The sequence below is a fragment of the Arenibacter sp. S6351L genome (assembly GCF_023016025.1).
Classification (GTDB): Bacteria; Bacteroidota; Bacteroidia; order Flavobacteriales; family Flavobacteriaceae; genus Arenibacter; species Arenibacter algicola_B.
Genome location: NZ_JALKBB010000016.1, coordinates 1 through 57,671 on the forward strand (window position 1 = coordinate 1; position 57,671 = coordinate 57,671).

Genomic DNA, 57,671 nt, shown 5'->3' on the forward strand with positions numbered 1-57,671 from the left:
GGCTTTCGCTAAACTTGCTTTTCTTCATGTGACAGTTAAAATTTAAAATTAATAAATTCGAATTTTATACTGTCCTATTTTTAGGGAAGGCTACACTAAAGTCAAATTAATAACCTCTAAAAGTACTGCTGGTGGAGCTAAATTGAGCGACCATTGGTATGGCAATAAAGGACTTAAATCAAAAGAAGCAATAATTAACGGAAATTACGATATAGTTGTATTACAAGGGTCAAGTAGTGAAGCTGTTAAGAAAAAGGACGAATTTTTCAAATACTCTAAAAAGTTATCTGACCTAGTTAAAGCTTCTGGTGCTAAACCTTACTTATATGTGCCTTGGCCACCAAAAAAATTTCCACAATTTCAAGAAAAAATAACAGAATCGTATCAACAAGCATCAAAAGAAAGTGATTGTGGACTTGTTATGGTTGGAGAAGCTTGGAAATTAGCTAAAACATTAAGACCAGATATACAATTGTATTTACCAGATGGTAGTCACCCAACAGATTTAGGAGCATTTTTAACGGCTTGTGCTTTTGTAAACACTCTTTCGGGAGAACTACCTAAAAATCTACCGGACAGGTTTTTTATAACCGATTCAGATGGAAAGGAAGTTATGTTGTTTAGAGAAAATTCTATGAATATTGCATTCTGTCTAAAGGTAATTCAAGGTTTATAAAAAACTGTGCCTAACACCGTATATAATTTATTGCTAGTTCTAGCCTACTTACGAAAATCCTCGCGGATTTTCTATTCGGTTTTTATTTGCTAAATTTAGTGGTTAAACCACGCAACAAACCATATACAAACACGTTATGCGCAATATGGTACGTTAAAGGGACATCCTTTACAAAGTTAAAGTCACATAGTTTACACTTTTGACATCCCGAAATAAAAATTAGTCATGGAGGTGAATTTAGCATATTATCGAAAAAAAGATTGGGGGAAATTCCTAAAGTTAATCGACGACCCGGAAAACATGCACGAAACATGGAAAGAGTGGCATAAGACATATCTAAAAACAAAACGTAGTTTGACTTCCCAAGGTTTAACTGTAAATGACTTTGTTGTTGATTTGAATGAATTAAGGAATTACTGCTTGACTAAAGGTCTGAAAATTGACGGGAAAGCTCGATCTCAGTTTGTGTCCGGTCGTTTCTGAATTAACTGCCGATTCAGGTATTCACAGCCGGAATAAAAAGTACGTAAACACTGCACGAGCCATTATTCAGCAAGACGATGGATTAGATCAAAGTAAAGGCTTCACCTAACGACTGGATTTCAGCGATATAAATTATATAGCATATTTTTAAAGCCCCCTTAAGGGCGAAAACCAACGATTTTTTTTGCTTTTCGCAACTACAGTAGGACACAAATTAAAACCGCTAGTTCACATTCGCAATGTCCAAAACTGCCGTCTTATTAACATATAAAGCATTTGATTCTTTCCCAAGCTAATCCTACAAAGGTTGAAAAACCCTAAATTGTCAGACAGACGACCTGAGTTTAAAACTTATTTTCAGTGCTGATTGTTTAATAAAGAATAAAATAGATTTGAATGAATAATCTTTAAGTGTTGAAAAACCCAATTTGTTGTACCTATGTTGTACCCAAGAAATAAAAAATCCCCCAATCTCAATGAAATCAGGGGATTTAAACGTTGGCCTACTAGGACTCGAACCTAGAACGACTGGACCAAAACCAGCTGTGTTACCAATTACACCATAGGCCACTACCTCGTTTGAGCGTGCAAATTTAAAACAAAGTTTTATATGCACAAATATTTTTGAGTCATATTCTAAAAAAATAGAGAAATATTCTACAACAACCTGCAATGCAAAGGGTTCCTGCAATATTTTAAAGTACTCGCCAAAAGGAACACTCCTTTGCATTCCCTACATTGGCCTCTCTATTGAAGCCACCTTGCCCCATATATCATGTTAAAGGTTTATGAAATATATATCCCATTATCTATTTAAATTAGTAAATTCGCCCCTCGGACAAACGACAAACCGCATGTTTTCAAAAAATTTCAAAAAATGGGATACCATCACAGGATGGTTTGTTTTTTTTATAGCCCTTATTACCTACGGAATAACCGTTGAACCTACTAGCAGTTTTTGGGATGCTGGTGAATATATTTCAACAGCGGCCAAACTACAGGTAGGGCATCCACCAGGAGCACCTTTGCTACAAATGATCGGGGCTTTTATGGCCATGTTCGCCCTGGAACCCACCCAGGTTGCAAAGATGGTAAACCTCGTTTCCGGGGTTTCCAGTGCCTTCACTATTCTTTTTATGTTTTGGACCATTACCAACCTCACAAGTAAACTTATATCCAAAGAGGAAGTCATAACCAACAGCAAAGCTTTGGCCATTTTAGGAAGTGGCATCGTAGGCTCCTTGGCCTTTACCTTTTCTGATAGTTTTTGGTTCAACGCAACAGAAACCGAAGTCTACGCAATGGCCAGTTTAATTATGTCCCTACTGCTCTGGCTAGGATTAAAATGGGTAGATGACCTGGAGAACCCACGAGGCAATAAATGGATAATACTTATTTCTTTTGTGGTTGGACTTACCTTTGGGATCCAGTTCATGGGCTTCTTGGCGATACCTACAATAGGTTTATTGTACTACTTTAAAACCTACAAGACCACAACAATAAAGAATTTTCTTTTGGCCAATATTATTGTAGTTGCCATATTGATGCTGGTCTATAAATTTTCATTGACCTATGTGCTGAAAGTTTTTGGTTGGAGCGAGGTGTTTTTCATCAACACCATTGGCCTGCCCTTTAACTCGGGAACCATTATTATGGGCCTCATTTTTATAGGTGTTTTCTATTGGGGGTTACGCTACACGCGCAACAACAACTATACCGTAGCCAACACCATTGTGCTCTGTCTAATGTTTCTATTTTTAGGGTTCTCTTCATGGCTAATGCTTCCGATTAGGGCAAATGCCGATGTGGTCATCAACGAAAACGATCCTGCGGATGCCAGATCTTTGTTGGCCTATTACAACCGTGAACAATACCCTGGAGTGGACAGCCCTGTTTATGGCGCCTATTACTCGGACACTTTTGCCCCTGCAGGGGATGAAAAGGACGAGAAACCCAAATACGAAAAAGACCTAAAGGCCGGAAAATATATTATTGTAAACAACTATAAGGATGCGCTGCAAGGACCAAACTCCGATCACGTAGGACTCTTGCCAAGGATGTGGAGCGAACAGAATGCAGAAAATTACATGAAGTATTTTGACCCGCTGACCTTTAGGATAAAATCTGATTATCTTGGGAACAACGAACTAAGGGAAGCCGTAAACCAATTTAAGGACGGTTACGCCAAGGGAGAAATAGACACTTCCCAATATATAAGATTCCTTAGGGAGTTTAGTGAATATATAGATGTACAACCCCCTACAGTAATGCAAAATATAAAATACATGTTCCAATTTCAATTTGGCTATATGTACTGGCGTTACTTTATGTGGAATTTTGTTGGTAAGCAAGATGATATTCAAGGAAGATATGACAACCATGGAAATTGGCTAAGCGGTATAAACTTTGTTGATAATGCAAGGTTAGGCAGTCAGGAGAACCTTCCCAGCGATATTAAGAACAATAAAGGCAGGAACACCTATTTCTTCCTCCCCTTACTACTTGGCATTATTGGCCTAATCTTCCAAATAAGCAAAAACCCCAAACAATTTTGGGCTTTGTTCGTGTTCTTTATGTTTACGGGTATTGCCATCCAATTTTACACCAATCCGGCCATTTTTCAGCCTAGGGAAAGGGATTATTCCCTGGTGGGCTCCTTTTATGTTTTTGCCCTATGGATAGGCATGGGCGTATATGGACTTTTTGATGAATTCCAAAAGCTTTTGAGCCCCAAAATATTGGCTCCCGGAATTACTATCCTTTGTCTTTTGGCGGTTCCAGGAGTAATGGCATTCCAAAATTGGGATGACCATGACAGATCCAATAGGTACACTGCCAAATCTACCGCAAAGGCCTATCTGGAATCAACCAAGGAAGACTCGGGCGCTATTTTGTTCACTATAGGGGACAACGATACTTTTCCTCTGTGGTACGCCCAAGAAATTGAAGGCTACAGAACGGATGTACGCGTGGTAAACACTAGCCTTTTTGCCACAGATTGGTACATAGACCAAATGAAAAAGAAAGCCTACGAAAGCGAGCCAATTCCCTCTCAGCTTACCCATAACGAATACAAATGGGGGTCTAGGGATGCCATATACTTTAATGAGCTTACCGAAAGCAGATGGGACATAAAAGACTTTATGAACTGGGTAGGGAGTGACAAGGAACAAACCAAATTTAGAAGCATACTACAGAAGAAAGGTGCGGATCTAAGCCAGTATTCCGAAAGCAATTTGGATGTTGTCTACTATCCGACCAATAAAATTAGGGTTCCGGTAAACAAGAAAAATGTTCTGGAGAGTGGTTTGGTCAAAGAAAAAGATTCGGCACTAATTGTGGATTATATTGATATTGACCTACCAAAAAGTGCGCTGCCCAAAAACCGAATCCTGATGTTGGACATCATTGCCAACAATGACTGGAAACGCCCCATATACTTCTCCGGGGGAAGTTTTGATGCCGCAGAATACATTTGGATGAAAGATTATCTTCAATTGGATGGCCTGGTTTACAAACTGGTACCTATTAAAACAACAAATAGAAGTTCTTATGAGATGGGCAGAATAGACGCCGATCTTATGTACGATATTGTAAAAAAATGGGATTGGGGCAATGCTGGAAGCCCGGATATTTATCACGACCCCCAAACCCGCACACAGGCACTTTCCTTTAGAGGTAACTTAGCACGGCTTACCGAAACTTTGATAGACGAAAACAAGATTGAAAAGGCGAAGGACGTCATCAATATTGCTATGGAAAATATGCCTGTTGAATATTTCGGGTATTACGCTTTTGTAGAACCGTTTATAGATGGGTACTTTAAGGTAGGGGAAACCAAAAAAGCTAGGGATCTTTTTCAAAAATTAAAAACCATTTATCAGGAACGGTTGGATTATTACGCCAATCTTCCTTTTGAGGAACAGCGCATGTTCCTGGACGAAATTATTCCCGATTTGGAGGCCTATAGTAGAAATATCGACATTTTAATTACCAACCAGGATCAGGAAACTGCCGAAAAGGAAACCCTCATCTTCAACGAATACATAGAGAAGTTTGAACGCTTTTATCGCAACGACCCTATGGAGGGCATACAAGCTCCAACTTCGGATCCCGATCTTATAGATTCATCGGCCATAGATGCTATACCGGAAGAACAATTGGACAGCATAGTAGTTCCGGAATAAAAGACACAAAAAAAACCGAGACTTAAGTCTCGGTTTTTTTTATATACTGTTTAATTAGTTATAGATACTCATTGAGTATCCCAATAAGGGTATTTGCATCCTGCTCCCCACTTTGCCTCCAAACCATTTCACCTTTCTTGTATATCATCAAGGTCGGCAGGCCCTTCACCCTCAATGCCTGGGAAAGCTCTTTATTCTTATCCACATCAATCTTAATAACCTTGCCCTTATCGCCCAAGGCAGCGGCAACATCCCGTAGTACAGGGTGCATGGCTGTTGACTGTTCGTTCCACTCTGCGTAAAAATCCAATAACACAGGAACATTGATATCAATTAATTCACCAAATTTAGACATATACTATACATTGGGTTATAAATCAAAAATAAGAAAAAATGTTAAAATACAACTAGTGCTATCGTTTTTGTCGACAAGGTAGTAGTTAAAATCAGGTTAACGACCTCTTTTTTAAGGTAATCACAGTTATTTCCGGCCATATACCAACTCTTCCAGGATATCCCAAAAATCCAAATCCACGGTTTACATTTATCATCTGCCCCATTTCCTCATATACTCCCGCCCAATATTTATACCTCCATTTGGCCGGGCTCCATTTTATCCATCCTGGGATTTCTATCCCAAATTGCATGCCATGGGTATGTCCACTTAAGGTGAGATGATAGTGATAATCATCTTTTAACACTTGATCTTCCCAATGGGAAGGGTCATGGCTCATTAAAATTTTAAAATCATCCTTGTTAATATTGGAGACAGCCTTTTTAAGGTCGCCTGCTTTTTTAAATCCTCCCCTTCCCCAATTTTCAACCCCGATCAAGGCAATTCTATCCTCTCCTTTTTGCAAATACCTACTATCATTGAGCAATAGATCAAAACCCATTTCTTTTTGCAAATTTTTTAGATCGCTTAAGTTGTTCCTCTTGGCTTCTTCCGTCTCCCAATCCACATAATCCCCATAATCATGATTCCCCAGCACTGAAAACTTACCGTCCTTTGCACTTAATGTTGAAAACAGGCCTTTCCATGGCAACATTTCCTCTGCCATGTTGTTCACCATATCCCCTGTAAAAAGCAACACATCACTTTTTTGCTTGTTTATCAAGTTTATTGCGTATTCAATTTTCTCCCTATTATCAAAACTACCACTGTGCACATCCGATATTTGGGTTATTTGATATCCATCGAAGCTATTGGGCAAGTCATCGAATTCCAAATTATACTTAAGCACTTTAAAATTATACTTCCCCTTAACCATCCCATACAACAATGCCGAGAATGGCAAAGCGGCAATACCCATGGCAAGGGTACTTAAAAAACGTCTTCGTTGGGGGAGGCTGAATTCTTTGGTCCCGCCAAATATTTTGTGATAGCTTGCCGTAAGAAACCTAAAAATATCTTCGGAGAATAAAAATACAATGGTAATCAACATAAAAGTAAGTATTGCCAAAAGGAGACCAAAAGCATAACTTTTTGGAACACTCAATACCCTACCAGGGTCATCGCCCATAGTAAACTGATAGATGAAATTCCCTAAAACAAAAAATGATAATGCCATATAGGCAAAATAGACCCAGGGATAACGGGTTGCAGCCTTTATTGCCTGCAAAGTATAAATTCCGAGTGTTATATAAATGACAATAAAAACAATCCAACGTAGCATTCCTTATTTTTTAAGTAAAGATATTGGTTTCAAATCCATTAGGTGATTTTTTACTATTCTTTAACTAAGCGGACCACCTCCTGCAAGGTTGCCAAATGGCTGATAGCTACTTCATCATCCCTGAGAAAACCAGGACTGCTCATTGGAATTTCGGGCGTATGATCCAGGGTTTTGTGAAATTTTACCCCTGACAAATGCACCGCCGCAAATCGATTCTTCTTAAATTCCAATACGTTGGTATCGCGAATTCCTCCCCCGGGCATAATAACACAGTCCTTGGATACTTTTAACAACCCGGTCAACAACTCCATTCCTTGGGCCGAAGAATTTTGCTGTCCAGAACTTAATATGGTATCCACTTCCAATTCCTGCAATTGCCGTAAGACAACCATAGGGTCCCTTACCCAATCGAAAGCCCTATGAAAAGTAAATTGCAATGGCCTGGAGGCTTCTATCAATTCTTTTGTTCTTTTATAATCCAAGGTAAAATCCTTGGACAACACCCCTGAAACAATTCCATTAAAACCCAGCTCCCTACATAATGTAATATCTCTTTTCATAATCTCAAATTCCAGATCGGAATAGGTAAAATCCCCACTTCTGGGTCTAATCAATACATTTACAGGGATAGAAATATGTTCCTTTACAAGCTGCAATAGCCCAAATGAAGGGGTAACCCCACCTACGGCAAGCTCGGCACACAACTCAATTCGGTCAGCACCAGCTTTTTGGGCATTCAGGGCAGATTCTAAAGAATTGGCACATACTTCTACAATCATATTTCTTATATTTAGAACCTTAAAATTAAGTAACACTATCTTATGAAAAGAAGAAATTTCCTTAAAAATTCTACCCTAAGCACTGCTGGAATAATTTCAGCACCACTTTTCGCATCATGTCAAGACGCAAAAAAAGAGTTACCGCCTATGTCAGCAGACATGGAAACGATAAAACCTATTGCCATCTGCACATGGAATTTTAAGAATGCCACGGCAAAGGCTTGGGAGGTTTTGGAAAAAGGAGGCTCTTCGCTGGATGCAGTGGAACAAGGGGTAATGATAGAGGAGGCAGATCTTAGCAACGAAACCGTTGGCAACGGCGGAAGACCGGACAGGGATGGCCATGTTACATTGGACGCCTGCATCATGGACAAGGATGGAAACTGCGGTGCGGTACTATGTATGGAAAATATTGCACACCCCATTTCGGTTGCCAGAAAGGTAATGGAAGACACTCCTCATGTAATGTTGGCCGGAAAGGGAGCAGAACAATTTGCTTATGAAAAAGGGTTCCCAAAAACAAATCTACTTACTGAAAAGGCCAAAAAAGACTGGCTGGAATGGAAGAAAAAATCCAAATACGAAACCATTATCAACATAGAAAACCACGACACCATAGGCATGCTTGCCATTGACAAAAATGGTGATATCGCCGGGGCCTGTACCACAAGTGGAATGGGCTACAAAATGGCAGGACGTGTTGGCGACTCCCCAATTATAGGTGCCGGACTGTTTGTAGACAATGAAGTTGGCGGAGCAACAGCCACAGGGGTCGGGGAAGAAGTGGTTAGAACCGTTGGCAGCTTCCTGATCGTAGAACTTATGCGCCAGGGGAAATCGCCGCAAGAGGCATGCGAAGAAGGCGTAAGACGAATAATGGAAAAAAACAAGGATAGAAGGGATTTCCAAATTGGGTTTATCGCCATCAACAAGAAAGGGGAAACCGGAGGTTATTGTATACATCCCGGGTTTAGCTATAGCAAATTTACCGAGGCAGGACAAAGCAATAATCCGACGGAGACTTTTTTGAAATCCTAATAATCAATTCACAATATCCAAATCTTAACAAGAATCAAATATAATGGCTGAACAAAAAAGACTTTTCTTACTTGATGCATATGCGCTCATTTTTCGGGGATATTACGCACTCATAAAAAACCCAAGAATAAACTCTAAGGGAATGGACACTTCCGCCATTATGGGATTCATGAATTCTTTATTGGACGTAATAAGAAGGGAAAAACCGGATCATTTGGCAGTTTGTTTTGACAAGGGAGGAAGTGCGGACCGTACCGAAATGTTCGCTGAATACAAAGCCAATAGGGATGCCACACCGGACGCCATTAAAATAGCCGTGCCCTACATTCAGAATATATTGAAGGCCATGCATATTCCTGTAGTGGAATTGGAGGGAATGGAGGCCGATGATATTATTGGCACTTTGGCCAAGCAGGCAGAAAAAGAAGACTATAAGGTATATATGGTTACCCCGGACAAAGATTTTGGACAATTGGTATCCGAGAACATATTTATGTACCGCCCTGCAAGATTAGGCAATGGTATAGAAATTTGGGGCATACCCGAAGTCCAAAAACGCTTTGGGGTTGAACGTCCGGAACAGGTAATAGACTATTTGGGAATGATGGGCGATGCCAGTGACAACATTCCCGGATTACCAGGAGTGGGGGACAAAACCGCCAAAAAATTTATAGAGGAATTCGGTTCAATGGAAAATTTGCTTGCGAATACCGATAAGCTCAAAGGCAAAATGAAGGAAAAAGTCCAAGAAAATGCAGAACTGGGCATACTTTCCAAAAAACTGGCAACTATATTTGTGGATTGTGATGTAACCTTTGACGCCAAAGATTATGAGCTTTCCATGCCCGATGGCGAAAAAGTACAGGAGATTTTCGAGGAGCTGGAATTCCGTAGACTTAAAGACCAATTCCTAAAGCTCTTTTCGTCCGAATCGGATAACGATAGTGCGAAGGAGGGCAAACAGGAAAACAGCCCTGTTTCAAAAAAGAAACAAACTGAGGCCGGAGGAGGCCAATTTTCCTTATTTGGTGGTGACGGACAGGTTAGCGGGGGAACAATAAAGGAAGTTTCCAGCAGAAAAAACATAAAGGAAGTTTCTCATGTATACCAAAGTATTCTTCCCGGTATGGCCATGAAACTTTTTGTCCAGAATTTAATGAAACAAACCGAGGTTTGTTTCGACACTGAAACCACGGGATTAAACCCACTTACGGCCGAATTGGTAGGTATAGCTTTTAGCTGGGAAGCCGGCAAAGGATTTTATGTTCCATTTCCCGAAAACAGGGAGCAGGCGCAGGAGATTATTGAACAATTGCGACCCTTTTTTGAGGCGGAAAACATTGAAAAAATTGGGCAGAACCTAAAATATGACATCAAAGTACTACACAAATACAATGTCTCCATAAAAGGCAAATGCTTTGATACTATGCTTGCCCATTACCTTATTAATCCGGACATGCGCCATAACATGGATGTTCTGGCGGAAACGTATTTGAACTACACCCCAATTTCCATAACCGAACTTATAGGCAAAAGAGGGAAGAACCAATTATCCATGAGGGATGTTCCTTTGGAACAACAAACCGAATATGCCGTAGAGGACGCCGATATTACTTTTCAATTGGCACAACACTTCCGACCAGAATTAAAAGAGGCTAACACCGAAGAATTATTTAATAAGATAGAGATTCCCTTATTACATGTCCTGGCCGATATGGAACAGGAAGGAATCAATCTGGACAAGGACTTTTTAAATTCGCTTGCCAAGGATTTGGACAACGACATTAAAAACTTGGAGTTAAAGATTTACAAGGAAGCAGGGGAAGAATTCAATATTGCCTCACCAAAGCAATTGGGCGAAATATTATTCGATAAGCTAAAACTGGTGGACAAACCCAAAAAGACCAAAACAGGTCAATATTCCACTGCCGAAGATGTACTATCCTATCTGGCCAAGGACCATGAAATAATCCAAAGTGTATTGGACTACAGGGGTCTGAGCAAACTAAAAAGCACCTATGTGGACGCCCTTCCGGAACAAATTGAGGAAAGTACCGGCAGAGTACATACAGACTATATGCAAACCGTTGCCGCTACCGGTAGATTAAGCAGCAACAATCCCAACCTACAAAACATCCCTATTAGAACGGAGCGGGGAAGGCAGGTGAGGAAAGCATTCATTCCAAGAAATGAAGATTACACCTTATTGGCAGCGGATTATTCGCAGATAGAATTGCGCATTATTGCCGCTCTAAGCGAAGAGTCTACTATGATAGAGGCCTTTAAAAACGGAGAGGACATTCACGCATCCACGGCATCCAAGGTATTCAACGTACCGTTGCAGGATGTTACAAGGGAACAGCGAAGCAATGCCAAGACCGTAAATTTTGGTATTATATATGGTGTATCGGCATTCGGATTGAGCAACCAAACCGACCTATCGCGTGCGGAAGCCAAGGAGCTAATAGAAACCTATTATAAAACCTACCCCAAATTGCGAAAATATATAAATGAACAAATAGAATTCGCTAGGGAAAACGGATATGTTCAAACCGTGTTGGGCAGGCGAAGGTATCTCAAGGATATCAATGGAAGCAACGCCATTGTGCGTGGAGCTGCGGAACGCAACGCAGTAAACGCCCCAATTCAAGGAAGTGCCGCCGATATCATAAAAATTGCAATGATCCAAATTCATAAAAAACTCGAAGAAGGCAACTACAAAAGTAAGATGCTCCTACAGGTTCATGATGAATTGGTATTCGATATATACAAGCCCGAATTGGAGGAGTTAAAGACCATGATCAAGACAGAGATGGAAAACGCCTACAAATTATCGGTACCCTTGGATGTGGAACTGGGTGTTGGCAACAATTGGCTGGAGGCCCATTAAACTAAATATCTATAAAAACAAAAACGGAACGCATTGGCCTAAACCAATGCGTTCCGTTTTTTAACAATAGCCTTTTATCAGGATTTTATTTTCTTTTAAAGATAAGCTGCCCACCTGCATTTAAATTGGGGATATCCAAATCTGCCGCATCTACGGTCATAGTATCGCCATCTATGGTCACGTCAACAGAGATCTCCTGCAGATCTTCATCGGTATAAGTCAATTTGCCGTCGGCATACACATACACAGTGGTCTCCGTATCCTTTTCGGTAGGACAGGGAATATCAAAACCGTTCCCTTCAGAATTTAAATTAATTTCGAGATATTGGATAGAATTTTCAATGATGACCGTTAAATCCTGTTTAAAATCAAAACTCAGCACATAACACTCCTTTGAAGTTAAAAAGGCCAACAAATCCCTGACATTTTTTTCATCATCACTGGCGGTATCATTATTAACCTTAAGTTCATAGGCCTGCCATACTCCCACTATAGAATCCTCATTGGAGTTATCATCATCACTATCTGTGGAACATGAAAAGAAAAGACCTGCAACAAGAAAAAGTAATAAAAAATTAATTTTCATCTTTTTAAAATTTACGTTGTTTTAAAAGCTAACGGATTATAGCACAAAATAGTATCCCAGCTAATCCAAACAATAGAACAGGCTGTCAAACCCAACTAAAACAGCAAAGGACAACACCAAAAATTAAATACTCAATGTATTGAAATTTAAAAACATTGACCATGTTTTGACGATCTGCCATATCAATTCAAAAAGTCAATAAAACTTCTTTGAATTTATGCCGAGCAAAAAGACTTATAGGATACAAAAACCAATTATTGGGATTGCAAAGCGTGGGCAAAGTATACTTCTATTTGCCAATATTGGAAAAAACTATAAAATAATAAGAAACAACCATTTGGAATTCAACTTAATAATTGTACATTTGCAGCCCGTTAAACGGGATTGAAGTGTTTAATCAATAAATATATTAGTGTGGATACATTAAGCTACAAGACGATTTCGGCCAATAAGGCGACCGTTGACAAACAATGGTTACTAGTTGATGCTGAAGGAGAAACATTGGGCCGTCTTGCTTCTAAAGTAGCGCAGTTACTTAGAGGGAAGTACAAGCCTAGTTTTACACCACATGTTGATTGTGGGGATAATGTTGTTATTATCAATGCAGAAAAAATCAACCTAACCGGAAAGAAGTGGGATTCAAAAACTTACGTTCGTCACACCGGTTATCCAGGAGGCCAGAGGTTTACAACGGCTAAAGAAATGTTGGCTAAGGATCCAGCGCGTATAGTAGAGAAATCGATAAAAGGTATGTTGCCCAAAAACAAATTGGGCGCAGAGCTTTTCCGAAATCTGAAGGTATATGCCGGCGCAGCCCACAACCAAGAAGCACAAAAACCAACAGCAATTAACTTAAACGATTTTAAGTAATGGAAATGATTCATAAAATTGGTAGAAGAAAAACTGCAGTTGCGAGAGTTTATGTTACTGAAGGAAATGGTAACATTACTATTAACAAGAGAGACTTAAGCAACTATTTTCCTACAGCAACATTACAGTACAAAGTAAAGCAACCATTTACCCTAACCAACAACGAAGAAAACTTCGATGTAAAAGTTAATGTATATGGTGGCGGTATTACAGGACAAGCGGAAGCGGTTCGTTTGGCATTGTCCAGAGCTTTATGCGAATTGGATGCCGAGAACAGATTGGTTCTTAAACCAGAAGGTCTTTTAACTAGAGATCCAAGAATGGTTGAACGTAAGAAATTCGGTCAGAAGAAAGCTCGTAAGAAATTCCAGTTCTCTAAACGTTAATACCGTATTAACAAAACAAATACTGAAATACGGCAATGCTCTTGATGGTTATCGAGAAATAATTGGCAGATTCGGTATAATTTTTAATTGTTCATTGAAAACCCTTGTCATAGGGTAAGTAATAATCCAAAGTTAATCATAGGACCTCGCCTTAGGGGAAAATCCAATGCATTCAAATTCTGGATAAATTAGTTTAGCATCTAAATATTAAAGGCTGCCCAGAGGTACCACTTTAATATTGCTAATTCAAAGGAACGTAAACTAAAAAATAAAAATGGCAAACAAAGTTGAAGTAAAAGACCTTTTAGAGGCAGGTGTACATTTTGGTCACCTTACCAGAAAATGGAATCCGAACATGGCTCCCTACATCTACATGGAGCGTAACGGAATTCACGTTATCAATCTTTATAAAACAGTTGCAAAACTAGAAGAGACCAACGAGGCTCTTAAAAAAATTGCGGCTTCAGGTAGAAAAATACTTTTCGTAGCTACCAAAAAACAAGCAAAGGATATTGTTGCTGAAAAAGCAGGCAACGTAAACATGCCTTACATCACTGAAAGATGGCCAGGTGGTATGTTGACCAATTTCGTTACTATTCGTAAAGCCGTTAAGAAAATGGCTTCTATTGATAGAATGAAAAAAGACGGTACCTTTAACACCCTTTCCAAGAAAGAGCGTTTACAAGTTGACCGTTTGCGTGCCAAGTTGGAAAAGAACTTAGGTTCTATTTCTGAAATGACACGTCTACCAGCTGCTTTGTTCATAGTTGACACCATGCGTGAGCACATTGCTGTAAAAGAAGCTCAAAAATTGAACATTCCAATTTTTGCAATGGTAGATACCAATTCCGATCCACGACCAATCGATTTTATCGTTCCCTCCAATGATGATGCCTCCAAATCCATAGAGGTTATTATGGCATCCGTAACTGCAGCTATTGCAGAAGGATTAACAGAGCGTAAATCCGAAAAGCAAAGCGAGAAGGAAGGTGGAGATGAAGCCAAACCAAAGGAGAAAAAAGCTAAGGTAGCCTCAGAAGAAAAAGCTCCCAAAAAAGCTAGCACTGCAGGAGACGACCTTACCAAAATAGAAGGCATTGGCCCAAAAATTGCTGAAATTTTCCAAGAAGCAGGTATTAACACTTATGCCGACCTAGCGGACAAATCTGAGGATGACCTTAAAGACATCCTTACTGAATCTGGCCCAAGATATGCTTCAAAGAATCCAGCTTCATGGCCTAAGCAGGCACAAATGGCTGCCGATGGTAACTGGGATGAATTGCAGGAATGGCAAGATAGCGTTAAAGGAGGAATAGAATAATCCCCTTTTACTTAAAACAGAATATAAATTTAACATTAACCTAGATTGGGATTACATTTCAATCTTAATTTAGGTGAAAATTAAAACAAAATAAAATGGCAAAAATTACCGCCGCTGAGGTAAACAAACTAAGACAAACAACAGGTGCTGGCATGATGGATTGCAAGAATGCACTGGTTGAAGCAGAAGGGGATTTTGATTTGGCAATTGAAATCTTACGTAAAAAAGGACAAAAAGTTGCCGCCAAAAGAGCTGACCGTGATTCTTCCGAAGGGGCTGCTATTGCCAAAGTAAATGCGGACAACACCACTGGGGTTATCATTTCTTTGAACTGTGAAACCGATTTCGTTGCTAAAAACGACACTTTTGTTGCTTTGGCCAACGACTTGGCAGATCTAGCCTTAAATTTCGACACTAAAGAAGATTTCTTGAATGCCGATTACAAAGGAAACTCTGTACAGGATAAACTTACGGAACAAACCGGTGTTATTGGTGAGAAAATTGAAATAGGTGGATTCAGCAAACTATCAGCTCCATTTGTTGGTTCTTACATTCATGCTGGAAACAAAATAGCTACCTTGGTAGGACTTTCTGCTGCTGTTGAGGGTGCAGACGTTGCCGCAAAGGATGTTGCTATGCAAGCCGCCGCAATGAATCCAGTAGCCTTGAACGAAGCAGGTGTTGACCAGTCAATCATCGATAAAGAAATCGAAATTGCCAAAGATCAATTACGTCAAGAAGGAAAGCCAGAAGCTATGTTGGATAATATTGCTAAAGGTAAATTGAACCGTTTTTTCAAAGACAATACTTTGGTGAACCAAGATTTTATTAAGGATAGCAAACAAAGCGTAGCCCAATACGTAAAATCTGTTGATTCCAAATTGGAAGTAACAGGATTTAAAAGGGTTGCTTTAGGATAATCCTTAAGTACTACTTATACAAAAAACGCCTTTACAATGTAAAGGCGTTTTTTTATGCACTAAAATCAGATTATAGAATTTGAAAGCATTGAATTAGACATAGGAAATCCTAAATTAATTTCCCCTAAATACCCACATTGGACTAGGATAATGCACTCCAATTAGACTACCTAACCCTTTTTCATAGAGCTCTATTTACCAAGAACTAGCCTTTTAACCATGCTTCACGAAGCTTGTTCTGCTGTTCGCTAGCGCTTTCCATTGCAACCAACTTAACGACCTTCAAAGTAGGCACGCCAACCTTCCCCTTCAAGGTAATTTCCTCATCCCCTCTTTGCACCACCATTACAATTTCCCTATCGGAATCCCAATTTATGCTCTGCCCTATAAGCAATCGAATATTAACCAAATTGGTCATTTTACCATCAACACTCTTAATTATATCTCCCCCTTGGGCCCCCAAATCATTGAAAAAACTGTTCAATTGAATCCCTTCCCTTACAAAAATAGCATTGTCATTTGCCGGATCTACATCTATATAAGGTATTTCGCCATCAAAAAAATATCCCGTAGACTGCTCCTGCTCCGTTGTTTGCAACCCTACTTTTTTCCAATAGGCATCGTAGTCTATAGGAGTGTCCCCAATGACATTGGCAGTAAAGAATTCCCCAATTTCCGGATACGTCATGGCAACGATTTCATCAATCAACTTATCATCCTCAAAAGGTTTGGAATCTCCATATTTCTTGGAAAGCTCCTTCATCAGCCATAAAACACCTTTTTCCCCTCCGCTTAATTCCCTAAGATTTATATCCAAAGCCATATTGATCAATGCCCCTTTTTCATAAACATTGGCATAATTTTCCTTATAAGGTTCCTCCAATATATTTTTGCTCATTACGGTAAAGGACATACTATCATCATAGGTTTTGGATCTCTCGACCTTCTCCATAAGTCTTTGATAAAAATCTTCCTCACTTATCAACCCTTGTTGAATTTGAAAAAGATTGGCAAAATATTCGGTAGTCCCCTCATACATCCACAAGTGCATGGACATTTTGGGATCATTAAAATCGAAATATTGTATTTCATTGGAGTGGATCGTCAGGGGAGTAACAATATGAAAAAACTCATGGGCTACCGTGTCAAAAATAGCCTCTTCCAGTCGCTCCTTTGATATTTGTTCGGGCATTACCACCACTGTAGAAGTATGGTGCTCCAAGGCTCCAAAACCTGTAGCATCATTGTCATCCATATTGGAAAGATAGAGGATAATGGTGTAGTGCTTGGTACTGTTAATATCTCCCAGAAATGCCTTTTGACCGCGCATCATTTTCTCCATACCCCCTTTTAAACTAGCCGCCGTAAAATGACCATTGGGAGAATAAACACTTAATGTTACCGCAATATCGTTCACCTGAAATGTTTCCGTGCTCGGGTTGGAATACATTATTGGGTTATCTATAACCTCAAAGTAACGATTGGCCACAAATACATCCGTATCCGGTCTGTTTACATCTTGTATTCCTTTAACCAAAGAGGTTACGGGCTCCAATCCATCTGGGGCAGAAATTTCCAAGGAATACGGTATTTCCTCAAGGCCATCAAAATAGCCCACAAAACCATGGAGGTTCAGCATAAAGTTCTTTCCCTTAAGAATATTGGTTCCGGACGGTGAAAATACAGGATCACTCACCTCTACTTCGGTATCGTAGGTATCGTTTACCCAATAATTAATTTTATCCAAATCCTTGGCATTGATAATCCTCCAAGTATTATCATCCAATTTTTCTACTTTTAACTCCCCTCCCTTATAATCAAGAGCCTTGAATTGCTCTATATATTTTCCGTAATTATCATCGCTATAAGTGCCCGGCACTGTCTTAGGAATAAAAAAGGAAACAGTATCGGTTACAAATGCAGCCGGATCCAAAACTACATTTACCTTATCGTCTACAACATTGATCAAATCTATTTTCGCAGTTATGGAAGCCTTTTCGGCCGAAACCAATGTCTTTGTGGTCCCACATCCCTGGAGCACCAAAATTGCAACCCCTAAAATCCATGATTTTTTAAACAACCCTATTTTATTTGTCATTTTTTATTGATTTTATTTATCGTTTTTTCCGAAAATGCCACATCTCCTTAAAGTACTGACATGGCAGAAAATGGCATTTTACCATTATAAATTGGTGGAACTACAAAAACCCACGCAAGATTATAAAAATAAATCTACCTTCCCATATGCATTATGAAATAATTAAGGATAGATGAATCGTCCATGCCAAGCCGCTTCATAAATATTTTTGATTATTTTTGCATGAAATTAATCAACATCAGGATGCAATACAAAAGAATACTTTTAAAACTGAGTGGAGAAGCCCTTATGGGTACTAAGCAGTACGGCATAGACGCACAGCGTTTATCCGAATACGCAGAGGAGATCAAAGAAGTTGTAGACAAAGGTATAGAAGTTGCTATTGTAATCGGTGGTGGCAATATTTTTAGGGGATTGGCAGGAGCCAGCAACGGAATGGACAGGGTACAGGCGGACCACATGGGAATGCTGGCCACCGTAATAAACGGATTGGCCCTACAAAGCGCCTTGGAATTGCAAGGAGTACAGACCAGGCTACAATCTGCCATAAAAATAAATGAGGTAGCCGAACCTTTTATTAGAAGACGCGCCATGCGACATTTGGAAAAAGGTAGGGTAGTCATATTTGGCGGTGGTACAGGAAATCCATATTTCACCACAGATTCCGCTGCTGTATTAAGAGCCATAGAAATTGAAGCCGATGTAATTTTAAAAGGGACTCGAGTGGACGGTATTTATACCTCCGACCCGGAAAAAGACAAAACAGCCACCAAATTTGATACGATAACCTTTAAAGATGTACTGACAAAGGGACTAAAAGTTATGGACACCACAGCCTTTACCCTAAGCCAGGAAAACGAATTGCCTATTGTTGTTTTTGATATGAACAAAAAAGGAAACCTTATGAAGTTGGTTTCCGGAGAGAATATAGGAACCGTCGTAAATCTATAGTTTTGGCACTATTTGTGTTGGATCAATTAAAAAAATAGCATATGAACGAAGAAATTAAATTTATTCTGGATACTACCAAAGAAGGGATGGACAGTGCTATAGCACACCTTGAAAAAATGTTCTTGAAAATCAGGGCAGGAAAGGCAAGTCCGGTAATGCTATCCAGTGTAATGGTGGAATATTATGGCTCCCCAACCCCATTGTCCCAGGTAGCAAATGTGAATACCCCGGACGCAAGAACCTTGTCCGTTCAGCCTTGGGAAAAGAACATGCTACATGAAATAGAAAAAGCCATAATGAACGCCAATCTTGGATTTAATCCTATGAACAACGGCGATTTTGTAATTATCAATGTACCTCCCTTAACGGAAGAAAGAAGGAGGGATTTGGTAAAACAAGCAAAGGCAGAAGCGGAAGACGCTAAGATCGGTGTCCGAAATGCACGTCAGGAAGCCAACAAAGAAATTAGGGGCCTTGAAGTGTCCGAAGATTTACAGAAGAACGCAGAGGGCGATGTTCAGGCACTCACCGATAAGTATATAAAAAAGATCGATACCTTCCTTGAAGCCAAGGAAGCCGAAATTATGAAGGTATAATCCTTAAAGTACAAAAACAAAAAGAGCGACCCATGGGTCGCTCTTTTTGTTTTCCTTGACCATATAACTCAGAAAACCCAATATTGAACACCTCTAGACCATAATTTCCATGGCCCATAAATTTGGTTTCTCCCAGCCCCTACTATTTAGCCCCAGCTTCCTAGGAACAATAACAATCATTCTCTACCTTTGCGCTCGAATAATTTTAGAATCCAAAAGACCATTTTAAATCATTAACGGTTTACTGGTTTTTTTTATGGTTTATATACCAAAAAACATTCTGAAATAAGACGTTTCATTAGATGGTTGCAAAGTTAACGCGAGGATTTTGGGCAAAAATAGCAAGGTTAATACTTAGGAACAGAATTATAATTCTAGTCCTATTAGCCATTATGACCATTTTTATGTCCATGCAATGGGACAAAATGAGGTTTTCCAATTCACAGGCCAACCTCCTTCCCGATCACCACCCTGTAAACCTGGAGTACCTTTCCTTTCTAAAACAATTTGGGGAAGAAGGCAATGTTGTTGTTTTGGCCGTAAAGGACAGCTCCCTGTTTACCCCTATTAAATTTAATCGCTGGAACAAGCTTAGCAAACAACTGGGGGCCTTCCCTGAGGTGGACTTCGTATTGTCTACGGACAATTTACAAGAGCTCGTAAAAGACACTGTAAAACAAGAATTTGTTATGCAGCCTTTTATAAAACAAACTCCAAAAACCAAAAAGGAGGTTGACAGTCTAACGAATCATCTTTTTAACGATCTTCCCTTTTACGACAACCTTATCTACAATAAAAAAACACATACCATACGCAGTGTTATTTATTTGGACAAGGATATTGTCAACACCTCCGTACGTAAGGACTTTATATTGGAAGACCTTTCTACTTTGGTCAAAAATTTTGAAAAAGAAACCGGCCTCGATGTTCATATTTCCGGAATGCCCTACATAAGAACCATGAACTCCCAAAATATTATAGATGAAATTGGGAAATTTATTCTTGCAGCTCTAGGGGTTACCTCCTTGATCTTCTTTTTCTTTTTCAGAAGTTTTAGGGCTACGATTATTTCCATGTTCGTCGTTATTATCGGGGTTATGTGGGCCTTTGGAATCCTGGGCCTATTACAATATGAGATTACGGTACTTACCGCCCTAATACCACCATTAATTATTGTTATTGGTATTCCCAACTGTATCTTTCTTATCAACAAATACCAACAGGAAGTAAAAAAGCACGGAAACCAGGCCTTGTCATTACAACGTGTAATCTCTAAAATTGGCAACGCTACCTTGATGACCAACGTTACTACCGCATCCGGTTTTGCCACATTTATTATTACCGATAGCAAATTACTTAAAGAGTTTGGTATTGTTGCCTCTATCAATATTATAGGAATATTTGTGCTTTCCCTATTGATAATCCCTATCATCTATAGTTTTATGAAGCTTCCAAAAGACAAGCATCTAAAACACTTAAATACCAAGTGGATAGAAACTTTTGTCAGCTGGATGGAAAGCATTGTTAGGGATAGAAGGATTACGGTTTATATTGTTTCCATTGCACTTTTGGTGGCCAGTATTATTGGTATTTATCAAATAGACATTTCTGGAAGTCCCATAGAGGATATGCCAAAAAAGGCTGAATTTTTTCAGGACATAAGATTTTTCGAACAAGAATTTGACGGAATAATGCCCGTAGAAATTGTGGTGGATACCAAAAGACCCAAAGGGGTCTTAAAACCTTCCACCCTGAGAAAGATGGACGAGTTGGGTACGGTGATCAATGAAATCCCGGAACTTTCCAGACCAGTTTCAGTTGTGGACTTGGTGAAATATTCCAAACAGGCCTTTTACAGCGGCATCCCCAAATATTATCAACTGCCCACCTCCCAAGAAAATACGTTTATTATGGATGTCGCCCGCAAATCCGCAGATAACGGCAACCTACTGAGTAGTTTTGTAGATAGCACCGGGCAGGTAGCCCGAATGACAACTTACATGAAGGATGTAAAAACATCCCGAATGGAAACCATAGAGGCTAAACTAAGGGAGAATATTGATAAAATCTTTCCCGCGGACAGGTACAAGGTTACCATGACAGGTAGTGCCCTTCTATTTTTAAAGGGGACCAAATATTTGGTAAAAAACCTCATTATGTCCCTTGCTTTGGCCATTGGCCTTATTGCTCTCTTTATGGCCTATCTTTTCCGATCGTTTAGAATGATCGTAATTTCATTGATACCCAACTTATTGCCGCTAGTGATCACAGCGGGAGTTATGGGATTCGTAGGGGTGCCTATTAAGCCTTCCACTATTTTGGTATTTAGTATTGCTTTTGGAATTTCGGTGGACGACACCATACACTTTTTGGCCAAGTACAGACAGGAACTTACAAGCAACCATTGGAGAATTAAAAAATCGGTCTATGCCGCCTTGAGGGAGACCGGGGTTAGTATGTTTTACACCTCCATTGTACTGTTCTTTGGCTTTTCGGTATTCATAATTTCCAGTTTTGGAGGAACAGTAGCTTTAGGAGCATTGGTTTCCGCCACTTTATTGTTCGCTATGCTGGCGAACCTTATTTTATTACCCTCGTTACTTCTTTCTTTGGAAAGAAGCATTGCCAACAAACAGGTACTAAAAGAACCACAAATAGACATTCTTCCCAAGGAGGAACTAAATATCACGGACAAGGAGGAATAGTCCGTTTATTAAAATATTTTTTACTTGGTATATACAGTTATATACCCAATTTATATTTTTGCAAAAAGGCTATCTTTGCCACATAATTTACAAGGAATTCAAATGAACACATTTAGCGTAAAAGAGCTACTATCCCCCGATTATTTACACCAAGAAGTTATTGTTAACGGGTGGGTAAAAACCTATAGAAGCAATAGATTTATTGCTTTAAACGATGGATCAACCATAAACAATATACAATGCGTAGTAGATTTTGAGGAATTTGATGAAAATTTACTAAAGCAAATCAATACCGGAGCTGCACTTAAAATAAGTGGTACATTGGTAGAAAGCCAAGGAAAAGGGCAGTCCGTAGAGATACAGGTCAAGGAAATTACGGTGCACGGAGGTGCAGACCCTGAAGTCTACCCTATTCAACCCAAAAAACACTCTCTGGAGTTTTTACGGGAAAAGGCACATCTCCGTGTAAGAACAAATACCTTTGCAGCTATCATGAGGGTGCGATCGGCACTTTCGTTTGCCGTACATCAATATTTTCAAAAAAATGGATTCTTTTACGTTCATACCCCAATAATCACTGGTTCGGATGCGGAAGGAGCTGGAGAAATGTTCAGGGTGTCTACCTTGGACAATAAAAAGCCGCCTTTAACTAAGGATGGTGAAATTGACTATAAGGAAGATTTTTTCGGAAAAGAGACCAATTTAACGGTATCCGGACAGCTGGAAGCCGAAACTTATGCTATGGGCTTAGGGAAGGTCTACACCTTCGGCCCCACTTTTAGGGCCGAAAATTCCAACACTTCAAGACATTTGGCCGAATTTTGGATGATAGAGCCCGAGGTAGCATTTAATGATTTGGATGCCAACATGGACTTGGCTGAAGACTTTATTAAGGACGTTATTAATTATGCTCTGGAAAATTGTTTGGAAGACCTGCAATTCCTGGAACAACGATTATTGGACGAAGAAAAGAGCAAGCCTCAGGCCGAGCGCAGTGAGATGCCGTTGATAGAAAAACTAAAGTTTGTTTCGGAGAATACGTTTAAGCGCGTAACATACACCGAAGCCATAGATATTCTTAGAAACAGTAAACCCAACAAAAAGAAACAGTTTAAATACCTTATTGATGAATGGGGAGCTGACCTACAAAGTGAGCACGAACGCTTCTTAGTGGAAAAACATTTTAAATGCCCAGTAATACTATTCGATTATCCTGCCAAAATAAAGGCATTTTATATGCGTTTAAATGAGGATGGAAAAACGGTTAGGGCCATGGACATTCTATTCCCAGGAATTGGTGAAATAGTAGGTGGTTCCCAACGTGAGGAACGTCTGGATATCTTAATGGAAAAAATCAAGGCCTTGGGTATTGATGAAGAGGAGCTTTGGTGGTATTTGGATCTTAGGAAATTTGGAACTGCCGTGCATAGCGGCTTTGGACTCGGTTTTGAAAGATTGGTGTTGTTTGCAACAGGAATGGGCAACATCAGGGACGTAATACCTTTTCCTAGAACGCCGCAGAATGCTGAATTCTAATCATTATTCTTTAACTTTATAAGATAGATCAACATTATAAATGCTGAAACAACACCTACAGTTTAAATTATCGCAGAAATTATCTCCACAACAAATACAGTTGATGAAGTTGATTCAATTGCCTACACAGGCATTTGAACAACGACTAAAGCAAGAACTGGAGGAAAACCCTGCCCTGGAAACTGGAAAGGAAGAAGGTGAAAGTCAACAGGATGATTTTGAGGATTTGTACGATAATGAAACCGATAGTGAAAGCATAAGTGCGGAAGACATCAATATTGATGATTATTTAAGTGATGACGAAATACCGGATTATCGCACGCAAGCCAATAATTACAGTGCCGATGATGAGGAAAAAAATGTTCCTTATGCAGCCGGAATTTCCTTTAATCAGTATCTCATAAACCAGTTGAATACTATTTATTTGACTGATGAAGAATGGTCCATTGCCGAATTTTTGGTGGGCAGCGTGGATGAGAGCGGATATATAAGAAGACCTCTTACAGATATAATGGACGACCTGGCGTTTACGCAAAATATCTATACTGAGGAGAAGACCATAGAAAAAGTATTACACATAGTTCAGGATCTTGACCCTGCGGGTGTAGCCGCCAGAACGCTGGAAGAGTGCCTTCTTCTACAATTAAAACGAAAGGAATTAACCCCTAGTGTGGAATTGGCCATTCTGTTGTTGGAAAAATCCTTTGAGCAGTTTACCAAAAAGCATTATCAAAAGCTTATCCAAAAACACAATATCACAGAAGAGCAACTAAAAGGTGCTATTAGCGAAATTGAACGTTTGAACCCCAAACCTGGAGGGTCATACTCCGGGAACAACAGAATTGTGGAACATGTGGTCCCCGATTTTTCCATTCGGATTGTAGACGGGGAATTGGAGCTTACCCTAAACGGAAGAAATGCACCCGAACTACATGTTTCACGGGAGTACAACAACATGTTGGAAGGCTACAAAAACTCCAAGGAAAAATCCAAGTCCCAAAAGGACACCGTGATGTTCATTAAACAAAAGCTGGATGCGGCCAAATGGTTTATTGATGCTATAAGGCAGCGTCAGCAGACCCTTTATATTACCATGAACGAAATCATGGAATATCAAAAAGAATATTTCCTAACCGGGGATGAGCGCAAATTGCGCCCTATGATCCTAAAGGATATAGCTGATGGCATTGGTATGGACGTTTCCACCGTCTCCAGGGTGGCCAATAGCAAATATGTGGACACCCCCTATGGTACGAAATTGATAAAGGACTACTTTTCCGAATCCATGAAAAACGATCAGGGAGAGGATGTATCCACCAAAGAAATAAAGAAGATACTGGAAACTGTAATTGGAGAGGAAACCAAGAAAAAACCGCTTACAGATGATAAATTGGCCGCTATTCTCAAAGAAAAGGGCTACCCTATTGCCCGGCGTACGGTAGCCAAATATAGGGAACAACTGGATATTCCGGTGGCCAGGTTGAGAAAACAGATCTAATGCGACTATTCCTCAAGATCACATCTTACCTTTTACACCCGCTTTTTATACCCTTTGCAGGCACCATAGCCTATTTCCTTATTACCCCCAAATACAGTCCGTTGGAGGTACAGAGCGGAAATATTTTACCCATATTTATACTCACCATAATCATCCCCATTATATTTTACCTGATACTGCGCAACCTGGGCATTGTAAGTTCCGTGTTCATGCCCAATCTCCAAGAAAGGAAATACCCTCTTTATATTAGTCTAGGACTGCTTATAATGGTCTTATTCAAGGTTATTCCCAATAACTTCACCATAGAGTTGCATTACTACTTTTTAGGGCTAATTGCAGGCTTATTTAGCGCCCTTGTGCTGCTCTTTCTAAACTTTAAGTGCAGTATGCACCTATTGGGCATGGGAAGCCTGCTAATGTACTTAATAAACCTTAGTATCCACTTTGAAATCAATGTTACCATTGCCATAAGCATAGTAACCTTACTTAGCGGCCTAGCAGCCACCTCCAGACTATATTTGAACGCCCATACCAAAGCAGAAGTCATAATTGGCTTTGCCATTGGTCTGTTTACCCAATTATTTACGATTAAATTTTGGCTATAAAATATAGAATATAAGTCCCACCTTAAGCGGCTTAATTTCTATAACTTCCCCTGATTGTTCCATTACCCCATCATTGAACAGAGAACTGAGTGCATAATAAATATGTATATTGAAGGTATTGTATCCTACATTTAAGGTTAGCCCGTATTGAAAGTCCCTTATATCCTTGTTCACAAAGACTATTCTCTCTGAGCTTGAGACGAATTTGGACCGACCATCAAAAACATAACCAAGCTTAACACCTGCATATATCCTCCAAAACTTATATTCCTCTGGGGTTGAATTGCGCCACCTAAACTGAAAGGGAACCTCCAAGACGTGGGTAGCAATTTTATTTCTCTTGAAATCGGCATCATTATCCAACACCGTATATTCTACAGCGGACCCCTGCTGGGAAGCCAACAAATTGGTATAATAGGAATTTATACCATAACCTAAACCAATACCGATACCCATGGTCCTTTCGTAACTCAAGGGAATATCCTTTATAAAACCGGCCTGCAAACCATATGACAAGTTTCTTTGGGAAACATCGGCTGGAAGATTAGTGGCAAAATTATAGGTAAGTCCAAAATAAAATTGATCTTCCAAATATTTCCTATCCACGTCCCTATTGGATTCCAAAACCTGCCCAGTAACAAAAGTACTGGAGAACATAAGTATAATTAATATGCAGGAAAACCTCATAGCCCACTAAAGGTAATTAATTAAACATAAAAAAAACGCTCCAAATATATGCATTTGAAGCGTTTTGATTCTCTTATCCTTTTACTAACTATTGCAAATTCCTGAAAGCATCACCTTCATAGGTGGTATAATTTACTTTCAAGGCGTTTACTTTTCTAAGTTCTTGTTTAATATCGGAAATAATACCCATATTGGCCTCCTTGTCCACCTTAAGTGCGGTTGTCAATACATTTTGTAATTCCTGAGGCTTTTTGGCCCTTTCCATCAAAATATAATCTCCAACTTCGGATGCGTCGGCAAATTTATCGTTCAATTGAATTTTGGATTCGGTACCATAGGTCTTCTCATATTCACGGGTTGGTTTCCCAACATAAATATAGATTACCCTATCCTTCTTTTCCAATTTTTTGATTTCCGTAGCATTTGGCAGGACGTTTTCCACCTTCAAGGTACTGTCTTTCATCACCGTAACCGTCATAAAGAAAAACAAAAGCATAAAAACGATATCTGGCAAGGATGCAGTATTCACCGCTGGTAAAGCCGCATCTTTTTTCTTATTAAATTTTGACATAGTATCTTGTTTTTAACTTCTCAATTTAGTTTGACGATGTTTCGGCCTCTGAAAGCTTCTGAGGAAACAAATCCTGTATTCTCTTAACCTTCTCCTTCAATTCTTCACGAACATTGTCCGGAGTCTCAGGATTAAGATATTCAGCTTCCATATCCGTAAAGTCTCTCTTGAACAAACGCTGGGCTTCCCTATTCCTAAGATCGTTATAGGCTCCAACCAATTCGTTCTGAACGGTTATATAGGTTCCGTACTTCGTCTCCCTATCGTTTTTAAGAGATATAATGGCTTTGGCAGGACTATCGGATGAAGCTACATCCCTTTTACCTTTGCAATAACTGCAATAGTCTGCAGATCCCGATGGTGCTCCTCCATTGTCCAAAAAGGCAATGGCCTTCGCCCTTAAATCCTTAATATTTGTTAACTCATCATCAGCCAATAACTGTCCATCACGGTTAATATTGACCTGAAATATATTCTTTTGCTTAATGATTACATCGGTATCCGGCGGCTCAATTGGTGGCAACATACGATCTAACCCTGCATCTGTTTCAATAGTGGTAGTCACTAGGAAAAAGATAAGCAATAAGAACGCTATGTCTGCCATAGAACCCGCATTAACCTCTGGTGGTGCTCCTCTTTTTGGCATAATATTTTATTTTATTATTTACTAATCATTTTCTTAACTCCGGACCACAACATGGCACCTACAGCTATAATGGTAAGGATAAAAAATACATTCAATCCCATACCAATGGTTTTCACTGTATCCTCCGTAGTAGGAACTCCTTTTTTGGCCATTTCTTCCAAACTAACATCTGTTCCAGTTGCTAGGGCGTAAGAGATAACAACGACTACCAAAAGACCCCCTACACCAAATAAGGTTTTCTTTAAGGCTCCTTTGGAGGTAAACAAGTTCACCAACCCAAAAAGAACCGAGGCCGCTATCGCAATCCCCAACAATAAATAGGTTATGATGAACATGAAGTTCATAGACCCATTATTTATGGCTTCCGTTGCGGGAACGTCTGCACTAGGAAGCTGAAACCAAAGTATGGCTCCAATCACTCCGAGTACAACTAATATTATTTTAACTATTTTATGCATGATACTTTAAGTATTTAGTGTCCGACTTATTTTTTGTGATCTGCCAACATATCAATCAAAGAGATTGATGAATCTTCCATATCATTTACAATACTGTCAATCTTTGCAATGATGTAATTGTAGAAGATCTGAAGGATAATCGCAGTAATAAGACCGAATACAGTAGTCAATAACGCCACCTGAATATCACCTGCAATAAGTGAAGCACTCAAGTTACCAACCGCTGCAATTTTCTGGAAGGCCTGAATCATACCGATTACCGTACCCATGAACCCAAGCATTGGAGCTACTGCGATAAATAAAGACAACCAGGAAACGTTTTTCTCCAATTGACCCATTTGCACACCTCCGTAGGCAACAACCGCCTTCTCAGCAGACTCAATACTATCACCAGCCCTTTCCAATCCTTGGTAGTAGATGGAAGCAACTGGACCTTTTGTATTTCTACAAACCTCCTTGGCTGCCTCAATACCTCCTGAAGCCAAAGCATCTTCTACTTGCTGCTTAAGTTTAGTAGTGTTGGTAGTAGCAAGGTTTAAATAAATAATCCTTTCAATTGCTACGGCCAGACCAAGAATTAAACATAAAAGAACAATACCCATAAATCCGGCACCACCCTGAATAAATTGCTCCTTAAGCACTTGGGTAAAACCTTTTTCCGCTGCTGGAGCTGCGTCTTGCAAAATGGCTGCTGCTGCAACAACTTTCGCACTTACTGTATTTGTACCTGCCACAAATAACCCAGCTGTTGCTAGGATAGAGAATAATCTTTTCATTTCTTTCAAACTTAAATTTAGTTAGTTAATAGGGTTAAAGATAAAAAAAATTCGCAATATAAAAATTAAAACTTAACAGCAGAGAGGAAGGGATTCGAACCCTCGATACCCTTGTGGGGTATACACACTTTCCAGGCGTGCGCCTTCGACCACTCGGCCACCTCTCTAGTTCTAGTTATTGGGCAGCCAAATAACAAAAAAAATATTAGTTAAAGAAATTTAGACTGTTATTTTTATTGCATTTCGCCCCTGAGAGATGTTTCATATATGGTTTTGAACAACTTAGGAGAAATATTATTTCCAAGTAAATACATCAACTTGGTAATTGCCGCCTCGGTTGTAATATCCTTACCATTAATAACTTGTAGTTTCTCAAGATGCTTGCTGGTTTCATAACGCCCCATAAGAACACTACCTCCCGAACACTGTGTTACATTTATAATAAAAATTTCTCTGTCCAAAGCTTTTTTCAACTCCAAAGTAAACCATTTGTCCGTAGGAGCATTACCTGAGCCATATGTCTCCAGCACTACTGCCTTTAAGTTAGGGGAATTTAAGACACTATGCAACAGAGTTTGGTTAAAACCGGGAAATAATTTTAAAATGGCCACATTTTGATCCATTTCTTTATGAACTTTTAGCCTTTTGGTTGAATTTGCCCTAAACAAATACTCCCTGTTTACTTTTAAATGCACCCCAGACTCTATTAAAGCCGGATAATTTAAGGAGGCAAAAGCCTCAAAATGCTCTGCATTGATCTTAGTGGTTCTGTTTGCCCTATACAATTTATATTCAAAATACAGCCCTACCTCTTGAACCACGGGCCTATTATCTTCCCTTAAGGCGGCTATCTGAATGGATGTGATCAAATTCTCCTTGGCATCTGTCCTTAAATCACCTATGGGCAACTGCGAACCCGTAAATATGACCGGTTTTTGCAAATTTTCCAACATATAGCTCATGGCCGAAGAAGTATAGCTCATTGTGTCACTACCATGTAGCACCACAAATCCATCATGGGAATCATAATGATCTTCGATAATCGAAGCAATATTTACCCAATGTTCAACATTCATATTGGAGGAATCTATTGGAACATCAAAGGAAATACTGTCAATAGTACAATCCAATTGGCCTAGCTCGGGGATATTCTTAATCAGTTTATTAAAATTAAAGGCCTTCAGTGCCCCTGTACCGTAATCCTTGACCATACCAATGGTCCCCCCTGTATAAATAAGGAGAATTTTGGTTTTTTCTACTGTAGAATTGTGGTTTTTCAATCTTAATAATTGTTAGGGTTTAAAAAATAAAGAGCTTCCACCTTAAGGCAACCTGTCCGCAAGACTATCTAAATCCCAAAAACTTGTCGGGAGTTGGCGGTAGTAATTGCAGCAACTTCCTCCTTATCCATTCCATATATTTGGGCCATCTTTTCCAAAACGTTGACCAAATAAGCACTTTCGTTCCGCTTTCCACGATAAGGAACTGGGGCCAAATAGGGGGAATCCGTTTCCAAAACCATATGTTTCAGGTCTATTTCCCCAAGAAAAGTATCTATTTTACCATTTTTAAAAGTAACTACTCCGCCAATACCCAATTTCATATTATAGGAAATTGCCCTCTGTGCCTGCTCAAAAGTGCCCGTAAAACAATGAAAAATACCAAAAAGTCCATCGCTCTTTTCTTCCTCAAGAATCTGGAAGATTTCATCAAAACCTTCCCTACAATGGATAACTATGGGATAATCATACTTTTTAGCCCACTGTATTTGCTGTTTAAAGGCAATCTGCTGCTCCTTTAGGAAAGTTTTATCCCAATACAGGTCGATGCCGGTCTCCCCAACTGCATAAAATTTCCTTGACGCCAACATTTCTTCAACGTGGGCCAGCTCATTCCTGTAATCTTCCTTAACATGTGTTGGATGCAGCCCTGCCATAAGAAAGATATTCTCTGGATAGGACTTTTCCAAATCAAGCATTGCATCGGTATAGGACGAATCTATTGCGGGAATAAAAAAACGCTCTACCCCTAACTCCAAGGCTCTATCTATGACCAAAGAGCGATCCTCATCAAAAGCCTCACTATATAAATGGGTATGTGTATCTGTTAATATCATAGAACAAAAATAGGATTATCTTTGACAAAAAAAGTACATATGCCCAGCCTTAAAGTTTTTCTACATAAAAAAAAATATATAGCCATTCCGTTGGTACTTACGGCCACAAATCATTTTGAAGTCACGGCCACCATCAATGGAGTGAAAGGCAGGTTTATATTGGATACGGGAGCCTCCAACACCTGCATTGGTCTGGACAAAATAGAATTCTTCAAATTAAATTCCAAAGATTCCAAAATAAAGGCCGCAGGGGCAGGAGCCACAGAAATGTTCACCAAACTATCTACCAAAAATGTCATAGAAATAGGAAAATGGTTTAAACATAAACAGAAAATTGTCCTGTTCGACCTTGTCCACGTTAATCAGGCCCTGACCTCGCACCAGGCTATGCCCGTTGATGGTATTATTGGGGCGGATATTCTAAAAAAAGGAAAGGCCATCATTGATTACCAAAAAACCCGTCTTTACCTAAAACAATAAGACCTGCCAGGTTTTGAAATCCCAACAGGTCCATGTTATTACCTACTGGGTCAACCCCCAAGTACAATATATTATATTAAAGCTCCAAGGCCTTTTTAACGTTGTTGTCCATCAACAACTCTTCAGGACTCTCCAAGGCTTCTTTAACTGCCACTAGGAAACCTACAGACTCCCTACCGTCAATAATTCGGTGATCATAAGACAGAGCAACATACATAATAGGTGCTATGGCTATGGCCCCATCACGGGCAATAGGTCTTTCCACTATATTGTGCATCCCCAAGATTGCACTTTGCGGTGGGTTGATAATTGGCGTGGACAACATGGATCCAAACACCCCGCCATTGGTAATGGTAAAGGTACCCCCTGTCATTTCATCGACCGTAATCTCACCCTCACGAGCTCTTATAGCCAATCTTTTTACTTCCGATTCCACACCCCTGAAGGTTAAATTTTCAGCGTTTCGGATAACAGGTACCATAAGACCTTTTGGCCCGGAAACCGCTATACTGATATCACAGAAATCATAAGAAATCATTTCTTTGCCATCTATCATGGAATTCACGGAAGGATACATTTGTAATGCCCTGATTACGGCTTTTGTAAAAAAGGACATAAACCCTAAACCAACATTGTGCTTGTTCTTAAAGTCTTCCTTGTATTGGTTTCTCAATGCAAAAATGGCCGACATGTCCACTTCGTTAAAAGTGGTCAACATTGCCGTCTCGTTCTTGGCAGCTACCAAACGCTCGGCAACCTTACGTCTCAGCATAGACAATTTGGTTCTACTATCACCCCTGGACCCTCCTGTAGGAGTACCCATTGACGGGATGGCATTAACTGCATCCTCCTTGGTAATACGCCCATCTTTTCCGGTGCCCTTTATGGTTGAGGCATCCAAATCTTTCTCGGCAAGTATTTTCTTGGCAGCTGGTGAAGCTGATCCTGATGCATATGAAGTTTTTTCTGGTTTTACCTCAGTATTCTGCGCTGCTACTTCCTTAACCTCAGGCTTTTTCTCTGCTGGTTTTTCTTCACTCTTGGCAGCCCCTGCAGGTTTGGAAGCGCTAGTGTCTATTAAACATACTACCGCACCTACGGCAACAGCATCTCCCACCTCAGCCTTTAAGGTTATAATGCCACTTTCCTCTGCTGGCAATTCCAATGTAGCCTTGTCCGAATCTACTTCCGCTATTGCTTGATCTTTCTCCACGTAATCACCATCGCTCACCAGCCATTCTGCTATCTCTACCTCTGTAATGGATTCCCCAGGAGAAGGGACTTTCATTTCTAAAATCATGTTTTATAATTTTAATTTGTGTTTTGTCTAAACTCGTTTTTAATTTTAACCTTTATTAAATTTCCCTTTTTGGACATCCTATGGTTTTTCACCGATGAATCCCCAAAATAAAAAATATTATTTATCAGTAGATTCCGGGTTTCTTCCCATATTGTTTTTGTTAATATCAAAAACATAATCTATCACCTGCTGATGGCGACGTTTGGAACGTACTGCACTACCGGCGGCCGGGGAAGCGTAAAATCTTCTTGAGGCCACCCTTAATTTATGCGCCTCGCTAAAATGCATGGTTAAATGCCCCCAAGCGCCCATATTCCTTGGTTCTTCTTGCGCCCAAACCTTATCTTCGACATCTTTGTACTTATCCATAATAGCCTTCAATTTCTCTGTAGGCACCGGAAATAATTGTTCCACTCTCACCAAGGCTACGTCATCCCTATTATTTTCTTCCCTATAAGCCAATAGGTCGTAATAGAATTTACCGGTACAAAATACCAAACTCTTAATTTTGGACACCTCGGCGGTTGCATCATCAATTACCATTTGGAATTCTCCGTTTGCAAATTCCTCAACCGTTGATACGGCCCGGGGATGCCTCAACAAACTTTTTGGTGTAAACACTATTAAGGGCTTTCTGAAATTAACCTTCATTTGCCTTCTCAACAAATGGAACATATTTGCAGGGGTAGTTACATCGGCGATATACATATTATCCCTTGCACATAATTGCAAATAGCGCTCCATACGGGCGGATGAATGTTCCGCACCCTGACCTTCGTACCCGTGTGGCAACAGCATCACCAATCCATTTTGCAATTTCCATTTATCCTCCGCTGCAGATATGTACTGATCTATCATAATTTGGGCACCATTACTAAAATCCCCAAACTGAGCTTCCCAAATCGTTAAAGTATTTGGGCTCGCCATAGCATATCCGTAGTCAAAACCAACTACACCATATTCCGACAAAAGTGAATTATATATTTGAAAAATTCCCTGATTATCGGAAATGTGGTTCAAAAGCATAACTTCCTCCTCACTTTCTTCCACTTTCATTACTGCATGACGATGCGAAAAAGTACCCCTTTCAACATCCTGTCCGGACATACGCACTGCGTAACCTTCTTCCAAAAGAGTGCCATAGGCCAAAAGTTCTCCCATGGCCCAATCCAATGCATCATTCTCAAAAAACATGGCCTTGCGGTCGTTCACCAATTTCTCAACTTTACGCAAGAACTTCTTATTCTTGGGCAACTCGGTCAACACCTTGGCTATGGCCGTAAGTTTCTTTTTATCGTATTTTGTATCTACCGCATCCATCATCTCCCACTCACGTACATGGGTATACCCGCTCCATTCATCGGCCATAAACGGGGTAATTACAGTCTTATCCTCTTTTCTGGAATCTTCCAATTCCTCCTCCAAAGAAGCCTTATACTGTTCTTCCAGTTCTTTCACAAAGTTATCCCCAATGACACCTTCCTTTATTAGTGCTTCAGCATAAATATCCCTTGAATTTTTGTGCTTGGCAATCGCCTTGTAGAGTTTTGGCTGGGTAAAACGCGGTTCATCGCCTTCATTATGCCCATATTTCCTATACCCCAAGAGGTCTAAAAATACGTCTCTTTGAAAACGCATACGAAATTCGAGGGCAAAAAGTGAGGCATGTACAACGGCTTCGGGATCGTCCGAATTAACATGTAGCACCGGACTCAAGGTTACCTTGGCTACGTCCGTACAATATGTAGAACTACGGGCGTCCAAATAATTAGTCGTAAACCCAATTTGATTATTTACAACAATATGAATGGTACCATTGGTTTTATATCCGTCCAAATTTGCCATTTGCACCACTTCATAAACCAATCCCTGACCTGCAATAGCAGCGTCACCATGCACTACAATGGGCAATACTTTGGAAAAATCGTCTTTATAACGAGCATCCTGTTTTGCCCTGGCAATACCTTCAACAACGGCACCAACAGTCTCCAAATGGGAAGGGTTTGGCGCGATGTTCATAATTATTTTCTTTCCATTTTTAGCTTTCCTCTCAGAGGTCCACCCCAAATGGTATTTTACATCCCCGTCAAAAATTTCCTGCTCATAATCCTTACCATCAAACTCGCTAAAGATATCCTTTGCCTTCTTTCCAAATATATTGGTCAGAACACTCAAACGGCCCCTATGTGCCATACCCATAACAAATTGCTCAACACCCATTTCGGCAGCCTTTTCCACTACCGCATCCAATGCAGGTATCAACGATTCATTTCCTTCCAAAGAAAACCTCTTTTGACCTACATATTTGGTATGCAGGAAGCTTTCAAAAGATACCGCCTCATTTAATTTCTTAAGAATATGCTTCTTCCTATCGGCATCGTATTTAGGATGATTGTCATTGACATTCAACCAATTTTGGATCCATTCCACCCTCTCCGGGTTTCTGATATACATATACTCCACACCAATGGCATCACAATAGATGCTTGTCAAATGCTGTATGATTTCACGTAAGGTACTAGGGCCAATTCCCAGAATTTCCCCTGCGGTAAATGTGGTATCCAAATCGCTTGGAGCAAGTCCAAAATTTCCAATCTCCAAAGTCGGAAAGTACTGTCTTCTTTCCCTAACCGGGTTTGTTTTGGTAAACAAATGCCCTCTAGTCCTATACCCATCTATGAGTCGAACTACCTGAAACTCCTTCTGAAGCCTCTCGGGAACCTCAACCTCGTGACCCCCGGCCACGGACAATGGTGCCGTCTGCAAATCATCGACCATCCCGTCCATAGAACTTTCCAAACCAAAGTCGAATCCTTGAAAAAAGGCCCTCCAACTAGGCTCTACACTATCGGGATTTGTTAAATACTTATCGTATAATTCTGCGAAATAAGAAGTATGCGCAGCGTTTAAAAAGGAATATTTATCCATGAAAAAGTCTCTCTGTCTTTTGAACAAAATTTATTCAAAAATACAACATTTAGCATATCTAAGCTTATCTTAGCCCTGAATAATGGAAAATTATTACAATAATTATGATAAATCGCTATTCCTTAAAAAAAAGCTTGGTTTTATGTGTTTTTTTCACGGCATTTTGGGGCTTAGGTTATTCGCAACTAACCCCAAGGAATTCCGATTTCTGGAACCAAGTATATTTTGGAGGCAATTTAGGCATCGGTTTTGGCAACAATTCCTTCAATGCATCCATCTCTCCCAGCGCAATTTACCAAGCTACCGAGCAATTCGGTGTTGGCCTAGGAATTAATTTTAACTATGCCAAATTTCGGGATGCACAATTAGTAGCTTATGGAGGCAGTGTACTATCCCTGTTCAATCCAATTAGGGCGCTACAACTTTCGGCGGAATTGGAACAATTAAGGGTAAATCGAAAACTTGAACTTGACGGAGGCAACCTGGAAGAAAATTATTGGTCACCGGCATTGTTTCTGGGATTAGGTTACGGCAATAGAAATGTAACCATAGGTATACGATACGATGTTTTACACGACACTCAAAAAAGCATTTATGCCAATGCCTTGATGCCTTTTGTGCGGGTATATTTTTAGACTAGGAACCGTATTCGTTTCTGAACCACACTTTTTGCCATTCCCTTTTCAGTATCTCAAAGGTCACCCGTTCCGAAATTTCAACCACATCGGTGGCTTCAATGGCTTTAACCGCTTTCTCGGGGACATCAATAATATATAGCAGGTTTAAATAATCGGTGAATTTCTCCATGATCAAATAATATACTTTTTCATGTACCAACGTTTTTAAATCCTTAGGAGAAATGTTGTCCGGCAATTCTATAAATACATTGGCGAACACAAAATCTTTCTGCAATTGCGATACTAGATTCTGATAGAGACTTTGATCTGTAGCATGCTTTAGAAGTGCCGAAATGTTGGGGAAATTTACAACCATATGCTATTTACGAAATTTTACTTGAAATGGTTTTTAAGAAAGCGCAATAAAGCCAACTTTTTCCATAATTCACCAGTCTTGTCACTATTTTCGACGAAATTATATAGGATAAACGGATTCCCCCCTAAGGTTTCCTGTTTTCAAACAAGACATTTCACGGTTGACTTCAGCTCAAGGATTGGCTAACACAATATCTGTTTCCCCTTCAATAAGTGTAACATGGCAACAATCTGCACCTACAACATAATCCGAATCAACCAATAGCTTATCGTCAACATATCCCTTAAAATTTATTTCAAGTTTCTTATTACTGTATTTTGCAACGTATTTATCGCTGAACAAAGGGTAGTTCCCATTTTTTGCCATCCAGTCATATTCACTACTTGAGGCATCAAGGGTAATATCCTCTCCACTGGAAAGAACAACCACCTTAAAATAGTCCAAGGCCACGGCAACACCTTCCTTATCTTTGACACTTACCGTAATGGTCCTATATTCTTCGGTACAGATTGCCTCCGAACAGTTAGGGGTATCATCCGTACCGTTATCGCTGCAATTTAGCGTTAACAAAAGCGTTATTAAACCAACAAATAATTTCATAAACCCTTTTTATTTTAGGATGCACAGGATTCGGATGGGTTGCTTTCTTCAAGGCTAATTTATCCGAACCGTTGAGTAATCCCCACAAAAAAAGTTGACATTTGTGTAGATATCCTGCCTACACATTGTTAAAATAGATTAGTAGGTTCCGGGAATTTATTTCCTGATTTTTTCCTCCCAGAGCCAGGCCGACTTCATGGCTTCATCCAAAGTAGATTCTGCCTTCCAACCTAAAACCTTGTTTGCCTTGGTGGTATCCGCATAGGCAGAAGTGATATCGCCAGGTCTTCTGTCCACAATTTTATAGTTCAATTTTTTTCCGGAAACTTTTTCGAAGCTTTTAATAACCTCCAAAACGGTACTACCTGTTCCCGTACCTACATTGAAGACTTCATAATTATCCTGGTTCTTGCCGTTCATCAATCTTTCCAAAGCAACTACGTGGGCCTTGGCCAGGTCTACCACATGAATGTAATCTCTAATGCAGGTACCATCCTTGGTAGGGTAATCGTCGCCAAAAACCGAAAGCTGTTTCCTAACGCCCATGCCTGTTTGGGTTATAAACGGCACCAAATTTTGAGGAACACCAATTGGCAATTCCCCAATTTCCCCGCTCGGATGTGCTCCCATTGGATTGAAGTACCTAAGCGCAATAGCATTTATGCCCGGTGTTACCTTACAGGTATCACGAATTATTTCCTCACCCATTTGCTTGGTATTGCCATAGGGTGATTCTGCCGTTTTTACCGGTGCACTTTCGGTTATGGGCATTTTATCGGCTTGACCGTAAACGGTACATGACGAACTAAAGATAAAACTGGATTTGTCCTTTTTAGAAAGTTCCTTGAGCAAGTAAACCAAGGTACCAATATTGTTCTCGTAATACAATAAGGGTTTTTCCACGCTTTCACCAACGGCCTTTGATGCAGCGAAATGAATAACACCGGCAACATCCTGATGTCTTTTAAAAAAATCCTCAACTTTCGACCTTTCTTTAAGATCTATTTTCTCAAAAATTGGTCTCTTCCCCGTAATGGCCACAATACCGTCCAAGACCTTTTCGGTTGAATTGGACAGATCGTCAATAATAATTACTTCATAGCCTTTATTTTGTAATTCTACCGTGGTATGGGAACCTATAAATCCCAGACCTCCCGTTACGAGTATTTTCATTTATTGATTTTTATTTTAAATTTTAGTTTTCATTTTTTTTCAAATTGAATTTGACCACACCAAAGCATTTAACTACTACCCTCCAATAAACTGGTTAATGGTTTCGGTGATAAAATTAATTTGTTCGTCGTCCAGCTCGGTGTGCATTGGCAATGAAATTACCTCCCTGACCAATTGATTGGTTACCGGAAAATCTTTCTCCTGATAACGCTCATCCAAATAAGCCTTCTGTCTATGTAAAGGAATAGGATAATACACCCCACATGGAATTTGTTTTTCCGCCAAATGCTTCACCAATTCATCACGTTGGCCATTTAAAATCCTCAAGGTATATTGGTGGAATACATGACAATCGCAAGTTTCACAAATCTCGTTACAGGCATTGGCCATTTGGGGAACAATAATATTTTTGTTTCCAGCAAATGCTTTGGAATATTTTCTTGCCGCCTCCCTCCTACTGGCATTATAACCATCCAATCGGGACAACTTGGATCGTAAAACCGCTGCCTGAATAGAGTCCAACCTGGAGTTGACGCCCACTACATCATGATGATAACGTTCGTACATCCCATGATTTACAATTCCCCTTAGGGTATGCGCCAATTCATCATCGTTGGTAAAAATAGCTCCACCATCTCCATAACAGCCCAAGTTCTTGGACGGAAAAAATGAGGTTGCCGCCACATGTCCCATAGTTCCGGCTTTCTGCTTTTTACCGTTTTTAAAGGTATAATCGGCCCCAATGGCCTGGGCATTGTCCTCTATAACATATAGGTTGTGCCTTTTAGCAATTTCAAGAACGGCATCCATATTGGCACATTGACCAAAAAGATGTACAGGCACTATCGCCTTGGTTTTAGGAGTAATTGCTTTTTCCAGGGCTACTGGATCTATATTAAAACTATCGGGCTCCACGTCTACCAAGACCGGGGTAAGTTGCAGCAGTGCAATCACCTCTACAGTTGCCGCAAAGGTAAAATCGGCCGTTATTACCTCGTCACCGGGTTTTAAACCAAGTCCCATCATCGCTATTTGAAGGGCATCCGTACCATTGGCACAGGGGATAACGTGCTTCACCCCCAAATAGTCCTCCAATTCCTTTTGAAAGGCATGTACTTCGGGGCCATTAATAAATGCGGATGTTTCCAAAACATTGGAAATGGAGGCATTTACTTCATCCTTTATGACTTCATATTGACCCTTTAGGTCTACCATTTGAATTTTCTTCATTGCATAAAACTTAGATTCCAAACTTGGTTTGGCGCGAACAATATTACAAAAATAAGGATTGGCAGCCAATGGAATTTATATAAAGAAACGTATTTTAGCCCCAAACGAAGATTCTGTGTTTGCCATATATAATTTTGCCGTACAATTATCCGCTCTTTTCCTAAAATTGATTGCTTTGTTCCATCCAAAAATTAAACTTTTCGTAGATGGGCGGAAAGAGGTAATGCCCTATTTACAGAAAAATATTTCACCCGGAGATTCAATAATTTGGGTACACACGGCCTCTTTGGGCGAATTTGAACAAGGCCTTCCCATAATAGAGCAGTTAAAAAAAAATTATCCCACGTACCGAATATTGGTCACCTTTTTTTCGCCTTCAGGCTATGAGGTCAAAAAAAATACTGCCGCCGCCGATATGGTTACCTACCTCCCAATGGACACCAAAAAAAACGCTAAAAAATTCCTGGACCTTGTTAATCCCAAGTTGGTCATTTTTGTCAAGTACGAAATTTGGCCCAATTATTTAAAAACATTAGGCAAACGGAAAATACCTACTATCCTTATCTCGGCTCTTTTCAAGGACAATCAAGTATACTTTAAAAGTTTCGGTAGATTTATGCGCAAGGCCTTGGGCAATTTCACCCATATTTTTGTTCAGGATGCCAAATCAATTGAATTATTGAGCAATATCAACATCAAGAACACCTCTATTAGCGGGGACACCAGATTTGATAGGGTGATAGAAATTCTTGAAAGGGATAATAACCTGGCCTTCATGGAAGATTTTAAAAATGGCGCACAGACGTTGGTCGCCGGTAGCACTTGGCCCGATGACGAGGAGATATTGGTACCTTATATAAATGCTGGTGAATCCTCCTTGAAATTTGTTCTTGCACCGCACAACATAAAACCAGAACACATCAACAAACTTAAGTCCTCCATCAATAAGAAAACAATACTTTATTCGGAATTGGAGAATAAGGATTTATCCACCTACGAAGTTGTTATTATAGACACTATTGGCCTACTGACCAAAATTTACAGTTATGCGGACATTTCCTATGTAGGCGGTGGTTTTGCTACTGGATTGCACAATACTTTGGAACCTGCAGTATACGGTATCCCCGTAATTATTGGGCCAAATTTTAAAGGTTTTAAGGAAGCCGAAGATTTGGTTATCAAAGGCGGAGTATTGATTGTTAAATCGCCAAAAGAATTCTTCACCTTGGCCAACAACCTGCTAAACGACGAGGAGTACCTTAAAAGAACCGGGGATATCAACAGCACTTATGTCTCTGAAAATAAGGGGGCAAGCATCCAAATCATGACATATATACGTACATTACTATGAACACCTATGTACGACTATGCAAAATTCCCGAATTATATACCTGGTTTCCCTGACCACTTTTGTCCTATTCTGTCTTTCATGCAGGGAACCGATGGGAGAACAACAGGGCACTACTCCTCCTGAAAATGCTGTTCCATCGCCTAAAAAGGAAGATATCAAGAAACCAGAACCCTTAAAAGTGGCTCCCAAAACAAAAAATGGACAAAAGCCCAAAACAAGGGATACCCTTAGCCCAAAAATTGCCCTATCTTAAATAGTCTATACATTTGGTTTACTTTTTTTGTTAGCTTTACAAAAATCAACAAACCAAATTATGAATTCCAAAATTCTTCGTATTTCCCTTATTGCCGCTTTGGCTGGGTTTTTATTTGGCTTCGATACTGTAGTCATTTCAGGTGCCGAAAAGAAATTACAACTTTTGTGGAACTCCTCGGAAGCTTTTCACGGAACGGTAGTTATAGGCATGGCTTTGTTTGGGACCGTTATTGGCGCAATTCTGGGTGGAATACCTACCAATAAAATAGGCAGAAAGAACACCCTTATTTGGATAGGTATCCTTTATTCCATCTCCGCCATAGGTTCTGCCTTTGCCAATGACCCCGTTACCTTCGGAATATTCAGGTTTATTGGTGGTTTGGGTGTTGGTGCATCAACAGTGGCGGCCCCGGCCTATATTTCGGAAATTGCTCCGGCAAAAGATCGGGGAAGATTGGTTGGACTTTACCAGTTTATGCTTGTTTTTGGAATCCTTGTGGCCTTCATGTCCAATTACGCCCTGAGCAATGTGGGCGAAAACGATTGGCGCTGGATGGTGGGTGTAGAAGCTTTCCCGGCTATAATCTATACCCTATTTGTTCTTACCGTTCCTAAAAGTCCAAGATGGCTTTTGACCAAAAACAGGACGGAAGAGGCAAAAAAAATACTGTATTCCATAAACCCAGATCTGTCATTGGAAGAATTGGAAGCTGAAATTGCTTACGGGGAAGAAGGTGCCGCAGCCTCCGAAAATATCTTTATGAAGAAATATCGATTTCCCTTGACCTTGGCATTTCTAATCGCATTTTTCAATCAATTCTCTGGGATCAACGCTTTTTTATACTACGCTCCCAGAATATTTGAAGCTGCCGGATTAGGTGAAAGCACAGCCCTGCTGAGTAGCATAGGAATCGGTATCACCAACCTTATCTTTACCCTATTGGGCATATTCCTAATTGACCGCCTAGGTAGAAAGCAATTAATGTATTTTGGCTCTGTAGGTTATATAATTTCATTATCATTGGTAGCTGCTGCTTTTATTTTAAACTGGGAGGGCATGGCAGTTCCTATTTTTCTATTCTTATTTATTGCATCCCATGCCATAGGTCAGGGCGCTGTAATTTGGGTTTTCATCTCCGAGGTATTTCCAAATCACTTAAGAGGCTCCGGTCAGGCGTTTGGCAGTTCTGTACATTGGGTGCTGGCTTGGCTTATACCCTCTTCTATCCCTGCACTTTTTGCCTGGGTAGGCCCTGGGCCTGTTTTTGGTTTCTTCGCTTTTATGATGGTATTGCAATTGCTCTTTGTTATTTTCATGATGCCGGAGACCAAAGGAATTACATTGGAAGAACTGAGCAAAAAACTTAGTAAGTAAGAAAATACCACTTACTGATTATCAGTATTTTATCGAAAATTTTAACAGTACAACGGATAAGTATACTAATTGGTGGTCATTTAACGGATTTGACCCTAAAACACATGATAATTTGAGGATAATTCATTAAATTGTTTTAAAATCTAAATATCATGGAAGATGTTACTTTTGGCACAAGGGTGCTCAATGGATTCCTTAGCCTTATGGTCGTAGTATTGGTTGCCATCCTATTGGCTGTGGTAGTCTGTTTGATTTTAGCGGCTTTTGGTTTCTTTTAATAGGAGCTAATTCTAGCCTTTGAGACTTATACAATTCAGGGTCGTATTCTTTCCCCCAATTATGGCTGGTCCTTATTTTTATTACTTTTGAGTTTGGTCCTATTTGGTACATATTTCCACAATGGACCAAAGCAAGCAATTTAGGTTACTATTCTTTCGCCAAACAAATCCAATATAGGTTTGCCCTGCCCGTCCGGAGTGGTATAAAATGGCCTGCCTTCTATAGTATAATTTGTTTCTGGATCCATACCCAGAGCGTGGTATACGGATTGATGCACTTGATCAATCACCACTGGGTTTTCAATTGAGGAACAGGGCCTTTCATCTGCTGTTTTACCGTACACCAAACCTTTCTTGACTCCACCGCCCCACATGAGAATGGAACTACCATCCGTAAAATGCCTATGCATACCATAGAATTTTTCATCCTCGATAATATCCGGTTGATCAACCTGATCCTGTACGGGTACTCCTGGTCGACCTTCCATAATGGCATCCCTACTAAATTCGCTGGCCAGTATAATCAGCGTTCTATCCAAATGTCCAGACTCGTCCAGATCTTTAATAAGTTGTGCAATAGGCCTATCTATAAGCTCTTTCATTTTCGCCGCGCGGGTATGACCATTTTCATGGGTATCCCAGCCAAGAAATGGTTCATACTCCGTTGAAACACTGATGAACCTACCTCCATTCATGGCCAGTCTTTTTGCCAATAGGCAACCCAGACCAAATCTGCCTGTATTGTAGGTGTCATATACCTCTTTAGGTTCTTGGCTTAAATCGAATACCTTGGCTTCGGGAGAATTTAACAACCGATAGGATTGCTCCATGGAGCGCATCAAGGATTCCCTTTGATAATCACTGCCCCCCTCCATAATCTTGCTCTTATTGGCCAACTCCTTATAAAGCTTATATCGGGCTTCAAATCTTTTTAGTGACATCCCTTGAGGCGGCCTTACACTATCCAAACCTGTGGAAGGGTCGGGTATTAGAAACGGACCATATTCACTTCCCAAAAATCCAGCAGAATGAAATGCCTTGAGCTCCTCGGCTTCCCCAACCGTAAAACGTTGGCCCATGGCAATAAATGGAGGAATAACAGGGTTTACAGGACCTAACTCCTTGGCTATCCACGCACCTATGTGTGGAGCCTGGACCGATTGCGGGGGTTCATAACAGGTATGCCAATGATACTGATGCCGCGTATGCAGGATATGGCCAAGATCTGCAGATTTATAAGAACGGATTATAGCTCCTTTATCCATTACACTTCCAATAGATTCCAATCCCTGCGAAAAATGGAGGCCATCCACAATAGTGGGCACCTTGGGAAAGGTGCTTAAAACCCTTTTGCTTTCTACGCCCTTGGAATAAGGTACAAATGCCTTGGGATCAAAGGTTTCGGTATGGGCCATTCCCCCCGCCATCCACAGTAATATAACGGTATCAGCTTTGGAGGTTATTGCCGGAGCAGATTTACAGGAACTTAAAAAACTGGCAAGGGGAATACTGGTTGTGGCAGCCGAAAGACTGGCCGCGGCCATCTTCTTTACAAAATCCCTACGTGCATTGGTATGTAAATCCTTATTCATTATTCCTTAGTATATAAATTGAAATTCGGGTGAAATAAACATGGACCAAAAAAGATCCTGCAACGCTTCTTCTTTAGCATCCGTTTGCAAGGCATTTAGCATTATTCCCTTTTCCTTATCGGTTGGATTTCTACCCAATGTTTTTTGGTATAGGTTGAGCACTATTTGTTCATCCTTATCTCCATACTTCTTCAGCCATGCCTCTGCCCCTTCCTTTAGTACGCCATTAAAATACTCCCCATTGGTCAACTCCAGTGCCTGTAACAAAGTGGCTTGTTCGTCTCTTGTGGTGGCTACATTTTCCCGAGTAGGCCTGCCCATCACCTTCATAAATGGATGTTGTTTTACCAAACTGGCCCTAGCAAATTCCCGTTCCGTATTTTCAAAAGTGAAATTCACCAACTTGTCCCAGTTACTGGATCCATAATTACGGACACCTTGCCAACTACCATCATCAAATGATAAGCTTACCCAATCGCCATCCGGTTGTTTATCAGTACTTTTCCATTTATCATTGGAAGTGACCAACAATTCCGTCCCATCCCCATATTGGATTTTCATGGCAAACAAGATTCCTGCGGGATTGGCAATGCTCCCCTCATTAATGCCCTCTATAGCCAATATATTTTCACCTTCAATAAGCTTGTCCCCGACCTCTAACCTATCTACTTTTCTCCAATCCGTTCCTTCCGATATTTTTTTGCCATTGAGGTATAGGGCATAGGAATGATCCACGGAAACCAATGCTTTCGCCGACAATATTTCTTTATCATTTAAATTGAAACTATGCCTAAAATACCGCTTTCCCGGTTCGGGCAATACATCACGATCAAACTTAATTTCCCTGTGCCAGACCCGGTTATAGGGCAGACCTTCGTTATTGGGGTCATAAGCCGCCGCATAGTACATGGGAGCCACTACCTGACTAACGGCATCGGAAAATTGCTCTGCACTTAACCGCCTAAGTACGGGACCCTTAAACGCATACCCCTTTTGCAAATCTTCCTGATTTTCCAATCGGGTCGTTTCCAGTTGGTAAGATTTTGACGTCATGATCATTTTCATGAGACCTTTTATATCAAACATAGAATTTACAAAATCGGCGGCCAACCAATCCAATAGATCGGCATTCCATGGTTCATTATCCATTTCGTCTACAGGTTCCACTATCCCTCTTCCCATAAAACGTTTCCAAAATCTGTTGGTAATGGTTCGGTAAAGTCTACCATTTTCGGGCTTCACCATTACCTCTGAGAGCAAGAGCAATCTTTCCTTTACACTCTCTGCCTCTACCGAGCCAAGTTCCGGATATAAAAAATTTACTTCTGCCAGTTTCCCAATGGGCATATCACATCTATTGAGTTCCAAAATGGAATCTGCAAAAATGGAGGCAAACCCGTAGGATTGTTCCAAAGTAAGATTGCTAACAAAACTGTTGTGACAGGAGGCACATTTTACATTCACCCCCATCAAAGACTGACCAATATTTTGGGCGGCCTGCATTTCGGTACGTTGACTGGCATTGACCAAGCCCCGCCATTTAATCCCTTTGATAAATCCTTCCGATTCTTCATTTGGATTTATCAATTCTTTGACCATAACGTCATAAGGCTTATTTTCCATAAGCGACTTGTACAACCAATCCGTAATCTGTTTTCGTCCTCCCGTTATAAATCCTGGTCCACTGTAGTCATTCCTGAGTATATCGTTCCAAAAACTCAACCAATGTTGGGTATAATTATGCTTATCGGCCAACAATTCATCTATGAGCTTAGTCCTCTTCTCCTTATCCCCATCGCTAACAAATTGATCTATTGTAATTGGCTCTGGAAGCAGACCTAGAATATCCAGATAGGCACGCCTTATAAAGGTCCTATCGTCCACTACCTCTGGCCATTTCAACTTTTTTTCCTTAAAATAGGAATCCATTATTTTGTCTATGGGATGGTTCTCCATACTACCCTTTGGTAATTCAGGCTGAGAGAGGGCCAACTCGGCCTCAGGAAAAATCTTTAGTGCCCCATCCGACCATTTTGCGCCATTTTTGATCCACAATTCAATCAACTTTATTTCACTATCCTTCAGTACTTTACCTTTCTTTGGCATTACATCATCATGATCGGGCGGAAGGCTTACCCTTAAGAACATCTCACTCTCTTCCGGCCTGCCCTCGACAATAATAGGACCTGACTTTCCTCCTTGGTAAACACCACGTTTATTGTCCAGTACCAAATCGCCTTTTTGCTTATTTTCACTATGGCATTGATAGCAGTTATGTGCCAAAATTGCCCTAACTCCCAAATTAAGATCTTCCTGCTGCGCTTCGGACAAAGAATCCAGTCCCTTTAATTCCGCCAAAAGTACCGTGGCCTTTCCATCGTCATAAGAATCTTGATTATAGGGCAAGACACTGGTTAAATAATCTTCCCCATGGGTTAGATTTGCTCCCAAATGACCTGCCACGACCAAAACCAAAACTGTTGCAAACAACCCAAATCGATAATATAAATAAGAGTCAAATTTCCCTTTCAGTGTAGTGCGCAACAAGAAACCGGTAACAATGGCCATGACAGCTGTGGCAATACCAGTATTCTGGTGAAATAGAACCAAATCGCCTTCATAATCGTCGTGGGTACGAAGCAACCAACCCAAGACTGCGGCCAACACGGCGAATGCAGCTCCCAAAAAAACCATCCAATTAATTCCCTCCCTGAGGTCTTTTCTTTTTCCACCCAGGGTCAAAAACTCCAGAAATAAGGCAACCACCAACAAGCCTATGGGAAAATGTACTACCAAAGGGTGAAAGCGTCCCAACAGCTGGAATATCCAGTCCCACGAATTAATATCCATAGCAGCAATTTAATCTTTTTCTGTACGCCATTACTATACCAGCTGTGAGGTTTACAGTTCTCATCATAATTTTATGCCCATTACATTTATTTTCCTCTAAGTTAACTAATCGATTTAAAAATGCAATACCAACTTATGCTGTTATTCACAAAAAAAAAGCAACCCTTTTGGGTTGCTTATGTTAATTATTGCCTATATCATTACCATGTCTCAGTGATAAAAACAACTAAGACCAATTTAGGCTGAAAATTTTATTTCTTTGTTTTTTTTATGCTATCAACTTCTTTTCTGAACCTCAATATCATTAAACTATCCAATTGACCACCAATACTGTCCCTCATAGAAGACCAATTCTGGTCATTCATATCCCCGGCATACCGCATTATCTTGTTAAACCTGGCCACATTAAAGCGGTTGGCCTTCCAGGCTGCCTTGGTACTTTCCTGATGTTTTAAATCCTGCAAGTAAATACCGACCCCAAAGCCAACTATGACCAGACCCAATACCAATAACCAACGGGCGGATGTTTTTGACATTATTCCAAATTTAGATTAAAACAATAAATTGTTCCATTTAGATACCATATTTATATTTACGTAAAAATTGGTATCCATGGACCGCTAATTTTAAGAAACTTTCCTATAACCTTAGTATTTTAGTACCAAGTGCTACTATACAAACTTGGAAACTACCAATAACAATACAATAACCGCAAAAGCACCGCTAAAGGTCAATACCAGGTCTATAAAGTTGAATTTCTTTTTCATTCCTTATTTTTATTGTTTTCCATAGTCATCACCATAACACAGGAGAAGTAATTAAATTTGATTGGGTTTTTCCTAGGTTTAAATTTCAATCGTGCAATTAACACACAATTCCAATTATAAAGTTAGCACGGAATGACCATGTTTCAAAATATCAACGTTCAACTCTAACAAACCTCGGATAAAATGTAGTTTTCCTTCAACAATGCAGTAAGAATGATGTGGTCTATCTATATAAAACAAAGAAAAAATATCGGTAATAGTCTCAAATACAGTCGTCAAAATCTGGAGCCATCATTTTTTTAAGGATCAAAAAAAAACAATTTCAAAACCAGAGTTCACTACAAGTTAATAACCACATTGCCTTTTTTGCGGCCAGTGTCCACATAGCTGTGGGCTTTGTCAGCTTCATAAAGGGTGTAGCGCTTATCTATGACCAATTTTAGCTTCCCGGCAATCAAAAGATCCGTGAGCTCATTCAACATTTCCCTAAGCTTTGGTACAGCTAAAAGTCCGGTGGCCCCAAACTTTGCCTTTTTGCTACTAAATTTAGAGGTCCACAGCATTTGAAATAGCAGTGGCATACTTAGCACAGGTGAAAGATACATGCCCTTTTCACTGAGTACTTTTTTGCTTTCAGGGAACGAGCTCTTGCCCACAGTATCAAAAATAATATCGTAACTATTAGCTGTATTAGTAAAATCTACCTTTGAATAATCTATGGCATGATCAGCTCCGAGCGATCTTACCAAGTTAAAATTGGAAGAACTGCAAACCGCGGTAACCTCCGCGCCAAGATTTTTGGCCAATTGCACCGCTGCAGTACCTAGACTTCCCGAAGCCCCATTTATAAGCACTCTTTGTCCATTTTCTACATTGGCCATTTCCTTTAAATAATTCCAAGAAGTCAAAGGCCCGTCACACATACAAGCAAGTTCTTCATGAGCTACATTTTTAGGTCTTTTCGCCACTATACCTTCTTCTGAAATACATAAATATTCCGCATTGGCGCCTCCACCAAATATCGACTCCCCAAAAACTTCATCCCCAACTTGGAAACGTTGGACACTGTCCCCAACGGCTTCGATTGTTCCAGAAAAACCAGTACCCGCTATAGGATACTTGGGTTTTGTTAAACCAATAAAAAGTCTACCGTACCACGGCTTCCCTCTACGCATCATGGTGTCTGCCGTGGTTACACTGGCAGCTTTTACCTTTACCAAAATCTCATTTTCTTTGGGTATGGGCTTTGGAATTTCCTGAAGTTGCAAAACCTTGGGTGAGCCATACTTTGTTGTTATGATCGCTTTCATTTTATCATTTTTTATTATGACAAATGTATCCCACACCCCTATGCCAATCGTTCCGATTTAAGAATCGGAACAAAATGTCTTAACGTACCTAAACTAATAAGCATTGCAATTCTTTTCATCTATAGGATAAATAACGATGCTCTTACTATTGTAATTCCATATGCAGAATAGGGTAGGGTTTTCCTGTGGCATCCAATTCCGACCGACGTACTGTTATAAATCCAACATATTTATAAAATTCAACAGCTTGTTCGTTCTGTTCATTTACATCCACCTTATTTACATTCAATTCATGTATGGAGTAAGTCAATAAACTTTTTCCTATTCCCATTCCCCGGTAAGCCGGATGTACAAATAGCATTTCCAGATGCCGGCCTTCCACTCCCATAAAACCGATTATTTCCTTAACCTCATTCCTAATGCACCTTAATTGTACAGCCTTTAAATATTCGTTCAATATCAACGGCTTAAAATAGGCTATATCCTCTTCCCTTAAAAAGTGGTGTGTGGCTCTTACCGAGGCCTCCCAAACCTCAACCACTACGGGGTATTCGGCCTGGGAAATCGTTTCTATTTTATATGACATAAGTATTAATCTTGAAGAGACCCTAAAAATAGTATTTCTGGGCTATGTATTGGATAAGATTTAAAATGAAGGTCCAATTGCTGTATTCTATTGTAGGACATATGAAACCTTTTTTGAGTTATGCGATTATTGGTTATTCACAGGAAGTATTTAATTCTTGGTATTCGGATATTGAAACATTAGGTATGTTCTGTCCACTTTGGATTTTGATACAGTTTAAATTGGGATTTCTATCTACCTTTAAATCTATTAATTCCTGATTGTTGCCCACATCCAGATCTGTAAGTGAATTGCTTGAAATATAAAGGTGTGTTAAACCGGTATTATGTTCAAGATCAATATTCTGAATTTTATTGTCAGAAATCAATAAGGTTTCCAATTCTACATTTGTACTAAAATCTACAGAAGTCAGCTCATTCGTTGTTAGCAATATATTTTTCAGATTTATAGATCTATTGACATCAAAGGAATGTAATAAGTTGTTGCTTATTTTCAATATTTCAAGAGTTTCATTTTCAATGCTAAATTCTTCCAATTCGTTAAAGGATAGGTTTAATTCTTTTAAGTGAGCCGCTTTGGAAAGTCCGTTAATGGCACTAAGCTGGTTAGACTGCACATCCAATAAAACTAAATTGGGGTTGTTACTGATATCAATGTTGGATATATAGTTGCCAGAAAGAACTAAAGTGTCCAACAAAGTATTATGAGTTAAGTCGATACCCGTTATTTCCTGCTGCGTTGCGGATAGCTTCTTCAGCCCCAAAAAGCCTTCAATTCCGGTCAAATCACTTATTACAGCCTCACTTGAAAAATTTAAATCAAGTACACTCACTTCCGACGCGTCTTTCCTCAACATTCTTTGATTTAGGATTCCGTCCGAATCTATACCCTCTTTTATTAAAATAGCTTCAAAACCAGAATCCGGTATGTCCAGATATTGATTTTCGTAAGAGTCTGTATCATTACGGGAGCATGAGGTAATTAAGATGGTAATGATAATTGCTATCTGAATTGCTGTCCCAACGAAAAAATCTTTATACATTTTTAGGTAAAATTATATTAATTGTAAGGTGTTATAAAACCTATATTAATTCTTAAATTAGAATAGTTTTATTTGAGACAAAGATGTATAAAATGTTAGGGCTGGTCGTTCTAGATTACAAATCGGAACCTTTTAAGCCACTATTTTTTTCCAATAAGCACTGGGGGTTGTACCCATTATCTTTTTAAAATAGGTATTAAAGACGGTCTTGGAGTTAAAGCCGCTATCATATGCCAACGCAAGAATGGTGAGATGTCTTTGGGATTTGTCGGCCACCTTGGCCTTAAAAGCTTCCAGACGGTAGGTGTTAACATAGTCTGCAAAATTTTTCCCATACCCTTCATTTAGCAACTGCGATAAATGATTTGAAGGAATTTCCATCATTTCAGCCAAAATCGGAAGTGTAAGGTTGGGGTCCAAGTAGGGCTCCTCTTCCAACATTAACCGATCCAAGTTTTTCTTGTATACCTTGAGCTGCGTTTTATTGAATAACGATTTTTGATATTTCCTTTTGTTGGTCGAATATTGACTGCCCTCCCCCAAAACTTCCCTCCTAAGCTCTTGAAAACGAGGCATTCCGAAAAAGGGCTTTAGAATTGGTTCAACAAAAATGTAAATCATCATTGGCAATCTTTGGGCAACACCTTTTTCTATTAACCTAATGGTTTCCGGTATCTTACCCAACAATGCATTGCACAGAATAAGCAAGTTTATAGCCCTCCCCATAAAATCGGTTTCCAGGGCTACTTCCAACTTGGCTATTCCCTTTTCGGCCTTATCCATATTGCCTAATACCGCATGGGCCATTGTTGTCCCCCCCAGTCTCATGATATCTTCGGTTTCATTCTGTGGCAATTTCTCAAAAAAGGCCAATCCTTCCTTGCCTTTACCCATCAACAACAGTGACTGTCCCCAATACAATGTGGATGTTTTAAAATCTACTTTGAGTTCTACTCCCTTTTCAAAACACTTTATGGCATCATCATATTTTTCTTCGCAGTAATCTATAAATCCCTTCAAATGATAATTTATGGAAGAGAAAGGATCAAGCTGAAGGGCGGTTTCAATATAGGTTCGGGCCGCACCAAAACTCCCTTCGGCTACCAAAGTGGATGCCATACTCGGGTAATAGTCAACAAGTGGTCCCGCTTCATACACTTTGTTTAAATGCTTATAGGTTTCTGGGAGGTCCCAGTTTTGGATAAAGCTTGCATAGGATAGATGTAATTGACATTCCGGTAAATTTTCGTCTATTTCTATGGCCTTGTCCAGAAAAGGCTGTCCCTTTGAAAAGGCCTCATGTAATGGCACAAAGCCTATTGTACCCAACAGGGTGTAGGCCAGATGCATCCCCAGATGGGCCAATGCAAAATCAGGGTAATCCTCTAGAATTCTTTCTAAAATTGACATCCCTGTTTCAATATCGGATTTGCCCATCTTTAAAATATGATACCTGCCTTTTAAATAGCCTTGGTATATATCAATTGGCACTTCGGGGTCTTGGACCAATTGGCCTTCAATTTCAAAATGTCCTATATGTTCCCGCAACCTTTCGGCAATGAGCAGGCTAATTTCATCCTGAACGGCAAAAACATCGTCCAAGGACCTATCAAAAGTCTCCGACCAAAAATGAAAATCATCCTTTACATCTATCAGCTGTGCAGTTATGCGCATTTTATTGTTGGACAAACGTACACTACCCTCCAAGATGGTAGATACATTAAGTTCCTTTCCTATCCGTGCAATGGGAAGATTAACATTTTTAAAGTGAAAGGAAGAGGTTCTTGAAGTTACTTTTAATCCTTTGATTTTAGCAAGGGCGTTTATGATTTCCTCCGTCATGCCGTCACTAAAATATTCGTTGTCCGTATTGGAACTCATATTTACAAAGGGGAGAACAGCAATAGACTTGGGCTCATTTTCAGGGACCTCCATAAGATCGGAACGACTGGGCACCTGTATTCCTTCATTTTTTACCGCAAATACTTCAACCGGTTTAGCAATATTTTTGAGATTAAAATGGCCCAAGGACAAGGTGGGAATATGTGGATGATTTTTAAGCTCATCATTTAGTTTCCCTGATAACAAAATTGAACCTGCAATTCCCAGACTCTCTATACGGGAAGCCATATTTACTCCGTCCCCATAAACTTCCGTTCCATCAAAAACAATATCTCCCAGGTGCAACCCTACGCGAAGCGGCACCGCGTTTTCCTTTTGCAAGGCCTTTTGTATAGCTATGGCGCATTCCACTGCCTCCAACCCACTGGAAAAAACGCTCAGGGTTCCGTCGCCATAATATTGTAGGATATCCCCATTATGAAGTTTATGATTTTTTTCGAACTCCTGTCTATGACGGGCACGCATTTCCGCTGCGGCATTTTCATCCCTCTGCATCAGAGCAGTGTAGCCAACAATATCGGTAAACATTATGACTGCAATACGGCGGTTTTTATTGCTTGGCATTAGTTTTTGGTCTTAGATTTTATTGCTTATAAAGACAACTCATTTCAAAAGTACAATAATTTGCAATAAACCATTTTAAGGGACAATATCAAAAAAGACATTAACTTTACGATGGTTTTCCAAGAGTTTATTTTTCTGTATGCCCTTAAAATTACCTACCAAAGTTAAAAGAAACCTTTCCCGAATAATCCCGTTCGGAATTATTTGGCTAGTATCTGGTTGGGTATTTTGGATCGTGGAGCAAGCCGCAGCGGGCAACTCCGATCAGGACCAATCCTCCAGGATTGCCATGAATTTTGAGGTATTCCTCTTTTCCAGCGCTGCCCTCATGATTGTTGGACTGCTCATTGGGACCATAGAACTCCTATATCTAAACCAAGTTTTTTCAAAAAAAAGTTTTACCAAGAAGATCGTATACAAAACCATATTTTACATTTTGTTGCTGTTGATCATTACTTCCATCACCTATCCTATAGCCAAGAGTTTGGAATTGAACACTTCTATTTTTGATAAACGCGTTTGGGATATTTTTTGGGAATACTGGACCAGCATCACCCATTTAAGTACGGACATACAGCTGGCTACCTCCCTTTTAATATCCCTATTTTACTCCGAGATAAGCGAGAATATTGGGCATGGGGTATTAATGAATTTCTTTACAGGAAAGTATCACACTCCAACTGAAGAATTAAGGATATTTATGTTCTCCGATATGAAATCTTCCACCGCAATAGCGGAGCAATTGGGCCACATTAAATATTTTGAATTGTTAAAAGAGTATTACTCTGATTTTTCCGAAGCTATAATTAAACATTCAGGGGAAATATACCAATATGTGGGGGACGAAATCATTATCTCATGGAAATATGAGGCCGGTATTGTAAACAACAATTGTATCAAATGTTTTTTTGCCATGAAAAAGGACCTTCACAAAAGGGCAGAATGGTATTCCTCCAACTACGGCATTACACCTACCTTTAAAGCGGGATTTCACTATGGCAAGGTAACCACAGGGGAAATAGGTGAGCTGAAAAAGGAAATTATATTCACGGGCGACGTCCTCAATACCACCGCTAGAATTCAGGGGCTCTGCAACCCATTAAATGTAGACATCCTAATTTCCGGGGATTTGTACCAAAGCCTACCCCTTGAACCGGAATTCAAAATACAATCCTTGGGCAAAAACGAACTGAAAGGAAAAGAGCAAAACATGGAATTGTTCACTATAACAGATTAAGAACAGCACAACATTAGCAGCTAATAAATATTACTCTAAATTTTGGCAGCTTTATCATTTATGTGCCCCATATTTTCTTATCCATGCTACAAACCAACTAATCCAACGGTAGAAATGTTAAGCCTATAAAAAGCAAATTAGTACCCATATGAACAAATAAAGGATATTTAAACCCAAAGCTGAGTCGAGTATATCCGGCAATGGTGGCACTAAACAACTGGGGTAAGGTTATAATGGGAAGTAACAGTACATTGGTCAGGTTCAATGCAAAATTAAAAATATGCAACCAGGCAAACAGCACACAGGAAAGGTAATAAATCCACCTAATATTATTCTCCCATAAAACAGCTAGCTTTTGGGCGATTTTTTTTCTATACATTAAGGCATATGCAATTACACCAAGAAACAGGGACAGCAACACCCGGGTATAAAAAGTTTCATCCACTAGGCTCAGGTTGGTTTTGTATATGGCTTTTGTAAGCAAGTAATAAGATAGTGACACAAAAGTAAGAGCTGCATATAGCGGTCTAAACTTTAGACTTAACCTAAAGCACACCTCTTCATAAAGGGGTAGAATTACACCCCCCATCAACAGGTACACTAAAGGAGTAAACCTATTCGCCATATTGGCATCCGTGATATTTTTTGGCTCATAAAAAATAGCCAATACATTCGCGACCAATAGAGAAAAGACCAGTTTAATAAGGAACAATCCCAAGGTGTCGTAAATTTTATTCCTGACAGTTAGATCTTTCAAGGTTAGATACCGTGGTTGAAATATAAACCGTGTTAATTCCTTTATCAATCTCAAATAAAATTTAGGTCGTACAAAAGGATAATTCATAAGGTATATTTTTAGTGTTCCGCACTATTTTACAAGTGCAAGTTAGCCAGCTATATACCCTTAAAAGTTCCGATTATCACTAAAAGGTTCTGATTTTCAATTATGTCTTGATTTCCATAAACAGTTCCTGGATATAACCCTTTCCGAGCCAATAAAAACGGGATACTTTTAGATTAAAATTTGTATTTTAGATTTCATTTTTTCGATTTAACAAACAACCCCGGCCAGCGAGTGCAAACCTCTTTTAATCCGAAGTCTATTGCTGTACTACCTTTTTTAAACATTGGAAGGGAAGAAAACGAGTACTTTTCGGACGGAATTACGGAGGAAATCATCAATGCGCTGACCAAAGTCCGGGATCTAAAGGTAACTGCAAGAACATCTTCCTTTTACTACAAGCAAAGAAATATGGATGCCCGTCTCATAGGCAATGAGCTTGGAGTTGAAACATTGCTTGAAGGAAGTGCAAGGATTGTAAATGATCGGGTAAGGATTACCGCGCAATTGATACGTACGGATACCGGTTTTCATATCTGGTCCGAGAATTTTGACCGCCACCTTTCCGATATATTTGAACTACAAGATGAGATTAGCTTGCTCATTGCCGACAAGATTCGGGAGAACTTTGGGCACTTTGATGTGCAGGAACATTTAATCGAAGCCCCTACCAAAAATATTGAAGCATACAAGCATCTTCTAAAGGGCCGTGAATTGCGCATGCGCTGGAACGCCCATGATGTCAGGGATGCCATCCCCTATTTTGAACAGAGTATAACACTGGACCCGAGCTACGCCGACGCCCATTTTGAAAAAGGTTGGTGCTTGGGAATGCTGGCCAGTTGGGGCTATGTGAAAAAGGATGAAGGACTCCTGGAAGCCAATCGGCACATTGATACGGGGCTGCAATCGAATCCCAACTCCGCCATGGGACATTATGTTAAGGGCACCATAAGTTTTTGGGGCTATTGGAACTATAAGGATGCCTTTGAGCATTTACAATTGTCCCTTGAAATAAACCCTAATTCCTCGGAAGTACGTGATGCTATGGCAGACGGCTTCTCTGCATTGGGAATGATAGACGAAGCCTTGGCCAATAACGAAATGGCACTGCGTATTAACCCCCTATCCGCCAACCTATATTTCACCCAGGGCAACATGATCTATTTTAAAAGGAACTACAAAGATGCCATTGTTCTTTTTGACAAGGCTTTATCATTAAATCCACATTTACCGTTGGCATTGGAAATGAAGGCTGCATCCCTAATTTTGGACCGGCAGCCAGATGTATTGGCAGCGTTTGTAGAAAACACCCCGCAGTTGGAGCGACCCAATACGTACAGGGCTATTTACGACCTTATGCACCAGGAAAATGTTTTTAATATTCCCAAAAAAGAGGTCGAAAAAGAGTTTCAGGAAGCCTCTGCAGTAAGTCTTCGTGCTTGGGACCTATATTACGAGGTTTATAATGGCAATCATGAAATTGCCCTGGACATGCTTGATAATCGAATAAAAGAGAGGTCTGGACAATTGTTCAATTTTAAAAACGATCCCTTTTTGGAACCTTTACGTGCATACAGGCAATATAAGGATATAGAGGATTCGGTATTTCAAATCCTGGATTTGCCAGAATTTATTTTGGAGCCCAAAAGCCCCGTAGCTTCATCCCCTTTTGACAGTGGTCAAATTGAGCATTATTCCGAGGTCTTGGAACTACTTATGCACCAAGAAAAGCTATTTATTGACCCAGAACTAAACTTAAAACAACTGGCCGCCAATGTGGGGCTGCACCCCAACAAACTTTCATGGCTGTTGAACAACCATTTCGGAAAAAATTTCAACGATTTTATAAATCAATTCCGGATAAAAGAGTTTCAACAAATGGCCATAGACCCTGCCAATAAAAACCTGACCCTACTTGGCCTGGCCTACGACAGTGGTTTCAATTCCAAAACCGTCTTC

At 39.9% G+C, this 57,671-nt stretch carries 48 protein-coding genes and 2 tRNA genes (1 of these 50 running past the window's edge); 22 read left to right on the forward strand and 28 right to left on the reverse strand.

What is annotated here, in order from left to right; genetic code table 11:
- Positions 1 to 142: 142 nt before the first annotated feature.
- Positions 143 to 676 (forward strand): hypothetical protein, encoded by a 534-nt coding sequence (locus MWU82_RS13560; RefSeq protein ID WP_247096784.1) that lies wholly within the window; start codon positions 143 to 145, stop codon positions 674 to 676.
- Between the two features lie 981 nt (positions 677 to 1,657).
- Here the strand turns inward: MWU82_RS13560 and MWU82_RS13565 are convergent.
- Positions 1,658 to 1,729, reverse strand: a tRNA-Gln gene (locus tag MWU82_RS13565).
- A 284-nt stretch (positions 1,730 to 2,013) separates the two neighbouring features.
- Here MWU82_RS13565 and MWU82_RS13570 point away from each other — a divergent pair.
- A complete protein-coding gene (locus MWU82_RS13570) occupies positions 2,014 to 5,346 on the forward strand; it encodes a DUF2723 domain-containing protein (protein WP_247096785.1) in 3,333 nt (1,110 codons plus the stop codon).
- Positions 5,347 to 5,404: 58 nt separating this feature from the next.
- On the opposite strand, the gene MWU82_RS13575 is transcribed toward MWU82_RS13570, so the two are convergent.
- The 3 genes from MWU82_RS13575 to MWU82_RS13585 all read right to left on the reverse strand — a co-directional run bounded on the left by MWU82_RS13575 (position 5,405) and on the right by MWU82_RS13585 (position 7,801).
- Complete coding sequence (locus tag MWU82_RS13575) at positions 5,405 to 5,701, reverse strand: thioredoxin family protein (protein ID WP_072862855.1); 297 nt, start codon at positions 5,699 to 5,701, stop codon at positions 5,405 to 5,407.
- A gap of 91 nt (positions 5,702 to 5,792) precedes the next feature.
- Entirely contained in the window at positions 5,793 to 7,022 is a 1,230-nt protein-coding gene (locus tag MWU82_RS13580) for a metallophosphoesterase (RefSeq protein ID WP_247096786.1), read from the reverse strand.
- 53 nt (positions 7,023 to 7,075) lie between these two features.
- Positions 7,076 to 7,801 carry a copper homeostasis protein CutC gene (locus tag MWU82_RS13585; protein WP_247096787.1) on the reverse strand — a complete coding sequence of 242 codons (726 nt, stop codon included), beginning with the start codon at positions 7,799 to 7,801 and terminating at the stop codon, positions 7,076 to 7,078.
- 42 nt (positions 7,802 to 7,843) lie between these two features.
- Here MWU82_RS13585 and MWU82_RS13590 point away from each other — a divergent pair, with 42 nt between their 5' ends.
- Together MWU82_RS13590 and polA are read left to right on the forward strand one after the other, a co-directional pair.
- Complete coding sequence (locus MWU82_RS13590) at positions 7,844 to 8,839, forward strand: N(4)-(beta-N-acetylglucosaminyl)-L-asparaginase (protein ID WP_247096788.1); 996 nt, start codon at positions 7,844 to 7,846, stop codon at positions 8,837 to 8,839.
- A gap of 43 nt (positions 8,840 to 8,882) precedes the next feature.
- Positions 8,883 to 11,729, forward strand: coding sequence for a DNA polymerase I (polA, locus tag MWU82_RS13595; protein WP_247096789.1), 2,847 nt, complete (start codon positions 8,883 to 8,885; stop codon positions 11,727 to 11,729).
- An 85-nt stretch (positions 11,730 to 11,814) separates the two neighbouring features.
- Here the strand turns inward: polA and MWU82_RS13600 are convergent, their stop codons facing one another.
- Positions 11,815 to 12,315: a hypothetical protein gene (locus MWU82_RS13600; protein ID WP_247096790.1), complete on the reverse strand. Its 501-nt coding sequence runs from the start codon at positions 12,313 to 12,315 to the stop codon at positions 11,815 to 11,817.
- A 414-nt stretch (positions 12,316 to 12,729) separates the two neighbouring features.
- Between MWU82_RS13600 and rplM the strand changes: the two genes are divergently transcribed.
- From rplM to tsf, 4 genes are all read left to right on the forward strand, one after another.
- Positions 12,730 to 13,185 (forward strand): 50S ribosomal protein L13, encoded by a 456-nt coding sequence (gene rplM / locus MWU82_RS13605; protein ID WP_031442375.1) that lies wholly within the window; start codon positions 12,730 to 12,732, stop codon positions 13,183 to 13,185.
- Positions 13,185 to 13,571, forward strand: a complete 387-nt coding sequence (rpsI, locus tag MWU82_RS13610) for a 30S ribosomal protein S9 (RefSeq protein WP_031442374.1) — start codon at positions 13,185 to 13,187, stop codon at positions 13,569 to 13,571. Before rplM ends, rpsI begins: the two co-directional genes overlap by 1 nt.
- A 274-nt stretch (positions 13,572 to 13,845) precedes the next feature.
- Positions 13,846 to 14,892 carry a 30S ribosomal protein S2 gene (gene rpsB / locus MWU82_RS13615; protein ID WP_072862864.1) on the forward strand — a complete coding sequence of 349 codons (1,047 nt, stop codon included), beginning with the start codon at positions 13,846 to 13,848 and terminating at the stop codon, positions 14,890 to 14,892.
- 95 nt (positions 14,893 to 14,987) lie between these two features.
- Positions 14,988 to 15,812 (forward strand): translation elongation factor Ts, encoded by an 825-nt coding sequence (gene tsf, locus MWU82_RS13620; RefSeq protein WP_247096791.1) that lies wholly within the window; start codon positions 14,988 to 14,990, stop codon positions 15,810 to 15,812.
- Positions 15,813 to 16,017: 205 nt separating this feature from the next.
- Here tsf and MWU82_RS13625 read toward each other — a convergent pair whose 3' ends face one another.
- Positions 16,018 to 17,910 (reverse strand): peptidase M61, encoded by a 1,893-nt coding sequence (locus tag MWU82_RS13625; protein WP_247096792.1) that lies wholly within the window; start codon positions 17,908 to 17,910, stop codon positions 16,018 to 16,020.
- A 243-nt stretch (positions 17,911 to 18,153) separates the two neighbouring features.
- Here MWU82_RS13625 and pyrH point away from each other — a divergent pair, with 243 nt between their 5' ends.
- The 6 genes from pyrH (at position 18,154) to MWU82_RS13655 (ending at position 25,801) form a co-directional block, all read left to right on the forward strand.
- Positions 18,154 to 18,861: a UMP kinase gene (gene pyrH / locus MWU82_RS13630; RefSeq protein WP_031442370.1), complete on the forward strand. Its 708-nt coding sequence runs from the start codon at positions 18,154 to 18,156 to the stop codon at positions 18,859 to 18,861.
- A gap of 41 nt (positions 18,862 to 18,902) precedes the next feature.
- Positions 18,903 to 19,457 carry a ribosome recycling factor gene (gene frr, locus MWU82_RS13635; protein ID WP_215947394.1) on the forward strand — a complete coding sequence of 185 codons (555 nt, stop codon included), beginning with the start codon at positions 18,903 to 18,905 and terminating at the stop codon, positions 19,455 to 19,457.
- A 302-nt stretch (positions 19,458 to 19,759) separates the two neighbouring features.
- On the forward strand, positions 19,760 to 22,162 hold the full coding sequence (locus MWU82_RS13640; protein WP_215947393.1) for an MMPL family transporter: 2,403 nt from the start codon (positions 19,760 to 19,762) through the stop codon (positions 22,160 to 22,162).
- 102 nt (positions 22,163 to 22,264) lie between these two features.
- Positions 22,265 to 23,698: an asparagine--tRNA ligase gene (asnS, locus tag MWU82_RS13645; protein ID WP_215947392.1), complete on the forward strand. Its 1,434-nt coding sequence runs from the start codon at positions 22,265 to 22,267 to the stop codon at positions 23,696 to 23,698.
- A gap of 40 nt (positions 23,699 to 23,738) precedes the next feature.
- A complete protein-coding gene (rpoN, locus tag MWU82_RS13650) occupies positions 23,739 to 25,196 on the forward strand; it encodes an RNA polymerase factor sigma-54 (RefSeq protein ID WP_215947391.1) in 1,458 nt (485 codons plus the stop codon).
- The gene (locus MWU82_RS13655) at positions 25,196 to 25,801 is read left to right on the forward strand and encodes a hypothetical protein (RefSeq protein WP_215947390.1); all 606 of its coding nucleotides are present in this window, start codon (positions 25,196 to 25,198) and stop codon (positions 25,799 to 25,801) included. Before rpoN ends, MWU82_RS13655 begins: the two co-directional genes overlap by 1 nt.
- Here MWU82_RS13655 and MWU82_RS13660 read toward each other — a convergent pair.
- The 8 genes from MWU82_RS13660 to MWU82_RS13695 form a co-directional block, all read right to left on the reverse strand.
- Positions 25,796 to 26,458: a porin family protein gene (locus tag MWU82_RS13660; RefSeq protein WP_247096793.1), complete on the reverse strand. Its 663-nt coding sequence runs from the start codon at positions 26,456 to 26,458 to the stop codon at positions 25,796 to 25,798. The genes MWU82_RS13655 and MWU82_RS13660 overlap by 6 nt on opposite strands.
- Before the next feature lie 118 nt (positions 26,459 to 26,576).
- Positions 26,577 to 27,059 (reverse strand): biopolymer transporter ExbD, encoded by a 483-nt coding sequence (locus MWU82_RS13665; protein WP_110356941.1) that lies wholly within the window; start codon positions 27,057 to 27,059, stop codon positions 26,577 to 26,579.
- A gap of 25 nt (positions 27,060 to 27,084) precedes the next feature.
- Complete coding sequence (locus MWU82_RS13670) at positions 27,085 to 27,705, reverse strand: biopolymer transporter ExbD (protein WP_215947388.1); 621 nt, start codon at positions 27,703 to 27,705, stop codon at positions 27,085 to 27,087.
- Between the two features lie 14 nt (positions 27,706 to 27,719).
- A complete protein-coding gene (locus tag MWU82_RS13675) occupies positions 27,720 to 28,163 on the reverse strand; it encodes a hypothetical protein (RefSeq protein ID WP_215947387.1) in 444 nt (147 codons plus the stop codon).
- Between the two features lie 26 nt (positions 28,164 to 28,189).
- Entirely contained in the window at positions 28,190 to 28,939 is a 750-nt protein-coding gene (locus tag MWU82_RS13680; RefSeq protein ID WP_111623703.1) for a MotA/TolQ/ExbB proton channel family protein, read from the reverse strand.
- Between the two features lie 79 nt (positions 28,940 to 29,018).
- A tRNA-Ser gene (locus tag MWU82_RS13685) sits at positions 29,019 to 29,106 on the reverse strand.
- 66 nt (positions 29,107 to 29,172) lie between these two features.
- The gene (locus tag MWU82_RS13690; protein WP_281502432.1) at positions 29,173 to 30,219 is read right to left on the reverse strand and encodes an asparaginase; all 1,047 of its coding nucleotides are present in this window, start codon (positions 30,217 to 30,219) and stop codon (positions 29,173 to 29,175) included.
- A gap of 68 nt (positions 30,220 to 30,287) precedes the next feature.
- On the reverse strand, positions 30,288 to 31,055 hold the full coding sequence (locus MWU82_RS13695) for a TatD family hydrolase (protein WP_215947386.1): 768 nt from the start codon (positions 31,053 to 31,055) through the stop codon (positions 30,288 to 30,290).
- 39 nt (positions 31,056 to 31,094) lie between these two features.
- Here MWU82_RS13695 and MWU82_RS13700 point away from each other — a divergent pair, with 39 nt between their 5' ends.
- Positions 31,095 to 31,535 (forward strand): retropepsin-like aspartic protease, encoded by a 441-nt coding sequence (locus MWU82_RS13700; RefSeq protein ID WP_215947417.1) that lies wholly within the window; start codon positions 31,095 to 31,097, stop codon positions 31,533 to 31,535.
- 76 nt (positions 31,536 to 31,611) lie between these two features.
- Here MWU82_RS13700 and odhB read toward each other — a convergent pair whose 3' ends face one another.
- Positions 31,612 to 32,835 (reverse strand): 2-oxoglutarate dehydrogenase complex dihydrolipoyllysine-residue succinyltransferase, encoded by a 1,224-nt coding sequence (gene odhB, locus MWU82_RS13705; protein WP_247096794.1) that lies wholly within the window; start codon positions 32,833 to 32,835, stop codon positions 31,612 to 31,614.
- A 117-nt stretch (positions 32,836 to 32,952) separates the two neighbouring features.
- Positions 32,953 to 35,763 carry a 2-oxoglutarate dehydrogenase E1 component gene (locus tag MWU82_RS13710; RefSeq protein ID WP_247096795.1) on the reverse strand — a complete coding sequence of 937 codons (2,811 nt, stop codon included), beginning with the start codon at positions 35,761 to 35,763 and terminating at the stop codon, positions 32,953 to 32,955.
- A 104-nt stretch (positions 35,764 to 35,867) separates the two neighbouring features.
- On the opposite strand from MWU82_RS13710, the gene MWU82_RS13715 reads away from it, so the two are divergent.
- Entirely contained in the window at positions 35,868 to 36,398 is a 531-nt protein-coding gene (locus MWU82_RS13715; RefSeq protein WP_247096796.1) for an alpha-ketoglutarate decarboxylase, read from the forward strand.
- Position 36,399: 1 nt separating this feature from the next.
- Here MWU82_RS13715 and MWU82_RS13720 read toward each other — a convergent pair whose 3' ends face one another.
- From MWU82_RS13720 to MWU82_RS13735, 4 genes are all read right to left on the reverse strand, one after another.
- Positions 36,400 to 36,756 carry a hypothetical protein gene (locus tag MWU82_RS13720; protein WP_247096797.1) on the reverse strand — a complete coding sequence of 119 codons (357 nt, stop codon included), beginning with the start codon at positions 36,754 to 36,756 and terminating at the stop codon, positions 36,400 to 36,402.
- 171 nt (positions 36,757 to 36,927) lie between these two features.
- Positions 36,928 to 37,356 (reverse strand): hypothetical protein, encoded by a 429-nt coding sequence (locus MWU82_RS13725; RefSeq protein ID WP_247096798.1) that lies wholly within the window; start codon positions 37,354 to 37,356, stop codon positions 36,928 to 36,930.
- Positions 37,357 to 37,512: 156 nt separating this feature from the next.
- Positions 37,513 to 38,529, reverse strand: coding sequence for a UDP-glucose 4-epimerase GalE (gene galE / locus MWU82_RS13730; RefSeq protein WP_215947381.1), 1,017 nt, complete (start codon positions 38,527 to 38,529; stop codon positions 37,513 to 37,515).
- A gap of 75 nt (positions 38,530 to 38,604) precedes the next feature.
- Positions 38,605 to 39,759: a DegT/DnrJ/EryC1/StrS family aminotransferase gene (locus tag MWU82_RS13735; protein WP_247096799.1), complete on the reverse strand. Its 1,155-nt coding sequence runs from the start codon at positions 39,757 to 39,759 to the stop codon at positions 38,605 to 38,607.
- A gap of 115 nt (positions 39,760 to 39,874) precedes the next feature.
- Between MWU82_RS13735 and MWU82_RS13740 the strand changes: the two genes are divergently transcribed.
- From MWU82_RS13740 to MWU82_RS24295, 4 genes are all read left to right on the forward strand, one after another.
- Positions 39,875 to 41,110, forward strand: coding sequence for a glycosyltransferase N-terminal domain-containing protein (locus MWU82_RS13740; RefSeq protein WP_247096851.1), 1,236 nt, complete (start codon positions 39,875 to 39,877; stop codon positions 41,108 to 41,110).
- Positions 41,111 to 41,126: 16 nt separating this feature from the next.
- A complete protein-coding gene (locus tag MWU82_RS13745; protein WP_247096800.1) occupies positions 41,127 to 41,363 on the forward strand; it encodes a hypothetical protein in 237 nt (78 codons plus the stop codon).
- Positions 41,364 to 41,390: 27 nt separating this feature from the next.
- A complete protein-coding gene (locus MWU82_RS13750) occupies positions 41,391 to 42,740 on the forward strand; it encodes a sugar porter family MFS transporter (RefSeq protein ID WP_281502434.1) in 1,350 nt (449 codons plus the stop codon).
- Between the two features lie 152 nt (positions 42,741 to 42,892).
- A complete protein-coding gene (locus MWU82_RS24295) occupies positions 42,893 to 43,018 on the forward strand; it encodes a hypothetical protein (RefSeq protein ID WP_258364872.1) in 126 nt (41 codons plus the stop codon).
- Positions 43,019 to 43,158: 140 nt separating this feature from the next.
- Here MWU82_RS24295 and MWU82_RS13755 read toward each other — a convergent pair whose 3' ends face one another.
- From MWU82_RS13755 to MWU82_RS13785, 7 genes are all read right to left on the reverse strand, one after another.
- Entirely contained in the window at positions 43,159 to 44,610 is a 1,452-nt protein-coding gene (locus tag MWU82_RS13755; protein ID WP_215947377.1) for a DUF1501 domain-containing protein, read from the reverse strand.
- Positions 44,611 to 44,616: 6 nt separating this feature from the next.
- Positions 44,617 to 47,460 carry a DUF1549 domain-containing protein gene (locus tag MWU82_RS13760; protein ID WP_247096801.1) on the reverse strand — a complete coding sequence of 948 codons (2,844 nt, stop codon included), beginning with the start codon at positions 47,458 to 47,460 and terminating at the stop codon, positions 44,617 to 44,619.
- 251 nt (positions 47,461 to 47,711) lie between these two features.
- Complete coding sequence (locus MWU82_RS13765; protein WP_215947375.1) at positions 47,712 to 47,996, reverse strand: hypothetical protein; 285 nt, start codon at positions 47,994 to 47,996, stop codon at positions 47,712 to 47,714.
- Between the two features lie 569 nt (positions 47,997 to 48,565).
- Positions 48,566 to 49,537 (reverse strand): NAD(P)-dependent alcohol dehydrogenase, encoded by a 972-nt coding sequence (locus MWU82_RS13770; protein WP_247096802.1) that lies wholly within the window; start codon positions 49,535 to 49,537, stop codon positions 48,566 to 48,568.
- Between the two features lie 145 nt (positions 49,538 to 49,682).
- Positions 49,683 to 50,123: a GNAT family N-acetyltransferase gene (locus tag MWU82_RS13775; protein ID WP_215947373.1), complete on the reverse strand. Its 441-nt coding sequence runs from the start codon at positions 50,121 to 50,123 to the stop codon at positions 49,683 to 49,685.
- A gap of 133 nt (positions 50,124 to 50,256) precedes the next feature.
- Positions 50,257 to 51,165 (reverse strand): hypothetical protein, encoded by a 909-nt coding sequence (locus MWU82_RS13780; RefSeq protein ID WP_247096803.1) that lies wholly within the window; start codon positions 51,163 to 51,165, stop codon positions 50,257 to 50,259.
- Positions 51,166 to 51,297: 132 nt separating this feature from the next.
- A complete protein-coding gene (locus tag MWU82_RS13785; protein ID WP_247096804.1) occupies positions 51,298 to 53,631 on the reverse strand; it encodes a helix-turn-helix domain-containing protein in 2,334 nt (777 codons plus the stop codon).
- Positions 53,632 to 53,770: 139 nt separating this feature from the next.
- Between MWU82_RS13785 and MWU82_RS13790 the strand changes: the two genes are divergently transcribed.
- Positions 53,771 to 54,868: an adenylate/guanylate cyclase domain-containing protein gene (locus MWU82_RS13790; protein ID WP_247096805.1), complete on the forward strand. Its 1,098-nt coding sequence runs from the start codon at positions 53,771 to 53,773 to the stop codon at positions 54,866 to 54,868.
- 97 nt (positions 54,869 to 54,965) lie between these two features.
- On the opposite strand, the gene MWU82_RS13795 is transcribed toward MWU82_RS13790, so the two are convergent.
- On the reverse strand, positions 54,966 to 55,712 hold the full coding sequence (locus MWU82_RS13795; protein ID WP_247096806.1) for a hypothetical protein: 747 nt from the start codon (positions 55,710 to 55,712) through the stop codon (positions 54,966 to 54,968).
- Positions 55,713 to 55,892: 180 nt separating this feature from the next.
- Between MWU82_RS13795 and MWU82_RS13800 the strand changes: the two genes are divergently transcribed.
- Positions 55,893 to 57,671, forward strand: the 5' portion of a protein-coding gene (locus MWU82_RS13800) for a helix-turn-helix domain-containing protein (protein WP_247096807.1). The gene runs 66 nt beyond the window's last position; only the first 1,779 of its 1,845 coding nucleotides appear in the window; it begins with the start codon at positions 55,893 to 55,895; its stop codon lies off the right edge, out of view.

What these genes read in the sequence shown, in the direction of transcription:
- MWU82_RS13570 (WP_247096785.1), top strand. Translation starts at nt 2,014, where the DNA reads ATGTTTTCAAAAAATTTCAAAAAATGGGATACCATCACAGGATGGTTT.
- MWU82_RS13575 (WP_072862855.1), bottom strand. Translation starts at nt 5,701, where the DNA reads ATGTCTAAATTTGGTGAATTAATTGATATCAATGTTCCTGTGTTATTG.
- MWU82_RS13580 (WP_247096786.1), bottom strand. Translation starts at nt 7,022, where the DNA reads ATGCTACGTTGGATTGTTTTTATTGTCATTTATATAACACTCGGAATT.
- MWU82_RS13585 (WP_247096787.1), bottom strand. Translation starts at nt 7,801, where the DNA reads ATGATTGTAGAAGTATGTGCCAATTCTTTAGAATCTGCCCTGAATGCC.
- MWU82_RS13590 (WP_247096788.1), top strand. Translation starts at nt 7,844, where the DNA reads ATGAAAAGAAGAAATTTCCTTAAAAATTCTACCCTAAGCACTGCTGGA.
- polA (WP_247096789.1), top strand. Translation starts at nt 8,883, where the DNA reads ATGGCTGAACAAAAAAGACTTTTCTTACTTGATGCATATGCGCTCATT.
- MWU82_RS13600 (WP_247096790.1), bottom strand. Translation starts at nt 12,315, where the DNA reads ATGAAAATTAATTTTTTATTACTTTTTCTTGTTGCAGGTCTTTTCTTT.
- rpsI (WP_031442374.1), top strand. Translation starts at nt 13,185, where the DNA reads ATGGAAATGATTCATAAAATTGGTAGAAGAAAAACTGCAGTTGCGAGA.
- rpsB (WP_072862864.1), top strand. Translation starts at nt 13,846, where the DNA reads ATGGCAAACAAAGTTGAAGTAAAAGACCTTTTAGAGGCAGGTGTACAT.
- tsf (WP_247096791.1), top strand. Translation starts at nt 14,988, where the DNA reads ATGGCAAAAATTACCGCCGCTGAGGTAAACAAACTAAGACAAACAACA.
- MWU82_RS13625 (WP_247096792.1), bottom strand. Translation starts at nt 17,910, where the DNA reads ATGACAAATAAAATAGGGTTGTTTAAAAAATCATGGATTTTAGGGGTT.
- pyrH (WP_031442370.1), top strand. Translation starts at nt 18,154, where the DNA reads ATGCAATACAAAAGAATACTTTTAAAACTGAGTGGAGAAGCCCTTATG.
- frr (WP_215947394.1), top strand. Translation starts at nt 18,903, where the DNA reads ATGAACGAAGAAATTAAATTTATTCTGGATACTACCAAAGAAGGGATG.
- MWU82_RS13640 (WP_215947393.1), top strand. Translation starts at nt 19,760, where the DNA reads ATGGTTGCAAAGTTAACGCGAGGATTTTGGGCAAAAATAGCAAGGTTA.
- asnS (WP_215947392.1), top strand. Translation starts at nt 22,265, where the DNA reads ATGAACACATTTAGCGTAAAAGAGCTACTATCCCCCGATTATTTACAC.
- rpoN (WP_215947391.1), top strand. Translation starts at nt 23,739, where the DNA reads ATGCTGAAACAACACCTACAGTTTAAATTATCGCAGAAATTATCTCCA.
- MWU82_RS13655 (WP_215947390.1), top strand. Translation starts at nt 25,196, where the DNA reads ATGCGACTATTCCTCAAGATCACATCTTACCTTTTACACCCGCTTTTT.
- MWU82_RS13660 (WP_247096793.1), bottom strand. Translation starts at nt 26,458, where the DNA reads ATGTTCTCCAGTACTTTTGTTACTGGGCAGGTTTTGGAATCCAATAGG.
- MWU82_RS13665 (WP_110356941.1), bottom strand. Translation starts at nt 27,059, where the DNA reads ATGTCAAAATTTAATAAGAAAAAAGATGCGGCTTTACCAGCGGTGAAT.
- MWU82_RS13670 (WP_215947388.1), bottom strand. Translation starts at nt 27,705, where the DNA reads ATGCCAAAAAGAGGAGCACCACCAGAGGTTAATGCGGGTTCTATGGCA.
- MWU82_RS13675 (WP_215947387.1), bottom strand. Translation starts at nt 28,163, where the DNA reads ATGCATAAAATAGTTAAAATAATATTAGTTGTACTCGGAGTGATTGGA.
- MWU82_RS13680 (WP_111623703.1), bottom strand. Translation starts at nt 28,939, where the DNA reads ATGAAAAGATTATTCTCTATCCTAGCAACAGCTGGGTTATTTGTGGCA.
- MWU82_RS13695 (WP_215947386.1), bottom strand. Translation starts at nt 31,055, where the DNA reads ATGATATTAACAGATACACATACCCATTTATATAGTGAGGCTTTTGAT.
- MWU82_RS13700 (WP_215947417.1), top strand. Translation starts at nt 31,095, where the DNA reads ATGCCCAGCCTTAAAGTTTTTCTACATAAAAAAAAATATATAGCCATT.
- odhB (WP_247096794.1), bottom strand. Translation starts at nt 32,835, where the DNA reads ATGATTTTAGAAATGAAAGTCCCTTCTCCTGGGGAATCCATTACAGAG.
- MWU82_RS13710 (WP_247096795.1), bottom strand. Translation starts at nt 35,763, where the DNA reads ATGGATAAATATTCCTTTTTAAACGCTGCGCATACTTCTTATTTCGCA.
- MWU82_RS13715 (WP_247096796.1), top strand. Translation starts at nt 35,868, where the DNA reads ATGATAAATCGCTATTCCTTAAAAAAAAGCTTGGTTTTATGTGTTTTT.
- MWU82_RS13720 (WP_247096797.1), bottom strand. Translation starts at nt 36,756, where the DNA reads ATGGTTGTAAATTTCCCCAACATTTCGGCACTTCTAAAGCATGCTACA.
- MWU82_RS13725 (WP_247096798.1), bottom strand. Translation starts at nt 37,356, where the DNA reads ATGAAATTATTTGTTGGTTTAATAACGCTTTTGTTAACGCTAAATTGC.
- galE (WP_215947381.1), bottom strand. Translation starts at nt 38,529, where the DNA reads ATGAAAATACTCGTAACGGGAGGTCTGGGATTTATAGGTTCCCATACC.
- MWU82_RS13735 (WP_247096799.1), bottom strand. Translation starts at nt 39,759, where the DNA reads ATGAAGAAAATTCAAATGGTAGACCTAAAGGGTCAATATGAAGTCATA.
- MWU82_RS13745 (WP_247096800.1), top strand. Translation starts at nt 41,127, where the DNA reads ATGCAAAATTCCCGAATTATATACCTGGTTTCCCTGACCACTTTTGTC.
- MWU82_RS24295 (WP_258364872.1), top strand. Translation starts at nt 42,893, where the DNA reads ATGGAAGATGTTACTTTTGGCACAAGGGTGCTCAATGGATTCCTTAGC.
- MWU82_RS13755 (WP_215947377.1), bottom strand. Translation starts at nt 44,610, where the DNA reads ATGAATAAGGATTTACATACCAATGCACGTAGGGATTTTGTAAAGAAG.
- MWU82_RS13760 (WP_247096801.1), bottom strand. Translation starts at nt 47,460, where the DNA reads ATGGATATTAATTCGTGGGACTGGATATTCCAGCTGTTGGGACGCTTT.
- MWU82_RS13765 (WP_215947375.1), bottom strand. Translation starts at nt 47,996, where the DNA reads ATGTCAAAAACATCCGCCCGTTGGTTATTGGTATTGGGTCTGGTCATA.
- MWU82_RS13770 (WP_247096802.1), bottom strand. Translation starts at nt 49,537, where the DNA reads ATGAAAGCGATCATAACAACAAAGTATGGCTCACCCAAGGTTTTGCAA.
- MWU82_RS13775 (WP_215947373.1), bottom strand. Translation starts at nt 50,123, where the DNA reads ATGTCATATAAAATAGAAACGATTTCCCAGGCCGAATACCCCGTAGTG.
- MWU82_RS13780 (WP_247096803.1), bottom strand. Translation starts at nt 51,165, where the DNA reads ATGTATAAAGATTTTTTCGTTGGGACAGCAATTCAGATAGCAATTATC.
- MWU82_RS13785 (WP_247096804.1), bottom strand. Translation starts at nt 53,631, where the DNA reads ATGCCAAGCAATAAAAACCGCCGTATTGCAGTCATAATGTTTACCGAT.
- MWU82_RS13790 (WP_247096805.1), top strand. Translation starts at nt 53,771, where the DNA reads ATGCCCTTAAAATTACCTACCAAAGTTAAAAGAAACCTTTCCCGAATA.
- MWU82_RS13795 (WP_247096806.1), bottom strand. Translation starts at nt 55,712, where the DNA reads ATGAATTATCCTTTTGTACGACCTAAATTTTATTTGAGATTGATAAAG.